General features: G+C 71.9%; 56 protein-coding genes and 1 tRNA gene (2 of these 57 cut by a window edge). 28 read left to right on the forward strand and 29 right to left on the reverse strand.

The window, feature by feature from the left end:
- The 5 genes from ACIRVK_RS10950 to ACIRVK_RS10970 form a co-directional block, all read left to right on the forward strand.
- On the forward strand, positions 1 to 474 hold the 3' portion of the coding sequence (locus ACIRVK_RS10950; RefSeq protein ID WP_404245399.1) for a PIG-L deacetylase family protein. The gene continues 330 nt to the left of window position 1, outside the view; 474 of the gene's 804 nt are visible here — the last part of the coding sequence; its start codon lies off the left edge, out of view; the stop codon is at positions 472 to 474.
- Positions 471 to 2,081, forward strand: coding sequence for an ArnT family glycosyltransferase (locus ACIRVK_RS10955; protein ID WP_404245401.1), 1,611 nt, complete (start codon positions 471 to 473; stop codon positions 2,079 to 2,081). The genes ACIRVK_RS10950 and ACIRVK_RS10955 overlap by 4 nt, the downstream gene beginning before the upstream one ends.
- A 73-nt stretch (positions 2,082 to 2,154) precedes the next feature.
- Positions 2,155 to 3,168: a glycosyltransferase gene (locus ACIRVK_RS10960; protein ID WP_404245403.1), complete on the forward strand. Its 1,014-nt coding sequence runs from the start codon at positions 2,155 to 2,157 to the stop codon at positions 3,166 to 3,168.
- On the forward strand, positions 3,165 to 4,514 hold the full coding sequence (locus tag ACIRVK_RS10965; protein WP_404245405.1) for a beta-galactosidase: 1,350 nt from the start codon (positions 3,165 to 3,167) through the stop codon (positions 4,512 to 4,514). Before ACIRVK_RS10960 ends, ACIRVK_RS10965 begins: the two co-directional genes overlap by 4 nt.
- Positions 4,511 to 5,590 carry a GNAT family N-acetyltransferase gene (locus tag ACIRVK_RS10970; protein ID WP_404245407.1) on the forward strand — a complete coding sequence of 360 codons (1,080 nt, stop codon included), beginning with the start codon at positions 4,511 to 4,513 and terminating at the stop codon, positions 5,588 to 5,590. Before ACIRVK_RS10965 ends, ACIRVK_RS10970 begins: the two co-directional genes overlap by 4 nt.
- Positions 5,591 to 5,617: 27 nt before the next feature.
- Here ACIRVK_RS10970 and ACIRVK_RS10975 read toward each other — a convergent pair whose 3' ends face one another.
- Entirely contained in the window at positions 5,618 to 6,703 is a 1,086-nt protein-coding gene (locus ACIRVK_RS10975) for a GNAT family N-acetyltransferase (RefSeq protein WP_404245409.1), read from the reverse strand.
- A gap of 197 nt (positions 6,704 to 6,900) precedes the next feature.
- Here ACIRVK_RS10975 and ACIRVK_RS10980 point away from each other — a divergent pair, with 197 nt between their 5' ends.
- A complete protein-coding gene (locus tag ACIRVK_RS10980) occupies positions 6,901 to 7,620 on the forward strand; it encodes a TetR/AcrR family transcriptional regulator (protein WP_404245411.1) in 720 nt (239 codons plus the stop codon).
- A 45-nt stretch (positions 7,621 to 7,665) separates the two neighbouring features.
- Here ACIRVK_RS10980 and ACIRVK_RS10985 read toward each other — a convergent pair whose 3' ends face one another.
- From ACIRVK_RS10985 to ACIRVK_RS10995, 3 genes are all read right to left on the reverse strand, one after another.
- A complete protein-coding gene (locus tag ACIRVK_RS10985) occupies positions 7,666 to 8,271 on the reverse strand; it encodes a class E sortase (protein WP_404245413.1) in 606 nt (201 codons plus the stop codon).
- A gap of 68 nt (positions 8,272 to 8,339) precedes the next feature.
- Positions 8,340 to 8,516, reverse strand: a complete 177-nt coding sequence (locus ACIRVK_RS10990; RefSeq protein WP_404245414.1) for a hypothetical protein — start codon at positions 8,514 to 8,516, stop codon at positions 8,340 to 8,342.
- A 233-nt stretch (positions 8,517 to 8,749) separates the two neighbouring features.
- Positions 8,750 to 9,445, reverse strand: a complete 696-nt coding sequence (locus ACIRVK_RS10995; protein WP_404245416.1) for a TetR/AcrR family transcriptional regulator — start codon at positions 9,443 to 9,445, stop codon at positions 8,750 to 8,752.
- A gap of 142 nt (positions 9,446 to 9,587) precedes the next feature.
- Here ACIRVK_RS10995 and ACIRVK_RS11000 point away from each other — a divergent pair, with 142 nt between their 5' ends.
- The 3 genes from ACIRVK_RS11000 to ACIRVK_RS11010 all read left to right on the forward strand — a co-directional run bounded on the left by ACIRVK_RS11000 (position 9,588) and on the right by ACIRVK_RS11010 (position 13,737).
- Positions 9,588 to 10,685 carry a glycosyltransferase gene (locus ACIRVK_RS11000; protein ID WP_404245418.1) on the forward strand — a complete coding sequence of 366 codons (1,098 nt, stop codon included), beginning with the start codon at positions 9,588 to 9,590 and terminating at the stop codon, positions 10,683 to 10,685.
- Between the two features lie 125 nt (positions 10,686 to 10,810).
- Positions 10,811 to 12,799, forward strand: coding sequence for an ArnT family glycosyltransferase (locus ACIRVK_RS11005; protein ID WP_404245420.1), 1,989 nt, complete (start codon positions 10,811 to 10,813; stop codon positions 12,797 to 12,799).
- A 68-nt stretch (positions 12,800 to 12,867) separates the two neighbouring features.
- On the forward strand, positions 12,868 to 13,737 hold the full coding sequence (locus ACIRVK_RS11010; RefSeq protein WP_404245422.1) for a trypsin-like serine peptidase: 870 nt from the start codon (positions 12,868 to 12,870) through the stop codon (positions 13,735 to 13,737).
- 91 nt (positions 13,738 to 13,828) lie between these two features.
- Here the strand turns inward: ACIRVK_RS11010 and ACIRVK_RS11015 are convergent.
- A tRNA-Pro gene (locus ACIRVK_RS11015) sits at positions 13,829 to 13,905 on the reverse strand.
- Positions 13,906 to 14,004: 99 nt separating this feature from the next.
- Here ACIRVK_RS11015 and ACIRVK_RS11020 point away from each other — a divergent pair.
- Both ACIRVK_RS11020 and cobF read left to right on the forward strand, forming a co-directional pair.
- Entirely contained in the window at positions 14,005 to 14,520 is a 516-nt protein-coding gene (locus tag ACIRVK_RS11020; protein WP_404245424.1) for a DUF309 domain-containing protein, read from the forward strand.
- Between the two features lie 80 nt (positions 14,521 to 14,600).
- A complete protein-coding gene (gene cobF, locus ACIRVK_RS11025) occupies positions 14,601 to 15,377 on the forward strand; it encodes a precorrin-6A synthase (deacetylating) (protein ID WP_404245426.1) in 777 nt (258 codons plus the stop codon).
- 12 nt (positions 15,378 to 15,389) lie between these two features.
- On the opposite strand, the gene ACIRVK_RS11030 is transcribed toward cobF, so the two are convergent.
- The 5 genes from ACIRVK_RS11030 to ACIRVK_RS11050 all read right to left on the reverse strand — a co-directional run bounded on the left by ACIRVK_RS11030 (position 15,390) and on the right by ACIRVK_RS11050 (position 17,715).
- Positions 15,390 to 16,136, reverse strand: coding sequence for a cobalt-precorrin-6A reductase (locus ACIRVK_RS11030; protein ID WP_404245428.1), 747 nt, complete (start codon positions 16,134 to 16,136; stop codon positions 15,390 to 15,392).
- A 76-nt stretch (positions 16,137 to 16,212) separates the two neighbouring features.
- A complete protein-coding gene (ykgO, locus tag ACIRVK_RS11035; RefSeq protein WP_404245430.1) occupies positions 16,213 to 16,335 on the reverse strand; it encodes a type B 50S ribosomal protein L36 in 123 nt (40 codons plus the stop codon).
- 34 nt (positions 16,336 to 16,369) lie between these two features.
- Positions 16,370 to 16,627: a type B 50S ribosomal protein L31 gene (locus ACIRVK_RS11040; protein WP_404245432.1), complete on the reverse strand. Its 258-nt coding sequence runs from the start codon at positions 16,625 to 16,627 to the stop codon at positions 16,370 to 16,372.
- A 56-nt stretch (positions 16,628 to 16,683) separates the two neighbouring features.
- Positions 16,684 to 16,848 (reverse strand): 50S ribosomal protein L33, encoded by a 165-nt coding sequence (rpmG, locus tag ACIRVK_RS11045; RefSeq protein WP_404245434.1) that lies wholly within the window; start codon positions 16,846 to 16,848, stop codon positions 16,684 to 16,686.
- A 93-nt stretch (positions 16,849 to 16,941) separates the two neighbouring features.
- Entirely contained in the window at positions 16,942 to 17,715 is a 774-nt protein-coding gene (locus ACIRVK_RS11050) for a sulfite exporter TauE/SafE family protein (RefSeq protein ID WP_404245436.1), read from the reverse strand.
- Between the two features lie 90 nt (positions 17,716 to 17,805).
- Between ACIRVK_RS11050 and ACIRVK_RS11055 the strand changes: the two genes are divergently transcribed.
- The 5 genes from ACIRVK_RS11055 (at position 17,806) to ACIRVK_RS11075 (ending at position 20,685) form a co-directional block, all read left to right on the forward strand.
- Entirely contained in the window at positions 17,806 to 18,615 is an 810-nt protein-coding gene (locus tag ACIRVK_RS11055; protein WP_404245438.1) for a lysophospholipase, read from the forward strand.
- Between the two features lie 50 nt (positions 18,616 to 18,665).
- The gene (locus ACIRVK_RS11060; protein WP_404245568.1) at positions 18,666 to 18,923 is read left to right on the forward strand and encodes a WhiB family transcriptional regulator; all 258 of its coding nucleotides are present in this window, start codon (positions 18,666 to 18,668) and stop codon (positions 18,921 to 18,923) included.
- Complete coding sequence (locus tag ACIRVK_RS11065; protein WP_404245440.1) at positions 18,920 to 19,402, forward strand: Dps family protein; 483 nt, start codon at positions 18,920 to 18,922, stop codon at positions 19,400 to 19,402. The genes ACIRVK_RS11060 and ACIRVK_RS11065 overlap by 4 nt, the downstream gene beginning before the upstream one ends.
- Positions 19,403 to 19,443: 41 nt before the next feature.
- Entirely contained in the window at positions 19,444 to 19,779 is a 336-nt protein-coding gene (locus tag ACIRVK_RS11070; protein ID WP_404245441.1) for a DUF3140 domain-containing protein, read from the forward strand.
- A gap of 93 nt (positions 19,780 to 19,872) precedes the next feature.
- Positions 19,873 to 20,685 (forward strand): SAM-dependent methyltransferase, encoded by an 813-nt coding sequence (locus tag ACIRVK_RS11075; RefSeq protein ID WP_404245443.1) that lies wholly within the window; start codon positions 19,873 to 19,875, stop codon positions 20,683 to 20,685.
- Between the two features lie 30 nt (positions 20,686 to 20,715).
- On the opposite strand, the gene ACIRVK_RS11080 is transcribed toward ACIRVK_RS11075, so the two are convergent.
- The 8 genes from ACIRVK_RS11080 to ACIRVK_RS11115 form a co-directional block, all read right to left on the reverse strand.
- Positions 20,716 to 21,405 carry an SDR family NAD(P)-dependent oxidoreductase gene (locus ACIRVK_RS11080; RefSeq protein ID WP_404245445.1) on the reverse strand — a complete coding sequence of 230 codons (690 nt, stop codon included), beginning with the start codon at positions 21,403 to 21,405 and terminating at the stop codon, positions 20,716 to 20,718.
- A complete protein-coding gene (locus ACIRVK_RS11085; RefSeq protein WP_404245447.1) occupies positions 21,402 to 22,277 on the reverse strand; it encodes a cupin domain-containing protein in 876 nt (291 codons plus the stop codon). Before ACIRVK_RS11085 ends, ACIRVK_RS11080 begins: the two co-directional genes overlap by 4 nt.
- A complete protein-coding gene (locus ACIRVK_RS11090; RefSeq protein ID WP_404245449.1) occupies positions 22,274 to 23,626 on the reverse strand; it encodes an amidohydrolase family protein in 1,353 nt (450 codons plus the stop codon). Before ACIRVK_RS11090 ends, ACIRVK_RS11085 begins: the two co-directional genes overlap by 4 nt.
- A 22-nt stretch (positions 23,627 to 23,648) precedes the next feature.
- Positions 23,649 to 24,647: an alpha-ketoacid dehydrogenase subunit beta gene (locus ACIRVK_RS11095; protein WP_404245451.1), complete on the reverse strand. Its 999-nt coding sequence runs from the start codon at positions 24,645 to 24,647 to the stop codon at positions 23,649 to 23,651.
- Positions 24,635 to 25,612 (reverse strand): thiamine pyrophosphate-dependent dehydrogenase E1 component subunit alpha, encoded by a 978-nt coding sequence (locus ACIRVK_RS11100; RefSeq protein ID WP_404245453.1) that lies wholly within the window; start codon positions 25,610 to 25,612, stop codon positions 24,635 to 24,637. Before ACIRVK_RS11100 ends, ACIRVK_RS11095 begins: the two co-directional genes overlap by 13 nt.
- Positions 25,612 to 26,937, reverse strand: a complete 1,326-nt coding sequence (locus ACIRVK_RS11105; protein WP_404245455.1) for a M24 family metallopeptidase — start codon at positions 26,935 to 26,937, stop codon at positions 25,612 to 25,614. Before ACIRVK_RS11105 ends, ACIRVK_RS11100 begins: the two co-directional genes overlap by 1 nt.
- A 52-nt stretch (positions 26,938 to 26,989) precedes the next feature.
- Positions 26,990 to 27,655: a helix-turn-helix domain-containing protein gene (locus ACIRVK_RS11110; RefSeq protein ID WP_404245457.1), complete on the reverse strand. Its 666-nt coding sequence runs from the start codon at positions 27,653 to 27,655 to the stop codon at positions 26,990 to 26,992.
- A gap of 121 nt (positions 27,656 to 27,776) precedes the next feature.
- Positions 27,777 to 29,189: a cytochrome P450 gene (locus ACIRVK_RS11115; RefSeq protein ID WP_404245459.1), complete on the reverse strand. Its 1,413-nt coding sequence runs from the start codon at positions 29,187 to 29,189 to the stop codon at positions 27,777 to 27,779.
- 205 nt (positions 29,190 to 29,394) lie between these two features.
- On the opposite strand from ACIRVK_RS11115, the gene ACIRVK_RS11120 reads away from it, so the two are divergent.
- From ACIRVK_RS11120 to ACIRVK_RS11135, 4 genes are read left to right on the forward strand one after another with little or no spacing between them, the layout of a single operon-like run.
- Positions 29,395 to 30,207 (forward strand): SAM-dependent methyltransferase, encoded by an 813-nt coding sequence (locus ACIRVK_RS11120; protein WP_404245461.1) that lies wholly within the window; start codon positions 29,395 to 29,397, stop codon positions 30,205 to 30,207.
- Between the two features lie 25 nt (positions 30,208 to 30,232).
- Positions 30,233 to 31,636 (forward strand): glutamine synthetase family protein, encoded by a 1,404-nt coding sequence (locus ACIRVK_RS11125; RefSeq protein WP_404245464.1) that lies wholly within the window; start codon positions 30,233 to 30,235, stop codon positions 31,634 to 31,636.
- Between the two features lies 1 nt (position 31,637).
- Positions 31,638 to 32,780, forward strand: a complete 1,143-nt coding sequence (locus ACIRVK_RS11130; protein WP_404245466.1) for an amidohydrolase family protein — start codon at positions 31,638 to 31,640, stop codon at positions 32,778 to 32,780.
- Positions 32,781 to 32,787: 7 nt separating this feature from the next.
- Positions 32,788 to 33,324 (forward strand): NUDIX hydrolase family protein, encoded by a 537-nt coding sequence (locus ACIRVK_RS11135; RefSeq protein WP_404245468.1) that lies wholly within the window; start codon positions 32,788 to 32,790, stop codon positions 33,322 to 33,324.
- Here ACIRVK_RS11135 and ACIRVK_RS11140 read toward each other — a convergent pair.
- The 7 genes from ACIRVK_RS11140 to ACIRVK_RS11170 form a co-directional block, all read right to left on the reverse strand.
- Positions 33,221 to 34,018 carry a hypothetical protein gene (locus ACIRVK_RS11140; protein ID WP_404245570.1) on the reverse strand — a complete coding sequence of 266 codons (798 nt, stop codon included), beginning with the start codon at positions 34,016 to 34,018 and terminating at the stop codon, positions 33,221 to 33,223. The two genes, ACIRVK_RS11135 and ACIRVK_RS11140, sit on opposite strands and share 104 nt — an antisense overlap.
- 228 nt (positions 34,019 to 34,246) lie before the next feature.
- Positions 34,247 to 35,230: an aldo/keto reductase gene (locus tag ACIRVK_RS11145; RefSeq protein ID WP_404245470.1), complete on the reverse strand. Its 984-nt coding sequence runs from the start codon at positions 35,228 to 35,230 to the stop codon at positions 34,247 to 34,249.
- 71 nt (positions 35,231 to 35,301) lie between these two features.
- Positions 35,302 to 35,967, reverse strand: a complete 666-nt coding sequence (locus ACIRVK_RS11150) for an NUDIX domain-containing protein (RefSeq protein ID WP_404245572.1) — start codon at positions 35,965 to 35,967, stop codon at positions 35,302 to 35,304.
- 55 nt (positions 35,968 to 36,022) lie between these two features.
- Positions 36,023 to 37,471, reverse strand: coding sequence for an alpha-amylase (locus ACIRVK_RS11155; protein ID WP_404245472.1), 1,449 nt, complete (start codon positions 37,469 to 37,471; stop codon positions 36,023 to 36,025).
- Positions 37,468 to 40,224 (reverse strand): MGH1-like glycoside hydrolase domain-containing protein, encoded by a 2,757-nt coding sequence (locus tag ACIRVK_RS11160; RefSeq protein ID WP_404245574.1) that lies wholly within the window; start codon positions 40,222 to 40,224, stop codon positions 37,468 to 37,470. Before ACIRVK_RS11160 ends, ACIRVK_RS11155 begins: the two co-directional genes overlap by 4 nt.
- 273 nt (positions 40,225 to 40,497) lie before the next feature.
- Positions 40,498 to 41,613: an FAD-dependent oxidoreductase gene (locus ACIRVK_RS11165; RefSeq protein ID WP_404245474.1), complete on the reverse strand. Its 1,116-nt coding sequence runs from the start codon at positions 41,611 to 41,613 to the stop codon at positions 40,498 to 40,500.
- 177 nt (positions 41,614 to 41,790) lie between these two features.
- A complete protein-coding gene (locus tag ACIRVK_RS11170) occupies positions 41,791 to 42,285 on the reverse strand; it encodes a PaaI family thioesterase (protein ID WP_404245476.1) in 495 nt (164 codons plus the stop codon).
- A 90-nt stretch (positions 42,286 to 42,375) separates the two neighbouring features.
- On the opposite strand from ACIRVK_RS11170, the gene ACIRVK_RS11175 reads away from it, so the two are divergent.
- Positions 42,376 to 42,849, forward strand: a complete 474-nt coding sequence (locus ACIRVK_RS11175; protein ID WP_404245478.1) for a winged helix-turn-helix transcriptional regulator — start codon at positions 42,376 to 42,378, stop codon at positions 42,847 to 42,849.
- A 12-nt stretch (positions 42,850 to 42,861) separates the two neighbouring features.
- Here the strand turns inward: ACIRVK_RS11175 and ACIRVK_RS11180 are convergent, their stop codons facing one another.
- Both ACIRVK_RS11180 and ACIRVK_RS11185 read right to left on the reverse strand, forming a co-directional pair.
- Complete coding sequence (locus ACIRVK_RS11180) at positions 42,862 to 44,850, reverse strand: heavy metal translocating P-type ATPase (RefSeq protein WP_404245480.1); 1,989 nt, start codon at positions 44,848 to 44,850, stop codon at positions 42,862 to 42,864.
- 57 nt (positions 44,851 to 44,907) lie between these two features.
- Complete coding sequence (locus ACIRVK_RS11185) at positions 44,908 to 46,038, reverse strand: acyltransferase family protein (protein ID WP_404245482.1); 1,131 nt, start codon at positions 46,036 to 46,038, stop codon at positions 44,908 to 44,910.
- Positions 46,039 to 46,230: 192 nt separating this feature from the next.
- Between ACIRVK_RS11185 and ACIRVK_RS11190 the strand changes: the two genes are divergently transcribed.
- From ACIRVK_RS11190 to ACIRVK_RS11205, 4 genes are all read left to right on the forward strand, one after another.
- Complete coding sequence (locus ACIRVK_RS11190; RefSeq protein ID WP_404245576.1) at positions 46,231 to 46,479, forward strand: hypothetical protein; 249 nt, start codon at positions 46,231 to 46,233, stop codon at positions 46,477 to 46,479.
- An 11-nt stretch (positions 46,480 to 46,490) separates the two neighbouring features.
- A complete protein-coding gene (locus tag ACIRVK_RS11195; RefSeq protein ID WP_404245483.1) occupies positions 46,491 to 47,669 on the forward strand; it encodes an SPFH domain-containing protein in 1,179 nt (392 codons plus the stop codon).
- 104 nt (positions 47,670 to 47,773) lie between these two features.
- On the forward strand, positions 47,774 to 48,082 hold the full coding sequence (locus ACIRVK_RS11200) for a DUF1905 domain-containing protein (protein WP_404245485.1): 309 nt from the start codon (positions 47,774 to 47,776) through the stop codon (positions 48,080 to 48,082).
- Positions 48,083 to 48,145: 63 nt separating this feature from the next.
- Entirely contained in the window at positions 48,146 to 49,147 is a 1,002-nt protein-coding gene (locus ACIRVK_RS11205) for a glycoside hydrolase family 43 protein (protein ID WP_404245578.1), read from the forward strand.
- Between the two features lie 19 nt (positions 49,148 to 49,166).
- Here the strand turns inward: ACIRVK_RS11205 and ACIRVK_RS11210 are convergent, their stop codons facing one another.
- Both ACIRVK_RS11210 and ACIRVK_RS11215 read right to left on the reverse strand, forming a co-directional pair.
- A complete protein-coding gene (locus ACIRVK_RS11210; protein ID WP_404245487.1) occupies positions 49,167 to 50,030 on the reverse strand; it encodes a 3-hydroxybutyryl-CoA dehydrogenase in 864 nt (287 codons plus the stop codon).
- A 56-nt stretch (positions 50,031 to 50,086) separates the two neighbouring features.
- Positions 50,087 to 51,319, reverse strand: a complete 1,233-nt coding sequence (locus ACIRVK_RS11215; protein WP_404245489.1) for an acyl-CoA dehydrogenase family protein — start codon at positions 51,317 to 51,319, stop codon at positions 50,087 to 50,089.
- Positions 51,320 to 51,436: 117 nt separating this feature from the next.
- Here ACIRVK_RS11215 and ACIRVK_RS11220 point away from each other — a divergent pair, with 117 nt between their 5' ends.
- The 3 genes from ACIRVK_RS11220 to ACIRVK_RS11230 form a co-directional block, all read left to right on the forward strand.
- Positions 51,437 to 52,261, forward strand: coding sequence for an enoyl-CoA hydratase/isomerase family protein (locus ACIRVK_RS11220; protein ID WP_404245491.1), 825 nt, complete (start codon positions 51,437 to 51,439; stop codon positions 52,259 to 52,261).
- A 71-nt stretch (positions 52,262 to 52,332) separates the two neighbouring features.
- Positions 52,333 to 52,965 carry a hypothetical protein gene (locus ACIRVK_RS11225; protein WP_404245493.1) on the forward strand — a complete coding sequence of 211 codons (633 nt, stop codon included), beginning with the start codon at positions 52,333 to 52,335 and terminating at the stop codon, positions 52,963 to 52,965.
- A protein-coding gene (locus ACIRVK_RS11230; RefSeq protein ID WP_404245495.1) for a putative PEP-binding protein crosses the window boundary here: on the forward strand, positions 52,962 to 54,886 show its 5' portion. 649 nt of this gene lie beyond the right edge of the window; only the first 1,925 of its 2,574 coding nucleotides appear in the window; the start codon lies at positions 52,962 to 52,964; the stop codon falls past the right edge of the window. Before ACIRVK_RS11225 ends, ACIRVK_RS11230 begins: the two co-directional genes overlap by 4 nt.

Here is a 54,886-nt window from a genome sequence, read left to right on the forward strand (position 1 = left end):
GCCGGCCACCGTACGAGCCGCCTGCTGCCCGAACGGCAGCACGTCTATCCCACATACCGCAGGCATCTCGCCGCCGGACGCGTCTCCCCCCACGACATCGATGTGCTGCGGGCGATCACCCGCGCCCTGCGGGCGCTCGATGTCCCGGTCGCGTCGGACGGGACCGGGCCGCTGATGCTGGCGCCGCTCGCCGTCGGCGGGCATGCCGACCACCTGCTGGTCAGGACGGCGGCCGAAGTGAGCCGCCGGCCCCGCGTCGTGTACTACAGCGACTTCCCCTACGATCAGAGGGAGGCCGTCGACAGCGATTTCGCACGGCGCCACAACCTCCGCGGAGAGGTCACCTGGACCCAGGGCCTGGATGCCAAGACCGATTCGGTCCTCGGCTACCGCACGCAGGCCCGAGCCATGTTTCCCGGCGGCCACGTGCCGCTCACCCCTGAGTTCTACCTCTTCTCCGAGGACTCCTCATGACCACCGTCGAAGCACGACGCGTGCGGACGACGCCGCGGCAGGCGCGCCGTACGGTGCCGACGACTGTCCTGGCGGCGGGCATCTTCCTGCTGACCGCGGCCCTGCGGCTGGTGAACGTGGGCCGTTCCGCGGACCTCTTCATCGACGAGCTGATCTACCGGCAACTCGGCGTCAGTGCCGCGCAGGGTGGTTTCCCCAGCACCTCCGAAGGCCTGTTCTTCCTTCACCCCCCTGGCTACTTCTACGTGGAGGCGGGCTGGGAAAAGCTCATCGGCATCAGCCCCGACGTCGTCACAGGCGTGTACCAGGCCCGGTTGGTGAACGTCTTCCTCGGGGCCGTGACGGCGGTCCTCGTGCTGCTGCTGGTCAGCAGGGCCGGTTCCCGCACCGCCGGTGTCGTGGCCGCCCTGCTGTTCGCCCTGGACCCGTACATCATCCGGCAGAACGACCGGGTGATGCTGGACACCCAGACCGTGATGTTCGTACTGGCCGGATACCTGGTGCTGCTGCTCCTGGCCCGCGAGCCGCTGCCAGGCAGAAAGCATCTCACGGCCGCGGCGGCCGGTCTTCTCTTCGGGCTGGCACTGCTGACGAAGGACCACTCGGCGCTCATCACCGTGCTGCCGCTGCTCCTCGCGCTGATCCTCGGCTGGGGACCTCCACGACGGCTGCTGCTCACCACGCTGGGGACCGCCGTCGCGCCGTACGGACTGTATGTGGGCCTCGTCTGCCTTTACGGCCACGTGACCCCGTTCTGGTACGACAAGAGCCACGGTGCCGCCCGCCTGATCGGGATCGTCCAGGAATCCGGGTTCCACGCCGCCGGAACTCCGTCACTGACCAGCCGGCTCGTCGACCAGGTGACGACGTTCGCCTCCACCTACGCGCTCCTGCTGCTCGGCCCGGTCGCTCTGGTGATCCTGCTGCGCCGCAAGGACCCCGTGCTCAGGATGCTGGCTCTGTTCCACCTGTGCGCCGGACTCACCCTGGCCTTCGCGCTCGCCCACGGGACGCTGGAGGAGCAGGCGCTCTATCTGCTCATCGTGCCCACCGTGGTGGTGCTGGGCGCCGCACTCGGCGTGGGGATCGAGCACTTCCGGCAGCGCGACGGCCGCCGACTGCCGCGCCGCGTCCTGGTCGTGGCCCTCGCCGGCTTCCTCGCCGCCACCGTCGCCTTCTCGGGAATGTCCTACGCCAAGGTGCACACCGGACGCGACGACGGGTACGCCCGCTTGCGCGACTACATGGACAAGCACGTTCCCGTGGGCAGCGCGGTCATCGCGGCCGACGGCGGAGCCAGCGGCGGTATCTCGTCCTGGGCACTACGGGACAGGTACGTCATGGGCGACTGGGTCACGCCGGAGGCCAGGACCCGGGCGTACGCCCGTTATCTGGTCGTCCCCTGGAAGGTGATCGATCAGGGCTACGGCACGATGGACGCCCGCACGGCCCGGCGCCTCGCGGCCGAGGGCCACCTGGTGTTCGCCTTCCACGGACGCTCCTACGGGACGCTCGCGCTGTACAAGCTGCCGCTGCCCGACAAGAACTACCTCAGGTTCCGCGATGCGGCCCATGGTCTGCGGACAGGGGCCGACCATGGTCCGTGACCGCCGTCCTCGTGTTCTGCTCCTCACCAGCGGCCCGGTCGACGGAGGAAAAGGAGGGGACACCGATCTCGCGATGGCACTCGTCCAGGGCATTCCAGAGGTGCGCTATCTCTGGTTCCGGAGGTGGCCCGGGCTCGACGAGAGGGTGCGGGACCTGCCGGGGCGGCCCGTTCCCCTCCTGTCCCGCGACGGTGTCCCCCGTCTGCCGGTGCGGGTGCAGGCGGCGGTCGCCGGGTGCGCACTCACCCGGCGGTGCGACCTCGTGCACGCCGTCATGACCATCGGGAGCAGCTTTCCCCCCTTCTCCCGCCTCTGGCCGAGGCTTGTCGGCGACACACCGGTCCTGCACACCGTTCCCGGCGTGATGAACCCCACGTTTCTGTCGCGGTCGCGCCCGCTGGGGCCCACTGTGGCGCTGTCGGAGGCCACCGCGGCGCAGATGCGCACCGCGGGCTTCGGGGAGGTCCGGGTCATCCGGCCCGTCGTCCGGCTGACCGAGTGGCCCCTACGGCCTCGGCCGCTCTCCGACCGGCCGACCGTGCTGGTCACCGGTCATCACGACCGAGGGGGCGGCGCCGAGGAGGCGATCGCCTCGGCCGCGGTCGCCGCTCGTGCCGGAGCCCGATTCCGACTGGTCCTCGCGCTGCGCGACCGGCCGGGACAAGACACCCGCGCACTGGAGGAGAACCTGCGCGCCCAGGCCGCCCGCCAGGGCCTGCCGGAAACCCAAGTGCTCGGAAACGGCTCGGACATGCACGGCCTCCTGGCATCCGCCGACGTGCTCCTCTACGTGCCCCGGGCACTCGGCGGCAAGGCGGACGTTCCGCTCACCGTGCTCCAGGCGCTCGCCACGGGGCGGCCCGTCGTGCTGAGCGAACTGCCGCAGTTCGAGTCCCTGCGGGGCACCGTGCTGCAGGCCGCCCCGGGCGACTGTGAGCGGACCGGTCATCTGCTGTGGCAGCTGCTGGACCGGCCCCGGTGGTGGCAGAACCTGGCGCGGCGGGGCCGCGTGACGGTGGAGGAGCGTTTCGGTGTGCCGCAGTTCGCGGCGCAGTACTCGCGACTGTACGAGGAGTTGCTGCCATGACGGACCACAGCCGGTCAGGCGGCGCGCTCAGGCGCTCGCACGTGCGCCGGTGGGTCGCGTACGCCGTGGTCGCCGCCGTCGTGGCCGCAGTGGTCTCCTTCATCCGTCTCGGCTCCCCCGGCGATCACCACGAGCGGTACTTCTTCGGCACCCTGCAGACGAGCCCGCGCACCGCCCGGGCCGACAAGGCACACGGCATGCGAATGGCCCATATGACGGTGTCCTGGGAGCGGTTCGAACCGGCCCCCGGGCAGGTGGACCAGCACTACGTCGCCATGCTCGAGCGGAAGCTGCGGATGCTCCGGGACGCGGGCCTGCATGTGGAGGTGGGCGTGGGCCTGAACACCCCGCCGTCCTGGCTGAGCAGCAGGTATCCTGAGGACGCCTTCACCGACCAGGGCGGCGCCCGCTTCACCTCCAGCCCGAACCTGGTGTTCAGCCAGGAGATCCGCAACGAGGTGGAAGGCTATCTGCGGCGGCTGGACCAGGAGATCGGTCTGGCGAAGTTCTGGGCGATACGCATCGGCGTGAACAGCTCCGGGGAGTTCACCTATCCGCCACCGGCCGCGAGCGCCCGGGGCGCGATGTCGTACTGGGCCTTCGACCGGCATGCGCAGGCGAGCGGGGCGGATCCGGGCCGGCCCGCGACCGTGCCGCCGAACCCTTATCCGGGCTGGCGACCGGGGCAACTCACCTATCAGGGGGCCCCCTTCACCACGAGCCAGGTGTCCCGGTGGTACGACTGGTATCTCGCCGCGCTCGCCGACGCGGTGAACTGGCAGACCAGGCTGTACGAGACCCTGGGCTACCACGGACTCATGCTGGTGCTGATCCCCGGGGGCGGGTTCTTCCCGAGCGACCTCTCCGCGGCCGTCCAAGGCCACCTCGGCCAGACTGCCAACGGTGGGCTCATCAGCCGAGGCGCCGGTTTCTTCCGCACCATCGGGCTGGTCCAGCACCGGCCCACCGTGCAACTGGTCTCCACCGCGCTGGTGGACGGTTCGGGCACGCCGAGGAACAACGGCTGCCAACCCTCGGACGGCACCGTCGTCCCGGACGCCCTCGCCCCGGGCGCCGAGGCGCGCGTGCGTGCGTGGTCGTCGGTGCGGTGGATCTCCCGGATCGCCGCGCGCGAGGGCTTCCCCATCAGCGGGGAGAGCGCGGGACCTCATGTGGCCCCCTACTACCCGGGCGTCATGAGCGAGGCCGGCCGCCAACTGAGGTCCTGCGGACTCACGGGACTGATGTGGGCCTTCGACAGCAACCTGTACGACGGCACTCCCGGGTCCTCACTCGGGGACTATGCCTCGGTGATCGCCACGTTGCAGAGAGGAGCGGCACCATGACGGTGACCGTGCTCACTCCGGACCGCCTCTCCACGGCGGACATCGCCGCGTGGCAGGCTCTGCAGCGAGCCACTCCGGACCTGGCCAGCCCCTTCCTGTCTCCGGAGTTCACCCGGGCTGTCGGCCGGCACAGGCCCACGGCGCGCGTCGCAGTGCTCGAGGCGGGGGACGCGCCGGTGGGCTATTTCCCCTACGAGCACCACCGGCTGGGACTCGGGCTGCCCATCGGCAGCGGCCTGTGCGACGTGCAGGGGCTGGTACACGCGCCGGGGCTGGACTGGGACGTGCGGGCGCTGCTGCGCGCCTGTGGGCTGTGCCTTTGGCGGTACGACCATCTCACCACGAGCCAGCGGCCCTTCGACAGCGGCGTCGTGCGCCGCTCCAGGTCACCGGTCATCGACCTGACGTCCGGCTACGAGGTCTATGCCGCGGCTCTGCGCAACGGGTCGTCGGCCCGGGCGAGGCAGCTCGACGCCAAGGAGCGCCGGCTGACGCGCGCTCTGGGAGAGCCGCGGCTGGTCTTCGAAGAGACGGCGCCCGAACGCCTCGAGACACTCATGCGCTGGAAGTCGGCGCAGTACCGGGCGAAGGGGCAGGTGGACCTGTTCGCGAAGCCCCCGGTCGTGGCGCTGCTGCAGGCGCTCATGCGCACCCGGTCGGCCACCTGCACCGGCACGCTGTCCACGCTGTACGCGGGCGACCGGCCCGTCGCCATGCACTTCGGCCTGCGCTCCGCGCGAGTGCTTCAGTACTGGTTCCCCGCCTACGACCCCGAGGCGGCACGCTTCTCACCGGGCATCCTTCTCCTGCTGCGCATGGCACAGGCCGCGGCGGCGCTGGGCATCGAGCGCCTCGACCTCGGGAAGGGGGACGAGCGCTACAAACAGGAGATGAAGACCGGCGACCTGCCTCTGGGCGAAGGGTGCGTGAGCCTGGGCACCCTGCCGGCCGCGCTCCGGCGCGCCCAGATGGCGTCGGGGCAGAAGGTACGGGCCATGGTGGCGGGGAACCCCAGACTGCGAGGGATCGCGCTGAGGGCCGTCAACACCCGTCAGCCAGTGGGCCGGTGGACGTGACGACGGGACGCTGACGCGGCGCCGCAGTCACCCCTCCTGGAAGCCGATCACGCGCTTGGCGGCGGTCCGCAGTCCGCGGTCGACCGCGGAGACAGGAAGCCGCTCACGGTAGTATCGGGGAGAGGCGAAGAGGTCCGCACCAAGGCTCTCCTTGAACTCGGCGAGCGACGCCCCCTGACGGGATCCGCCCATGTCGTAGCGCAGACAGCCGGCGGCACACGCGTCGTCGATCGCCAGCCGGTGCAGCAGGTGATTGGCCCGGACCGGATGGGCCAGATCCCGGTTCATGGCCGCGTGCCACAACTTGGCCTGGTAACCGTGGCGCAGGACGACGATCCCCGCGGCGGGCTCCCCGGCGCGGCGAGCCATCCAGATCGTGCACGACGCTCCGAGCCGGTCGGCGACCGTCTCCAGCCGTTCCCTCGGAAACGCGTGCTTCCTGCGCCACCGGGCGAGCGCCAGCGGTTCGTGCTGCCGCGCGGCCCACCGCACGATCGACTGCTCGAACAACTGGTAGAACTCCGGAATCAGCCTGCCCGTACGGTCCACCTCCACGTCGACGTCCGATCGTTCGGCGCGGCGGACGCCGCGCCGAAATCTGTGATGGAAACGTCGTTCCCAGATCGTGCCGAACCCGCCCTCAAGGTCGAGCACATGAACCGTGTGGAGGTCCTCCTTGAAGCCCGCGGGTACCGCGCGCTTCCACACCTCCGAGTCCTCGGGACGCAGTCGCATCCCGACGCGCAGGGCCGGAATCAGCGCCAGGTCATCGAAGACGGCCCGGGCTTCCCGCGGACCGACTCTGCCCGAGGAAAGCGGCCCACCGATGCCCCACTCGCCCGGCCAGGACTCCTGCGCCGTCAGCGACCGCGGCCGCCGACGCCTGGTGACCAGGGGAAGCACGAGCCGGCTGCCGCTCGAGAACTCGTACAACCGGCTGGCGTCCTGGAACGTCCCCGTCGCGCACACACAGTCGAGCCAGGCCGGCGTCTGGGTCACGTTGGCGGCCGCATCCGAGTGGGCGAGCGTCCACCAGGTTTCCCGTGGCACCGGGGTTGTCACGTGCACGGGCCCGGCGGAGGTGTTGATCAGCAGTACAGCGGGTGCGTTCACGGCCTTTCCTGCCTGCCTGGCGGTGAGGACCGCAAAGTCCGGTCACGGATCGGGAGCAACCTGCCTGGGCCATTTGATCCTAGTCCGTACGGACAAGAGAGGCATTTCAGTCAATCGCGCCGCGTCGATGTACCGTGCGTACATTTACGTCGTACACTTTCGCCAGGTGTCCGCCGTGCCGTGAGGAGACAACGAAGATGGCCAAACCCGCCGGGTCCGATCCTGCCCGCCGCGCCAGCGACCGGGGCCGCTACGGACGGCTGAGCCGGGAGCGCGTGCTGGCCAGCGCCCTGGAACTGGTGGACCGGGAAGGCCTGTCGGCGCTGAGCATGCGGCGGCTGGGCGCCGAACTCGGCGTGGAGGCGATGGCGCTCTACCGGTACGCGGAGGGCAAGGACGGCCTGCTGGACGGTCTGGTGGAGGCCCTGTACCTCGAGCTGGAGGCACGGCTGACCGCCGCCTTCGATGACGGAGCCGAGGAGTCCGACTGGCGCAAGGAGCTCCACCGCATCGCGCGGGCGACGTACGACGTCTGCCTCGCCCACCCGCAGGCGGTCCCCCTGCTGACCACGCGCATGCTGGCGGTCCCACTCGCCCAACGCCCCCTCGCCGTCCTGAAGGATCACGAGAAGGTCCTCGTCCTGCTCTACGAAGCCGGGCTGGACGAAGCCCGCGCCGCCGCCGTCTTCCGCGCGTACACCGCGTGGCTCCTCGGCTATGTGTCCGCGGAGCTGCGGCTCATGGTGGACAACCCCGAGGAGCCGGATCCCGCTTTCCGTCTGGGACTGCACCGCATGCCGCCCCAGGAGCTTCCCAGGCTTCGGCAGACCGCCCTCGCCCTCGCCGGACAGGGCGGCCCGGAGGGCCTGGCGAGCGGACTGGACGCGCTGCTCGACCGCTTCGCCGAGGCGGGGTGAAGCCGGTTCCCGGGCGGTCCACGCGGAGGGGACCTGCACGCGATGTCACCGCTTGCTCAGTTCGCCCCGGACGACGAGGACACGGGTGTACCTGCGGCTGACGGGGTCACGGTCCGTGCAGGTGGTGAGTGTGATGAGCGCCTTGTCCGGCTTCGCCCCGGGGCTGTCGGGCACGGGCAGGACGACGCCGACCTGCGTCGGCTTCACCGTCTGCGTCTCCGTGACCCGGTAGGTGAGGTCTCGTCCCCGCCACTCGGCGACGATCGAGTCCCCCACTTCGAGCTCACCCAGCCGGTTGAAGGGCTGCCCCCAGCCCGTTCTGTGGCCGGCGACCGCGAAATTGCCGATCTGACCAGGCATGGCACTCCCGCTGTAGTGCCCGGGTCCTTTTGCGAGATCTGCCTGCGACACGCCCTCGACGACGACCGGACGGTATCGGTCCCCGAATTTCGGAATCCTGAGCACCGCGACAGGCTCCCCTTCACGAGGACGGGGCTCTTTTCGCACCGCCCGTGAGAGCTGGCGATTCATTTCCTCCTGCGCCTGGCTGTACTCGTGCATCTGCCGCTGATCTTGGGAAATCCTGAATCCTCCCAGAAGCACAGCGGAGAGGATCAGCGCAATCCCAACGAAGCGGGTGAATATCCGCATGAAAGACGCCTCACGGTTTCCCGGGATCACCGAAACCGGCGATCCGCCCGGGCGCGGTGCACCCTCGGTCAGGCATCGTCGTCGTGCCTCTTTCGCGGAACCAGCCTCAGCGCGGCGAAGCCTGCCGAGACGAGCACGAACATCACCACCCAGAACCATATGCTGTCCACACCGCCGGTAACGGGCAGAACTCCCGCACCCACTCCGGCAGATGCTGCGGTTCCGGCGCCTGCGTAGTCCGCCATGGGTTTCTCCTTCCGAAATCGATGCGGCCGATCCCGGGTGACAAACAGGATCAGGACCGCAGTGGGCTGAAGCCAGGCAACAAGGCGCCCATACAGCCCCCGACCGGAGGTGGCGGCGGCAAGCGGTGCCCGACAGGCCCACCAGAGAGGTTCAGCCGCCCCGCGCCTTGTTTACGGCGTATACGTACAGCTTCACCCAAAGGGCGCATTCCGTCAAGCGAGGAGCGCGACGATCATTCCGGCTCTTGCACGACAGGCCGGCCCAGGTGATCGAGCAGCGCGTCCAGCCCTGCCGTCAGCCCCTCCGGGCCGTCCCGCCCGGCGAGCACGAGGGCCACCCGCAGCCCTGGCACCTCGTCCGGCGGCACGTGCCGCAAGCCGAGCCAGACCGCCGGATCCGGACCGTCGGGACCCTCCGACGCAGGACACAGCTCCACCGCCACATAGCCGAGAAGCCATCCCGTGAAGGCGCGGAAGGCCACCGCCGCCCGGGCATCGTCGAGTCCGCCCTCGGCCAGCAGGGCGAGCACCCTCTCATGACCTTTGACGACGACGAGCGGCCGACGGGTCCGAGGAGCCGTCAGCATCCGCTCGGAGAACAGCGGCACCGCCCGGGGATGCGCCAGGCAGACGTCGTATGTCGCCCGTCCGATCCGATGGAGCTCCGAGCGCCACCTCGGCACCCCAGCCACGTGGCCGGTCTCCTCATCGAGGGCCAGACGCTGCTCCAGTTCGAGGTAGAGCACTTCCACCAGGTCGTCCAGGAGGGCGTCCTTGCTCCCCGCATGCCGGTAGAGCGCCATCGCCTCCACGCCGAGTTCGGCACCGAGGCGGCGCATGCTCAAGGCCGCCAGCCCCTCACGGTCCACCAGCGCCAAAGCCGCCGCGCGCACCCGCTCACGGCTCAGCCGACGCTCCCTGCTGGCCATGCCGTGCCTCCCGTGACTCGCCCCTGAGCTCCGCTCGTGTTGACACCCCGCCCCTGCGATCCGAAGATGTATGTATACGCCGTAAATATACAACTTTCGCCGGCATGGAGCCATAGCACAACGGCTGGAAAGGGCAGGCACGATGAACCGGAGCGAGGATCGCGAACTGTCGGGAGTGAGGCCGCCGATGGTGGTGGTGCTCGTCCCCGCCTATCGGGAGGTGGACTCTCTCGGCCATGTCCTCGAGGCGCTGAGGAGCCAGACGCGGCCTCCGGACCGCATCGTCGTGACCCTTGATCCGCACCGGGACGAGGAACGGACCGACACCCTGGAACGGATGGGCCGTGAAGCCGGGGCCGAGGTCTGGCATTCCGTCGGCAACAAGCACAAGAAGGCCGGCAACCTCAACGGAGCGCTGGCGAGGCTGCTGCCCACTCTCTCGGATGAGGACGCGGTGCTCGTTCAGGACGCCGACACCTATCTCGATCCCCACTTCATCGAAGTGACCCACAGGAAGCTGCTGCAGGGGTACGGAGCCGTGGGCGGAAACTTCCGCGGACGCGCGGGCGGCGGACTGTGCGGCGTTTTCCAGCGCAACGAGTACGCCCGATACGCTCGTGACACGAAACGCAAGCACGGCAAGGTGCTGTGCCTGACGGGCACGGCCTGCCTGTTCAAGGTGGAAGCCCTGCGGGACGTCCTGGACGCTCGCGGCAACGGACGACTGCCGGCGGCGGACGGCGTGTACGACACCAAAGTACTGACCGAGGACAACGAGCTCACGCTCGCGCTGAAGCACCGGGGATGGCGCATCGTCGCCCCTTCCCGGGCCACCATGACCACCGAGGTCATGGTGACATGGAGGGATCTCGGCAAGCAGCGGCTCCGGTGGAAGCGCGGAGCACTCGAGAACCTCTTCGACTACGGTCTTACGCGCCACACCTTCGAAGGCTGGGTCAGACAGCTGATCGCGTTTCTCGGCGCGACGGTTTCGGCGCTCTACGTCGGGTCGGTGCTCTGGTTCGCCGCGACGGGTGCCGGCGTCAGGATCGCCCCGTTCTGGCTGGCCTTCACGGGGTTCTACGCCGTGGAGCGTGCGATCACCGTGAAAGCGCGGGGGTGGCGCACGGCGATGTTCTCCATGCTGGTCGTACCCGAGTGGTTCTACGACCTCTTCCTCCAGGGCGTACACATCCGCGCACTGACGGATGCGGCCCTCCACAGGGAGCGCACCTGGTAGGTCTTCGGTTTCCTCTGCGGTACACCTGATCGCCCCTGAGTGTTCACCGAGCCCAGGGCATCCCGAGCAGCGTCCTCGCCCTCTTGCACGTCGTACGACTGACGCACGTTCGGGAAGGTTCGTCCATGGGGGCCAGCACCTCGGAACTCATCAGGCCGGTCCGGCGCACGGATGGCCCACCCCCTGCGGGCACCAAGGAGATCAACGCCAGACTGGCCTGGTGGGCGATCATGGTGGCTGCGACGGTGCTGTTCACCTGGGACATCCAGCACAGCGGCTACCACTCGTTCTACTCCGAGACCGCGCGCAGCATGACGGAGAGCTGGAAGGGCTTCCTCTTCGGCTCGTTCGACCCGGGCGACACGGTCACCATCGACAAGCTCCCGGGGTTCCTGTGGCCGCAGGCCCTGTCCGCGCGGATCTTCGGTTTCCATCCGTGGGCACTGACCCTGCCGCAGGTCGTCGAGGGCGTCCTCGGCGTCGCCGTGCTGCACCGCGCCGTGCGGCGGTGGGCCGGGGAGAGCGCGGCACTCCTCGCCGCCGGCGCCTTCACCCTGACTCCCGTGGTCGCGGGGATGTTCCGTACGGAGGTCGAGGACCCGGCGTTCACCCTCTGCGTCCTGCTGGCCGCGAACGCCACGCTGCGCGCCGCCCGCGAGGCCCGGCCGCGTTCGCTGCTCGTGGCCGGGCTGTGGGTGGGCCTCGGCTTCCAGGCCAAGATGCTGGAGGCCTGGGCGGTGCTTCCCGCGCTCGGCCTGCTCTACCTGGTGTCGGCCCCGGCGCCGCTGCGCCGCCGGCTGACCCACCTGGCGACGGCCGCAGCGGTGTGCGTCGCGACGTCGGCGTCCTGGATGGTCCTGGTGGCCCTGACCCCGGCCCAGGACCGTCCGTTCATCGACGGCACGACCGACAACTCGGCGTTCAGCCAGGTCGTCGGCTACAACTTCCTCAACCGTTTCGCCAGCCTCGGCATCAGCGCCGAGTCCACCGGCAGCGTCGCCGCCACGACCATGGCCGGCACCGAACCGGCACACTCCGGCGCCCAGTCCGCCGGCCAGTGGGCCAAGATGTTCGCCCCGTCGCTCGCCTCCCAGGTCGGCTGGCTCTACCCGGTGGCCGCGCTCTCCGTGGTGTGTGGCCTGGTCTGGCTGCGCGGCAGGCCCCGTACGGATCCGCTGCGGGCGGGCTTCCTGCTGTGGGGCGTGTGGCTGGCCACGTACTTCCTGGTCTTCAGCGCCGGCGCGGTCGGCGGCCACACGTACTACATGGGAGTGGTGGCGGTCCCGCTCGCCGCGCTGTTCGGCGGCGGCGTCGTGCAGTTCTGGCGGGCCTGGCGGCGCGGCGACCGGACCCGCTCGTGGGCACTTCCGACGGCGGTGGTCAGCACCGTGGCATGGTCGGCGTTCATCGCGACGCGGTACTCGTTCCTGCCCTGGCTGGCACCCGCCGCGATCGTCGCGGGGACCGCAGGCCTGGTGCTGCTCGCCCTGTCGCGCACCGCCGGCCGCCGGGCGCCCTCCCGGATCGCGGTGCTGGGCGTGGGGGCGGTGATCGTGGGCATGCTGCTGCCGTCCGCCGCCTGGGCGTCAACGGTCCTGAACCCGAAGTACGCCCACTCGGGCATGGGCACCGCGGGACCGGCCTCCACCTGGCACCACCACCGGCACGACCGGGCGACGTCCCTCGCCGCGACACGCGATCCAGCCCCGGCCGACAGCTCTCCCCCCGCGACGAAGCCGCACAGGACCACGGTCAGGTACACCCCCCGGCCGGGCCTCACCCACGAACAGCAGCGCTTCCTTGCCACCATGAAGGCCCACCAGGGCCGTGCCACCTTCGTCTTCGCCACGACCAGCTGGCGCTCGGCCTCCCCCTACATCCTCTACGCGGGCGCCAAGGTGCTCCCCATGGGAGGCTTCACCGGCGCCGCGCCCACGCCCACCGTGACCGCGTTCCGCACGCTGATCGCCACCGGCCGGTTGCGCTACGTCGTCCTCGGCGGCCCACCGACCACCCCCGGCCGCGCCGCCGCGCACTGGGTACGCGCTCACTGCACACGCGTGTCCCACGAGGCCTTCCGTGTCTACGACTGCGTGTCGGCATCCGCCATGTAAGGGTTTCACAGGAAAATCTCAGCTAATTTGAGCGCTTGCCTCACCTTCGTGAGACAGGATGATCATTGATGGAGCGCAACTCACGCACCTTTGCCACCTCGCGTCCCGCGTTGCTCGGCGTCGCGGTGGTGTTCACCCTGGCCACGTCCGTGGCGGCAGCGGAGGTAGGGCACGGGCCTTCGAGGCCCGCGTCGGAAGTACCGTCGTACGCCCCGTCGTACGCCCCGTCGTCCGCCGCGAACGTGGGTCGTGCGGGGCGGGGCCGAACCAGAACACAGCCGCTGGGGACCACCGCCGACGTCGTCGCCGATGGTCGGTCGGCGCGGATCGGCGCACTGTTCACCGCGGACCGGGCCGACGACCTGGCCGGCGGACACTCCTGCACGGCCTCGGTCGTGCACAGTCCCCAGCGCGACCTCGTGGTCACCGCCGCGCACTGTGTGAGCGACACCAGTACCGACCTGGTGTTCGTGCCCGGCTATCGGGACGGACACGCTCCTTACGGGGTGTGGAAGCTGGACCACCGCTATCTGCCCGACGGGTGGACCAAGGACCAGGACCAGGACAGCGACCTGGCCTTCGCCACCGTCGACGAGACGGACGGCAAGGCGATCGAGGACGTCGTCGGGGCCAACCTGTTCACGCCCGGCACGGCCACCGGCGCCACCGCCGTGACCGTCGTCGGCTATCCCAACTCCCGCGAGACGCCCATCACCTGCACCAACAAGCCGACCTCGTACAGCAGCACCCAGCAGCGCATCGAATGCCCCGCCTTCTCCCAAGGCACCAGCGGCAGCCCCTGGATCAACGACGCCGGCCAGGTCGTCGGCGTCCTCGGCGGCTACGACCAGGGCGGCGACACCGACGACGTGTCCTACAGCGTGACCCTGGGCAGCGAGGCGGCGGACCTGTACAAGTCCGCCATCAGCGATCAGTGATCCGCGCGAGGCACGGCGAGACCCGCTCACCCAGAACGCTCTGAGGCCGCCCTCCCCTCAGTGGGAGAACGGCCTCCGACCTGCATCAAGCTGGTCGGGACGACAGGATTTGAACCTGCGACCCCTTGACCCCCAGTCAAGTGCGCTACCAAGCTGCGCCACGTCCCGGTGCCTCTCGCGCGGTGGACCGCGCGATCACGCGAACAGCACTTTACCGTACGCCGGGGGCCGCTCCGAAGCGGGCAGCGGGCGCGGGACAATCGGCCCATGGGCAGCACATCCTCAGGGCGTCCGACGGCGGCGCGGGACCGGGACAGCGAGGGGCGGGCGCGCAACGCCCGTCCGCGGGACGGGCTCGGGCGGCCCCTGCCGTACGGCGCCGACGGAGTGGCGCGGCAGCCGGAAGGGGTCGTACGGACCCCGGACCGGACCGTCGCCGAGGCGCAGGAGCTGCTGGACGCGGGGCGGCCCTTCCATGCGCACGAGGTGTTCGAGGACGCCTGGAAGTCGGGGCCCAAGGAGGAACGGGAGCTGTGGCGCGGGCTCGCCCAGCTCGCCGTGGGGCTCACCCACTCCGCCCGGGGCAATGTCACGGGCGGTGCGCGGCTGCTGCGGCGCGGGGCGGGGGCCGTGGAGGCGTGGGCGGCCGAGTCGGGGCGGCCGGGGCCGTACGGGATGGATCTGGCGGGGCTGATCGGCTGGGCGCGGGAGCTGGCGGGGGTCGTGGAGCGGGACGAGAGGACGGTCGACGCGGCCGAGCGGGCGCCTCGGCTGCGGGGATAGCGGGGGGCCGGGAAGGTGCCGTACCCGCTGCGTGCGGACGCGGTGTACGGACTGTCAGTGGCGTGGGGCAGACTCGGGGCGTGCGAAAGATTCAGGTCATCGGTATCGGCGCGGGCGACCCCGACCAGCTCACCCTGCAGGCCGTGCGGGCGCTGCGGGGCACGGACGTGTTCTTCGTCCTGGACAAGGGCGAGGTGAAGAGCGACCTCACACGGCTTCGCCGGGACATGCTCGACACGCACATACCGGCGGGGTCGTCGTACCGGGTGGTCGAGGCGCGTGATCCGGAGCGGGACCGGACGGCGGGCGGCGCGGCCTACTCCCCCGCCGTCGGGGACTGGCGCAGTGCCCGGGCCGAGATCTACGAGCGGCTGATCGCCGAGGAGCTGGGCGAGGAGGAGTGCGGGGCGTTCCTGGTGTGGGGTGACCCCGCGCTGTACGACAGCACGATCGCGATCCTCGAGGAGGTGCTGGAGCGGGGCACGGTGGACTTCGCGTTCGACGTCGTGCCCGGTATCAGCAGTGTCTCGGCGCTCGTCGCCCGGCACCGGACGGGCCTGAACCGGGTGGGACGGCCGGTTCAGATCACCACCGGGCGGCGGCTCGCCGAGGGGTTCCCGGAAGGGGTGGACGACGTGGTGGTGATGCTGGACGCCCACCAGACGTTCCGGCAGTACGCCGACCAGGACATCGACATCTACTGGGGCGCCTACATCGGAACCCCGGACGAGATCCTCGCCGCGGGGCCGATCGCCGAGGCCGCACCGCGGATCGAGCGGCTGCGGGCCGAGGCCCGCGAGCGCAAGGGCTGGATCATGGACACGTATCTGCTGCGCAGGCGTCCCAAGGACCGCTAGAGGAGTTCCCCGTCACCTCAGGGCGAGGTCCAGGCGGTCGAGGGCCGCGGGTACGTCGGGTACGGCGATCACGCCTGGCGGCAGCGGTGGGCGGCGTACGACGACGACCGGCAGGGCGAGTTCGCGGGCGGCTGTCAGCTTGGCGGCCGTCGCCGCTCCCCCGCTGTCCTTGGTGACCAGGACGTCGATCAGGTACTCGCGCAGCAGTGTGGTCTCGTCGGCCACGGTGAAGGGCCCCCGCCCCAGCAGCACTTCGGTGTGCGGCGGCATGGGCGGCTGCGGCGGCTCCACCGACCGTACGACGAAGTGCAGTTCGCCGAGGTGGGCGAAGGCGGCGAGGCCCAGGCGTCCGGTGGTCAGCAGCACCCGTCGGCCGAGGCCGGGCAGCAGCTCCGCGGCAGCGATCAGGGACGGGACCGGGTGCCAGCGGTCCCCGGGGCCGGGCCGCCAGCCGGGGCGGCGCAGGACGACCGCGGGGACGCCGGTCGAGGCCGCGGCCCGCGAGGCGTTTGCGGTGATCGCCTCGGCGAACGGGTGGGTGGCGTCGACCAGGGCGTCCACCCGCTGTTCGCGCAGCCACTCGGCCAGCCCCTCCGCCCCGCCGAAGCCGCCGATCCGGACCTCGCCCGTCAGCGCGCCCGGCCGGCTCACCCTCCCGGCGAGCGAGGTGGTGACGCGTACGCCGGGTCGTGCCGCGAGAACGGCGGCCAGTTCACGGGCCTCGGTGGTGCCGCCGAGGATGAGGACGTGCGGGGGCATGGGGGGAGCGTACGAGATGGGGGCGCGGGAGAGAGGGGCCGCCCGGCTGGGGGATGCCGGGCGGCCCCTGTCCGCGTCAGCCCTGGCGGGCCTTGAAGCGCGGCTCCCTCTTGTTGATCACGTAGACCACGCCGCGTCGGCGCACCACCTGCGCGCCGGGCCGGGCCTTCAGGAAACGCAGGGACTTGCGCACCTTCATGGGCTGTCCTCCTCGGGTCGTTCGTCGGACGCGGTCAGGCGCGGGCGGCGGTGCGGCCGTAGCGGCGCTCGAAGCGTTCGACTCGGCCGGCGCTGTCCAGGACTCGCGCCTTACCGGTGTAGAAGGGGTGGGACGCCGACGAGATCTCGACGTCGACCAGGGGGTAGGTGTTGCCGTCCTCCCACTCGATCGTCCGGGACGAGTCGGTGGTGGAGCGGGTGAGGAACGCGGTGTCCGCGGCGCGGTCGCGGAAGACCACGAGCCGGGACTCGGGATGGATGCGGGGCTTCACGGGGTTTACCTCCTCGGGGACCGCGGGCCCGACGGTGCGGGCCCGCTCCGGCTGGTTCAGCGCTCCTCGCGGAACTCGACGTGCGCTCCGGCCACCGGGTCGTACTTGCGCAGGACGAGCCGGTCGGGGTCGTTGCTGCGGTTCTTGCGGGTCACGTAGGTGACGCCGGTTCCGGCCGTCGACTTCAGCTTGACGACGGGGCGCGCGGTGCTGCGTGCCATGAGGTCCTCCCTTCGCCCACGCTCCGGATCGTTGATCCGAGCATGTCAATCACATGCGGTGTAACAGCACCGGCCTCCGCCGCATTCCCGGGTTCAGCGCAGGAGTAGCTGGATGCCGCCGATAACCGTCGCAGCGATCACGAGTTGTTCGAAGAGACGCTGGTTGATTCGGTTCACAGCCCATTTGCCGATGAACGCACCGGGTACGACGAACACGGCGAGCGCGGCGTCGAGAAGGAGCGAGCGGCCGTCGATGAGGCCGAGGCCGGCGCTGAAAGGCACCTTGGAGACGTTGACGATCAGGAAGAAAAACGCCGAGGTGCCGAGGAAGCCGAGCTTGCGGAAGCCCGCGGAGAGCAGGTACATCGACATCACCGGGCCGCCCGCGTTGGCGACCATCGTGGTGAAGCCGCCCAGGACACCGTAGGAGCGGGCCTTGAGACGGCCGGTCCTGGTGGTCACCGAGTCCGGTTCCTCCTCTGACTGAGCCGTGCGCCGCCGCCACACCGTCACCGCGGCCATCAGCAGCAGGATCGCGCCGATCGACGTCCGTACGACCCCGTCGCCCGCCCGGATCAGGAACAGCGTGCCGACCACCACGCCCGCCGCGACCGCCGGGAACAGGCGCCACAGGGTGGGCCAGTGGGCGTGCCGGCGGTAGGTGAGGACGGCCAGGACGTCGCCGACGATCAGGATGGGCAAGAGGACGCCGGTGGAGGCCCGAGCGGGCAGGACCGCGGCGAAGATCGCGAGGCTCACCGTGTTGGCGCCGCTCACGGCGGTCTTGGAGAAGCCGACCAGGAGGGCGGCGGAGGCGAGGGCGGCGAACTCCCAGCCTGTTATGTGCCAGAGCGTCATCGTGTTCATGCGGAAACCGATGCTATGTGCAGACAACCGGCGCGGTAAGTACCGTCTCGCTGGGTGGCACCCGGCGTTCACCCGACCCGTGGAGGAGACATGACCGAAGCCCGCGAGCACGTCCTGACCGGGACCCGGGCCAGGATCGTCGCCCGTGAGTGGCCCCATGAGCGGCCGCGGTACCTCGCCCTGCTCGTGCACGGGTACGGCGAGCACGTCGGACGGTACGAGGAGGTGGCCGGGGTGCTCGTGCGGCACGGGGCCGCCGTCTTCGGGCCCGATCATCTCGGGCACGGCAGGTCGGACGGTGAGCGGGTGCTGATCGAGGACTTCGAGGACGTCGTCAGCGACGTGCACACCGTGGTCGATCTGGCGCGCACCACGTATCAGGCGCTGCCGGTCGTGGTCGTCGGGCATTCCATGGGCGGGCTGGTCTCCGCCCGGTACGCCCAGCGGTACGGCGACGAGCTCGCCGCGCTGGTGCTGTCCGGGCCCGTGATCGGGGCGTGGGAGCTGCCGCGACGGCTGCTCGGGCTGGACGAGATCCCGGACACGCCCGTCAGCCCGGCCGCGTTGTCCCGGGACCCGGCGGTCGGGGCGGCGTACGCGGCGGACCCGCTGGTGTGGCACGGGCCGATGAAGCGGCCGACGCTGGAGGCGTTCGCGCGGACGCTGGAGCGCGTGGCGCGGGGCGGGGACGTCGGCCGGCTGCCGCTGCTGTGGCTGCACGGCGAGGACGACCGGCTCGTGCCGGTCACCGGGAGCCGTCCGGGGGTCGAGCGGTTGAGCGGCGGCCTCCTCACCGAACGCGTCTTCCCGGGTGCCCGGCACGAGGTGTTCCACGAGACCGACAAGGAGGAGGCCTTCGCGGAGCTCGTCCGCTTCCTGGACGGTGTGCTCGCTCGCTGAGACGGTGGGCGCGGCGTTTGCGCCCGTATGCCCTGGGCACCCGCGCCCGCATGGAGTGGTTGAGCAGTGCGGCCTGCGTGGGTGAGGATCCCGAACTGTTCTTCCCCGTCGGTACCGAGGGACCGGCACTGCGGGACATCGCCGCCGCCAAACGCGTGTGCGCCCGCTGCCCGGTCGTCGTCGAGTGCCTCGACTTCGCGCTCGACAGCGGCCAGAACGCGGGGGTGTGGGGCGGGACCCACGAGGACGAACGCATCGCGCTGCTCCGTACCGGCCCGCACGACGTCAGAAGGAGAAGCACCGTATGACCGTGGTGAAGAGCACGCTTCCCGAGCCGGCCCGGAAGGTCGCCGGCGAGGCACTGCAGAGCACGCTCGTGGATCTGCTCGGGCTCTCGCTGATCGGGAAGCAGGCGCACTGGAACATCGTGGGCCCGCGCTTCCGTTCGATCCATCCGCAGCTCGACGAGGTCGTGGACACGGCACGCACGTACGCCGACACGGTGGCGGAGCGTTCCGCCGCGCTCGGCCTGCCGCCGGACGGCCGGCCTGAGACGATCGCGGCGGCCTACACCCTGCCGGGCTCCAAGGAGGGCTGGCAGCGGGACACGGATGTCGTCCAACTCCTGATGGACTCGCTGGAGGCGGCCATCGGGCGGCTGCGCGAGCGCATCTCCGCGACCGAGGAGGCCGATCCGGTCACCCAGGACCTGCTGATCTCGCTCACCGCCGAGCTGGAGAAGCAGCGGTGGATGTTCGACGCCGAGAACTTCCCCTGGGACAACTGACCGCCGCACGGCCCGAGCACGTACGCAGAAAGGGGGACGCGATGACCGACGCCCTCGAACTCGACGCGCTGTGGGAGGACTTCCACCGCGTGGTGAACATGACCTCGCAGGAACTCGCCGCCTGGCTCCGGGTCAGCGACGCCGACGAGACCACCGAGGCGCTGCCCGAGCACGCGGGCTCGCCGACCGGCCGGCATGTCCTGGCGATCCTGCAGAAGCGGCGCACCGACCTCACCGAGGAGGACATCGAGGTGATGTACGAGGTGGTGGACACGGTGACGGAGCAGACGGACGAGGACGGAGGCGTGCCTCAGGCGCAGGACGAGGAGACACGGCACCGCCTGATGACGCTCGGCCACGACCCGCTCAGGCCCTGATGCGAGGTGGCCGAAGACAGTCTCCGTCGCGTCGCATGATCGTGCCAGACTGCTCGAACATCCTGTCGTAGGCGGCGAGCAGAGGAGCACCACGTGACGGGGACCGAGCCGGCCGCCCAGCGCATCGACACCACCCGGCCGCACCCGGCCCGCGTCTACGACTGGTTCCTCGGCGGCAAGGACAACTATCCCGTCGACGAGGAACTCGGCCGGCAGATCATGTCGATCGAGACCGGCGCGCCGAGGGCCGCGCGCGCCAACCGCCGGTTCATGCGCCGGGCCACGCGGCTGCTCGCCGGGGAGTCGGGAATCCGCCAGTTCCTCGACATCGGCACGGGCATCCCCACCGAGCCCAATCTGCACCAGATCGCCCAGGGTGTCGCGCCGGACGCGCGGGTCGTCTACGTCGACAACGACCCGATCGTCCTCGCCCACGCGAGCGCGCTGCTGCACGGCACCCCGGAGGGTGTCACGGAGTACCTCCAGGCCGACGCCCGCGAGCCGGGTGCGATCATCGAACAGGCGGGCCTCGTCCTCGACTTCGACCGGCCGGTCGCCCTGTCGCTGATCGCCCTGATGCACTTCGTCGCGGACGAGGACGGCGCCCACGACCTGGTCCGCACCCTGGTCGACGCGCTCGCGCCCGGCAGCTTCCTGGTCCTGTCCGCGCTGACCGCCGACTTCGAGCCGGAGCAGGTGCGGCGGGGCGTCGAGGCGTACGCGGCGGGCGGGGTCACCCTGGTGGCGCGTTCGCAGGCGGAGACGAGCCTGTTCTTCAAGGGACTTGAGGTCATCGACCCGGGAATCGTGTCCGTGGTGGACTGGCGCCCCGAACTGGCGGTGGACGGGACACCGGACGGCGAGGGGCCGGTCTCCTTGTACGGGGGCGTCGGCCTCAAGCGCTGACGCCGACGCACGGGATCCGGCCCCGTGCCGTCAGCCGAGCAGCCAGCCGCCGTCCACGCTCAACTCCACCGCGTTGACGGACGCGTTGCGCAGCAGGAAGTCCACCGCGTCCACCACGTCCGCCATGGTGGCGAGCCGTCCGGTCGGGGTCCTGGCGCGCAGTGCGGCCAGGACCGCCTCCGGCTTGGCCTGCCAGTACGGGCTGTCGCCGACCACGCCGGGGTGGACCGCGTTGACGCGGACCGGCGCCAGCTCGACGGCGAGGGTGTTCACCAGTCCCCGTACGCCCGCGTTGACCGTGGCCACCGTCGTCGCGCCCGGGTAGGGGCGCTCCTTGGCCTGGCCGCCGAAGACCACGATGGCGCCGGCGTCGGTCATACGGGGCCGCAGCACGTGCACGACCTCGGTGTAGCCGACGAGTTTGAGGGTGACGAGGCGCAGGGCCGCGGTGATGTCGTAGTCGGTGGCCCGGTTCTCGTCGCGGGAGACGCCCGCGAGGACGAGGTGGTCGACGCGCTCCACGTCAGCGAGCGCCGCGGCGATCTCCCGCGGCCGGGACAGGTCGAGGGCGAGACCGCGGGCGCCGACCTCCTTCGCGACCGCGGCCGCGCGCCCGGCGTCCCGGCCGGTGAGGACGACCTCGTCGCCCCGCTCCGCGCGCAACCGTGCGAACTCCCGGCCGATGCCCGACGTACCGCCCACGACGAGGACACTGCTCATGGCTGCAGGGCCTCCCTCAGGTACTCCCAGTCCCGGGTGAACCGGTACGAGTGGCGGGGCGGCGGCTGCGGCGCCTGCGTCTCCAGCCACCGCAGGGGCCCCTGACCGGCGTTGGAGAAGCCGTGCACACAACCGGCGCCCGCCCAGGCGCAGTCGCCGACGCCGAGCCGGTGGGGCTCGCCGTCGAACACCGCCTCGGCCTCCCCCTCCAGGAAGAGGTACGTCTCCTCGAAGGGGTGGTCGTGCGAGCCGGCGACGCCTTCCGGGGCGTACTGGACCATGAACATCGTCGAGGCGACCGCGCCGAGGTCGCTGTCGACCATCATCTTCACGGTGATCCCGCTGTAGACGAGCAGCGCGGTCCGCATGCTCGCCGAGACGGCGAGGAGGTCCTGGGACTGCTTGCCGGGGTCCATCCGGTCGGGCTCGAAGTGGCCGAAGGAGCGGGTGCGCGGGTCGCGGACGTCGATGCGGACGGGGTCGCGCGCGGGCAGTTCGGGCACGGTCTGGGTGTCGTACCCGTAGCGGGCCCTGGGGACCGGCGCCAGCATGTCCGCCCAGCGGGCAACGGTGTCGCCGGCGCCCCGCCAGGCGTGCGGGACGCCGGTCGGGAGGAGACCGTAGTCGCCCTCCTCGAGGAGGTACGAGCCGTCCGGCACATCGAGGATCGCGGTCCCGTGGAGGACGTGGAAGCTTTCCTCGTACGAGTGCACGTGCGCGGGCACCCGGCCCTCGGGCCGCAGCTCGCACAGCCCGAAGCCGGTGTGCACACTGCCGTGCTGCTCGCCGACCAACTCCGTCCGCCGGAAGCCGAGTGGGCCGAACGGCGGCGTGGGCAGGTCGGCGGCCCGGCGCACCAGGTGCCGTGTCATGCCGTCTTCTTCGCCTCCTTCGCGGCCAGCAGCCGGTCACGGGACTCCTCGACCAGGCGCCGGGCCCGCGCCACGTCGGCCGTGAGCTTCCCGTCGCGCTTGCGGATCACGCCGTCGACGATGACGAGGTCGACGTTGGAGACGTCGGCCGACAGCGTCACCGCGGCGGCCGGATCGTGCACCGGCGCCATGTTCAGCGCGGTGGCGTCGAGGGCGACGACGTCGGCGCGCTTGCCCGGGGTCAGGGAACCGGTGCGGTGCTCGAGGCCCGCGACGTGCGCGCCGTTGCTCGTTGCGATCTCCAGCATCTGACGTGCCGTCAACATGGAGCTGGGAACCGGCATGTTGGCCTGCCAGCAGTCCGCGTTGACCCGGGCGCGCTCGGCGCCGAAGGCGGCGCGGATCTGGGTGAACATGTCGCCGGGGACGGTGGTGACGACGTCGATGCTCAGGGAGGGGCGCAGGCCGTACTCGATCGCCTTCATCACGGGCGGCCAGCCGTGCCCCATCTGTGTCTCCACCTGCGGTGCGATCGACACCGTGCCGCCGCTGTCGGCGACCATCCGCCACTCGTCCTCGTGGAGGTAGCAGCAGTGGACGTAGGTGGTGTCGGGGCCGAGCAGGCCCAGGCCGTGGAGCTGCCTCACCATGCCGAAGCGGCCGGCCTGGCGGCCCATCGCCACGTGGACGGTGATCGGGAGGTCCAGTTCGCGGGCGAGGGCCCATTCGGAGGTGACGACGTCGTTCTGGCAGAAGCCGGGGCCACGGGTGGCCAGGGCCATGGTGAGCAGGCCGTCGCCGGAGGCGAAGTACTTCGCGCGGATGCGGCGCACGTCGTCGCCCGGGATCGCGATCTTGCTCTCGAACCAGTAGTCGGTGAGGGAGGTGTTGGCGCTGCCGTAGGCGTACTGGGCGCGGATGCCGGTCTCGGTGAGCGCCTGGATCGCCGCGTCCGGGTGCTCGGGGGTGTTGTTGATGTGGGACCAGTCGACGAGGGTGGTGATACCGGCGTCGAGGCATTCGAGGGCGCCGGCGAGGTTGCCCGCGTAGACGTCCTCGGGGGTGTAGAGCGGAGCGAAGGTGTCGAGGATGTCGACGAAGTAGTCGTCCAGGGTGGCGTCGGGGGCGACGCCCCGGATGGGCGCCTCCCAGGTGTGGCGGTGGGTGTCGACGAAGCCGGGGATCACGATCCGGCCGGTCATGTCGAGCACTTCGGCGTCGGCGCTGATCTCCGGCCGCACCGCCGCGATCCTGCCGTCCTCGATGAGGACGTCACCCCGCGGCAGGTCCCCGACGTCGGGGTCCATCGAGAGGACGTGCCCGGCGCGAAGGAGTGTCCGATCGGTCATCTCGCTTCCTCCTCAGGGGTGTTCAGTACGCGGCGAGACTCCGGACGGCCGCCACGACCTTGTCCGCGGTGGGGATGACCCGCTCCTCCAGCGCGTCGGCGAAGGGCAGCGGGACGCACTCCCCCGCGATCCGCCGCACCGGCGCGTCCAGCAGGCCGAACCCCTCGTCGGCGACGACCGCCACGAGCGTGGCGCCCCAGCCGCCCTGGTACGGGTTCTCCTCGACGGTCACCAGCCGTGAGGTCTTCGCGAGGGAGGCGAGGACGGTGGCCATGTCGAGGGGGACCAGACAGCGCAGGTCGACGACCTCGACGTCGATGCCCTCCTGGGCCAGCCGCGAGGCGGCGGTCAGCGCCAGCGGCACCATGGCGGCCAGGGCGACCAGCGTCACGTCGGCGCCCTCACGCACGACGGCCGCCCGGCCCAGCTCCACCACGTGGTCCGGCGGCGCGGGCGCTCCCCTGCTCGCCAGCAGCCCCTTGTGCTCGAAGAACACGACCGGGTCGTCGCTGCGGACGGCGGCCGCCATCATGCCGATCACGTCGGACGGGGTGGCGGGCGCCGCGATCTTCAGGCCGGGGACGGTCAGCGCCCAGTTCTCGGTGGCCTGGGAGTGCTGGGCGCCGAAGCCGAGGCCGCCGCCGTTGGCGGTGCGCACGACGAGCGGGACGGTGACCTGCCCGCCCGTCATGTACCGCACCTTCGGTATCTCGTTGGCGAGGTAGTCCCAGCAGCAGGCGAGGAAGTCGGAGAACATGATCTCGGCTACCGGCCGCAGGCCCGTCATCGCGGCGCCCATCGCCGCGCCCACGATGGCCTGTTCGGAGATCGGCGTGTCCCACACCCGCTCCGGCCCGAACTCCTTCAGCAGCCCGGCGGTCGTCTTGAACACCCCGCCCGCCGCGCCGATGTCCTCCCCCAGGCAGACGACGTCCGGGTCGCGGCGCATCTCCCGGGCGATGCCCTCGGCGACCGCCTCCCGGTAGGTGAGGAGGTCACGGTCCGTGCTCACGTCCGCCATGCCGCACCCCCGTCCGCCCACACGTCGGTCAGCGCCTCCCGCGGATCGGGCGGCGGCGCGTTCCTGGCCGCGTCGACGGCCCGCTGTACGAGGTCACGGGCGCGCTCGTCGGTGGCGGTGAGCGTCTCCGCGTCGACGCCCAGCTCCACGAGCCGCCCGCGGGCCAGGTCCAACGGGTCGTGCTTGAGCCAGCGTTCGACCTCCTCGGCCGGGCGGTAGGCCGCGGGGTCGGCGCGGCTGTGCCCGAAGTGCCGGTAGGTCTCGGCCTCGACGATGGCGGGCCCGTCTCCCGCACGGGCCCGCTCGGCGAGGGCCGCGACCGCCTCGTGGACGGCGACGACGTCGTTGCCGTCGACGACCTCGCCGGGGACGCCGTAGGCGGGCGCCCGGTCGGCGGCCGGCCGGGCCACGGCCGTGACGTCGGCGATCGGCGTGTACTCCATGTACAGGTTGTTCTCGCAGACGAACAGCACCGGCAGCTTCCACACGGCGGCCAGGTTGAGCGCCTCGTGGAAGGCGCCGATGTTGGTGGCGCCGTCGCCGAAGAAGGCGACCGCGAGCTGTCCGGTGCCCCGCAGCCGGGCCGACCAGGCGGCGCCGACCGCCATCGGGAGGTGGGCGCCGACGATGGCGTAGGACCCGAGCATGTGGGTGGAGGCCTTGGTGAGGTGCATCGAGCCGCCCTTGGCCCCGCACAACCCCGTCGCCCGGCTCATGAGTTCGGCGAGGCACTCCTGCGGTGTGGCGCCCCGGGCCATGGCGTGGTGGTGTCCCCGGTAGGTGGCGAAGACGTAGTCGTCGGGGCGCAGGGCGGCGCTCGCGCCGACGGCGATCGCCTCCTGTCCGGCGGCGAGGTGGGTGGTGCCCTTGACCAGGCCCTGCAGGAACAGGTCGTGGGCGGCCCGTTCCGTGCGGCGGATGACGGCCATCCGCTCGTACAGGGTGAGGAGTTCGGTCGCTTCCATCAGCGGTCCCCGGTGTTCAGATGGGACTGGGACTCGCGGCGGGTGTTCAGCTCGCCGCCGACCGTCCAGTACTTGCGGCCCGCCACCAGCAGTTCCTCGGCCGGGAACCTGGTGATGACCTCGCACCCGTCGGCGGTGACGACCAGTTCCTCCTCGATGCGGGCCGCCGACCAGCCGTCGGCGGCCGGCCAGTACGTCTCCAGGGCGAACACCATGCCCTCTTCGAGTACTTCGGGGTGGTCGAGGGAGACCAGCCGGCTGAAGATCGGCTTCTCCCAGATGGACAGCCCGACGCCGTGGCCGTACTGCAGGGCGAAGGCGGCGGTCTCGTCGGGGAAGCCGAACTCCTCGGCGCGCGGCCACACCTGGACGATGTCGGCGGTGGTGGCGCCGGGCCGGACCAGGGCGATGGCCTCGTCCATGTAGGCGCGGCAGCGGACGTAGGCGTCGCGTTGGGCGCGGGAGGCGCTGCCGACGGCGAAGGTGCGGTAGTAGCAGGTGCGGTAGCCGAGATGGCTGTGCAGGATGTCGAAGAAGGCGGGGTCGCCGGGGCGGATCAGACGGTCGCTGTAGACGTGCGGGTGGGGTGAACAGCGTTCGCCGGAGATGGCGTTGACGCCTTCGACGTACTCGCTGCCGAGGTCGTGGAGGACCTTGCTGACCAGGCCGACGCACTCGTTCTCCCGGACGCCCGGGCGCAGGTACCCGTACAGCTCCTCGTAGGCCGCGTCGACCATCGCGCAGGCCTGGGTGAGCAGGGCGATCTCGTCGCCGGTCTTGGTGCGGCGGGCCTCGAGGAAGACCTGCTGGCCGTCCACGACGTCGATGCCCTCGGCGCGCAGGGCGGCGAGGACCGGCAGCTCGGCGACGTCGATGCCGAGCGGCTCGTTCGCGAGGCCGTGTTCGCGCAGCTCGGTGGCTATCTTGCGGGCCACGTCCTCGGCGATCCCGGCGTCCGGGGGAAAGGCGCCGCGCAGAGTGGAGATCCCGGCGCGGGCGCCGGTGGGCGGGCCGCCCTTGCCGTCGCTGTAGTCCAGCCACGGGTTGTGGAGCTGGTGGTGGCGGGCGGCGGAGCCGAAGTCCCAGACGACCGGTTCGGCGCCGCGTGCCAGCAGCGCGAAGCGGATCAGCTTGTCCATCGCCCAGGTGCCGATGTGCGTGGCCGTCATGTAGCGGATGTTGGCGAAGTCGAAGCTGAGCACGGCGCCCAGCGAGGAGCGGTTCAGGCTGTCGTTCAGCCGGGCCAGACGCTGCCTGCGCAGCCGGTCCAGGTCGATGCGCTCTTCCCAGTCGACGGCGTTGGGGCCGTATGTGCGGATCGCCATGGCGACCACCCCCACTTCGGAGTGAACGTCCGTCCCGTGCAGGTGTCAAGTGCTACTGAACGCCCTGACTGGACACGAACCAGACGCCCACGGCCGGCTCGGCTCCGTCGTTGCGGTAGCGGTGCGGGGTCGTCGACTCGAAGCAGACGGCGTCGCCGGGACGCAGGACGTGCTCGTCGAAACCGAGGGTGAGGACGAGTTCGCCGGCGGTGAGGTAGCCGTACTCGGTGCCGGCGTGCCGCATCAGGCCGCCCGAACTGGAGGAGGAGCCGCCGGGCCGGTAGGTCACGAGCAGGAAGTCGACGTCGGTGCCGGGGACGTGGCCGAGGCGCTCCCACACGACGCCCGAGTCCAGCTCCAGTGCCTCCCGCCCCCCGGCCGCGACCAGCGGTCCGATACGGCGGCCGGGGTCGGCGGCGAAGGCGGCGAGGGCGTGCAGGACGGTGGCGGGGGCGCCGGACGCGGTGGCGGCCGGTGCGAGGGCGTCCTGGGCGCCCTCGTCCTCGTACGCGTCGAAGAGCGCCTCCACGGAGATCGACAGTGCGGTCGTGATGGCGTACAGCGTGCTCACGGACGGCTGGCTCTTGCCCGTCTCTATCTGGGAGACCAGGCTGGCGGAGACACCGATCTCCCGCGCGAGGGCCCGCAGGCTGACGCCCCGGGCGAGGCGGGCCTGCCGGATGCGCGCCCCGACGGGCGGCACGGCGGCGGGGGGCACGGCGGCTCCTCTCACGGCGACCGGGTGTGCAGCACCATTGAACAGCCCGGGCGGGACACGGCACCAGAGGCGTCCGTTGGCCGGCCGCCACACGCGGTTCTGCGCGGACAGGTCCGGCGGTTCAGCCGTTCGACCGGATCAGTCCGGCCAGGTACCGCCACAGCGAGGACCGCCGCCCGGCCGTCCGGTCCGGCGTCTGCGGGGTGCCGGGAGCTTCCTGCGGTACGTCCGTCACGGGCGCCCGCTCCGGGACCGGTCCGGCGAGTTCGTACCGTACCGGCAGGGAGCGCAGGCCGCGCATGAACGGCGAGGAGCGCCACGGGAGCTGGTCGACCGGGAGGGCGAGTTCCAGGTGGTCGAAGCGTTCGAAGACGCGGCGCACCGCGGCCATGGCGATGGTGGAGGCCAGCTCTCGGGCGGGGCACTGGCGGCTGCCCGCGCCCCAGGACAGGTGGGCGCGGCTGCTGATGCTGGAGCCCGGGGTCATCTGCCCGGCGAAGAGCGGGTCGGCGTGCGCGGCGGCGGAGGAGACCCAGACGGGATCGCCGGCCCGGATGGTGTAGTCGCCGAGCCGGGTGTCCTCGGCGGCGAACCGCGGCACGAAGTTGACCAGCGGCGGCTTGCGCATCACCACCCGGTTCATGGTCTCCCGGACCATCCCGGCGGACAGCGCGGTGCGCACGCCGCCGTCGGCCTCGCCGGAGATCACCTCGACGACGGTGTTGGAGATGAGGATGCCGACGTGATCGGAGGTCATGCCCAGCAGCATGAACAGTTCCCGGGCCAGCGCGTCCACCGTGAGGTCCGGGTGGGCGGCGACCAGGAGGGAGGGGAAGTCGTCGCCCGGCTTCTCGATCTTGGCGGCGGCGAGTTCGGTGAGCGTCACCAGCAGACGTTCCAGGGCGGGTTCGGCGTCCGGGCCGGCGTCGAGGACCCGCCACATGTCCATCAGGGCGTCGTCGCCCTGGGAGCCGGGAAAGCCGAGCAGGTGGCTCGCCGCCATCAGCGGCAGCGGGCGGGAGAACTGCGCCGAGAGGTCGGCGTGGCCGGTGCCGCCGCCCTGCGCGAGGAGGCTGATCAGCTCGTCCGCACAGCCGGTCACGGCGCCGCGCAGCCGCCTCGCCTGCGGTTGGCGCGGATCCTGGAAGGGGCGCAGCGCGCCGTCCCAGGCCGAGCGGAGGGTGCGGTAGGCGGGGCCGCCCTGGATGAGTACGTGGTTGACCTCCAGGGAGGGGCCGAGCGGCCAGTCGGCGGGCACCCGGCCCTCCGAGCGGGCCCGCCAGTTCTCCAGCCCCTTGGGCCAGGCGGCGTCGTCCTGGAGCACCGCGAGCGACTCGCGGTAGCCGAGCACCAGCCAGGCGGGCACGCCCAGCAGGTCGACCGGCGCGACCGGCCCGTGCCGCTCGCGCAGCCGCTCGTAGACGAGGGCGGGCCGTGTCTCGTAGTCCCGGGTCAGCAGGGGCTCGGGGGCCAGATCCTCCAGGCGTGCCTCGCTCGACGCGGCACCGCCCCTGTCGACCAGGTGGGATTCCATGGCTCCGTGACCCCCTTCGACTCCGCCCGCGAACCGCAGGGACCTTACCTCACGTGTCCCGTCCGTCACGGAACGGGGGTACTTGCCGGTAACAAGACGGTCACGAACCCCGCGCGGCTGATCGGTCGATTCCGGGGACAGTGGTGATCATCGGGCGGCACAATGGTCGCTGACGGCCGCCGGCGGTGCGAGGAGGAGCTGAGTCGTGAGTGAGAACCACACCCCTTCGAGCGGGTCGGCCAGACTGGACACGAGCGTGGCGCACAACGCGCGGGTGTGGAACTACTGGATCGGCGGCAAGGACAACTACGAGGTCGACCAGCAGGTCGGCGAGCACGTCGCCGGGATGTTCCCGATCATCCGGGAGATCGCCCGCGCGGACCGCTGGTTCCTGGGCCGGGCGGTGCGGTTCCTCGCCGGGGAGCGCGGGGTGCGGCAGTTCCTGGACATCGGCACGGGCCTGCCGACGGCGGACAACACCCACCAGATCGCCCAGCGCATCGCGCCGGACGCGCGGATCGTGTACGTCGACAACGACCCGATCGTCCTCGCCCACGCCCGCACCCTGCTGACCGGCACCCACGAGGGCGTCACCGACTACATCGACGCCGACGTCCACGACCCGGCCGCCATCCTCGAACGGGCCGCCGCCACCCTGGACTTCACCCGGCCGGTCGCCGTGATGATGCTGGGCATCCTCAACTTCGTGCTGGACACCGAGCAGGCGCGCCGGACGGTACGGCAGGTGATGGCGGCCCTGCCCGCCGGCAGCCACCTGGCCCTCACCCACCCGACCTACGACGAGGACCTCGGCGGCGCGGGCCAGATCCCGGCCATGAAGTTCTGGAACGAGAACGCCACCCCGCCGATCACCCCCCGCAGCGGCGCCGACATCGCCGCCTTCTTCGACGGGCTCGACCTGCTGGAACCCGGCCTGGTGTCGTGCTCCCGGTGGCGGCCCGAGGCCGGCTCCCCCGCTGTGGTGCCGCAGTACGGCGCGGTGGCCGTGAAATCCTGACGGACGTGCCGACCGTGGAGGACGTATGACCACCCTCGCCGATCCCGTCCCCGGCGGGCGCCCCGGTGACGTCGACCGGGCCACCGCCCTCGCGGGTGAACTGTCCGGACAGGGCGTGCACGGTGTCGTCCTGTCCTATGTCGACACCGCGGGCATCGGCCGGGTGAAGACGATCCCGACGGCGAAGCTGGCCGCCGCCGCGGCCTGGGGCGTCGGCATGTCACCGGTGTTCGACACCTTCCTGGCGAACGACTCCATCGTCACCACCGACGTCCTCGGCTCGCCCGACGGCGATCTGCGTCTCTACCCGGACCTCGACCACCTCGTCGTCCTGGCCGGGCAGCCCGGCTGGGCCTGGGCGCCGGTCGACCGGATCACGCAGGAGGGCGAGCCGCATCCCGGGTGCGGCCGTACGGTGCTGCGCCGGATCGTCGTGGAGGCCGCGAAACGGCACGGCCTCACCTTCCGGGCCGGCATCGAGGTCGAGTGGGCGGTCGGGCAAGGGCCGGTGGCCGCCGGGGAGTTCGTGCCCGCGCTGCACGGCCCGGCCTACGGCGCCACCCGGCAGGTCGAGTTGAGCGACTACACCGCCGATCTGCTGGCCGCCTTCGCGGCGCAGGGCGTGGACGTCGAGCAGCTCCATCCCGAGTACGCGGCCGGGCAGTTCGAGGTCTCGGTGGGGGCCCTCGACCCGGTGGCGGCGGCCGACCGCAGCGTCCTGGTGCGCCAGACGATCCGGGCCGTCGCCCGGCGGCACGGGCTGGTCGTGTCGTTCGCGCCCGCCGTGTTCGCGCAGGGCGTGGGCAACGGCGGTCACCTCCACCTCTCCGCCTGGCGCGACGGCCGCAACCTGCACTCCGGCGGCACGGGCCGCCACGGCATGACCGCCGAGGCCGAGTCCTTCGTGGCCGGCGTCCTCGCCCACCTCCCCGCGCTCACCGCCGTCACGGCGCCGAGCCCCGCCAGCTACCTCCGTCTCAAACCCTCCCAGTGGGCCGGGGTGTTCACCGCCTGGGGCCACGAGACGCGCGAGGCGGCCGTACGGATCGTCACCGGCACGGCGGGCCTGCGCGAACAGGCCGCCAACCTGGAGGTCAAGCCGGTCGACCTGGCCGCCAACCCCTACCTCGCCCTGACCTGTGTCATCGCGGCGGGCCTCGACGGACTGACCTCGTCGGCGCCGCTGGCCGAGGAGATCACCGGCGATCCGGCCCGCCTGAGCGAGAGGGAGGCCGCGGCCCGGGACGTCCGGCGGCTGCCGACCTCCCTCACCGAGGCCGTCGAGGAGTTCCGCGCGGACGAACGGCTGCGGTCGGCGCTCGGGTCCGTCCTCGCCGACGCCGTGATCGCCGTACGGCAGGGCGAGATCGCCGCGGTCGGGGGGTACGACGACGAGCGGGTGGCGGCCGCCTACCGCTGGACGTACTGACATGCCCTCGGGCCCCGTCCGGGAAGCGCTCGACGCGCTGGCGCTGGTCGACCACCACTGCCACGGCGTGGTCACCGGCGACCTGGACCGGCAGGCCTTCGAGGCGCTGCTCACCGAGGGTGGGGTCTGGCCCGGGATCTCCACCTTCGACAGCCCGGTGGGCGTCGCCGTGCGCCGCCACTGCGCTCCCCTGCTGGACCTCCCCCGCCATGCGCCGGCCGACGCGTACCTCGCCCGACGCGCCCAACTGGGCGCCCGTGAGGTGCACCGCCGCTTCCTCGCCGCCGCGGGCGTGGAGGTGTTCTGCGTGGACACCGGCCTCGCCCCGGACCGCCTCACCACGCCCGCCGAACTGGCCGCGATCGCCGGCGGGACGGCGTACGAGGTCGTGCGCCTCGAGCGGGTCGCGGAGCAGGTGGCGGCGGGCGTCGAGGCGGGCGAGTACGCGGACGGATTCCGGGTGGCCGCGCTGGAGGCCGTACGGCGGCCGGGCGTGGTCGGCGTGAAGTCCGTGGCCGCCTACCGCACCGGCTTCGACCTGGACCCGGCCCGCCCCTCGGACGCGGAGGTCACCGAGGCGGCCCGGCGCTGGCTCGCGGACGGCGGAACCCGGCTGGCGGACCCGGTGCTCGTAAGGCATCTGCTGTGGACCGCCGTCGACCTGGGCCTGCCGCTCCAGCTGCACGTCGGTCTCGGCGACCGCGACATCCGGCTGCACCGCTCGGACCCCGCCCTCCTCACCGACTGGCTGCACCTGACCGCCGGCACGATCCCGGTGCTGCTGCTGCACTGCTGGCCGTACCAGCGTCAGGCGGCCTATCTGGCCGCGGTCTTCGAGCACGTGTACCTGGACGTCGGCCTCGCCCTGCACCACGTGGGCCCGGCGCGGGCACGGGCCGTGCTGGAGGAAGCCCTCGAGATCACGCCTTTCCGCAAGCTGCTGTACAGCTCCGACGCCTATGGTGTGGCCGAGTTCCACTGTCTGGGCGCGCTGTCCTTCCGCGTGGCGCTGGCCGGTCTGCTGCAGGACCGGGTGGACGCCGACGAACTGGGCCTGTCCGACGCCCTGCGCCTCGTGGAGTGGGCGGGAGCACACAACGCACGCCGGGTCTACCATCTGCCCGGCGCCTCTTTGAAAGTATGATCAAGCAATGTCTGACATGACCGAAACCACGCCCGGCTGGCTCTCCCCCGACGAGCTGGAGATGGCGCGTGCCAGTATGCCGATCCTGTACGTCGAGGCCGTGCCCGTGCGCGTCGACGACAGCGGCGAAGTCACCAGCGTCGGCCTGCTGCTGCGGATCGGGCCGGACGGGACGGTCAGCCGGACCCTGGTCTCCGGCCGGGTACTGCACCACGAGCGCGTCCGGGACGCCCTGCTGCGCCATCTGGAGAAGGACCTCGGCCCGGTGGCGCTGCCCCGGATCCCGGCCTCGCTGCAGCCGTTCACCGTCGCCGAGTACTTCCCGACCCAGGGCATCACGCCGTACCACGACCCGCGCCAGCACGCGGTGTCGCTGGCCTACGTGGTCCCGGTGACGGGCGACTGCCGGCCCCGGCAGGACGCCCTGGACCTGGTGTGGTTCAGCCCGCAGGAGGCAGTGTCGGAGGCGGTGCAGAGCGAGATGCCGGGCGGGCACGGTGTGCTGCTCCGGCAGGCTCTGGCCCACGTGGGCTGCTCGGTCTGAGCACCACGGAACGGGAGGCCGGCACCGAGGACGGCCGGCCGCCGCGACGTCTTCGGGACCGCTCGTGGAACAGGGCCAGGACGATGGCCGCGGCGACGGCGATGAGGTGTTCGCGGCCTGCCAGGTTGGGGATGGCGATCGACTCCCAGACCATGGAGCCGCCGGTCATCGTGAAGACGATCGGGGCGCGCCGGACGACCGAGATGTAGGTGAACAGGCCCACGACGGCGGCGGACGGACCGGTGTCGAGCACCTTCCCGACCTCGGGCGGGAGCCCGATGCCGTGCCAGCCGGGTCCGATCGCGATCATCACCCGTACCATGAGGGTGCCGGCGAGCGTGGTGACGTAGGAGATCAGCAGGGTCCTGGCCCGGCCGAGCGCGAGTTCGGCCAGGGCGAAGGCGAGGAAGAGCTGGGTGATGCCCGCCCACACCGGCAGGTCGAGGGCGGGCACGTACAGCGACACCGGCGTACGCAACAACGCCAGCCACAGCGGCAGGTCGGCGTAGACGCCGCCGAGCAGCCGGACCGCCGTCGCCCCGGTCGGGCGCTGGGCGACAGCGTGGAAGAAGATGACACCGAACGCGGCGAGGAAGGCGAGCGACAGGGCGGGCAGGCCCCGGCGTCTGAGCTGTCTCAGCGGGTCGACGATGATGCCGTACCACTCGCCGCGCAGCGTGCGCCCCAGGAACAGCAGAGTGCGCCACCACAGTGCTGTCTGCGGCTGTCCGCCACGTCGTTCGACCAGGTCCGTCCCCCTGATGAGCAAGATTCCCCCGTCTCTCGTGTACGGCCCCCCACCGTAAGGACCGGAAATCCACGCCGGGCGTTCATATAACGCAGCAAAAGCTTCAGCGAATTTCGCGCGGATGTCACGAGTACTACCGTTCGCGTCCTGATCCGGTGCCCGCCGGTGGGGTGATCAGGCCACCGCGTCCAGCCGTTCGCGCTGGTCCTCGGTCAGTTCCAGGTCGACGGCGGACAGGTTCTCCTCCAGCTGGGCGAGGGAGGAGGCCCCGGCCAGCGGGACGATCGGTACGTCGGCCCCGAGCTGCCAGGCCAGGACGACCTGGTTGACGCTCGCCCCGGTCTCGGCCGCCACCTCGCGCAGGGCCGCGAGCCGGGGCGGGGTGCCGGGGTGGTCGTACTCGCGCGGCAACCGCTCGGGGCGGACGTAGGCGCCCTTCAGCAGCGGCGAGTAGGCGACCAGGGTGAGGCCGGGTTCGGCCCGCAGGTAACCGAGCGTCTCGGGAGACACGGCGCCGAGGCTGCCGTCGGGGAAGAGGTCGCTGGGCACGTCGGTGCGCGGACGCAGATAGCTGGACTCGTACTGGAGCACCTCGTACCCGGGCAGTCCGGCCGCGGCGGCGATCGCCCGGGCCCGTTCCACCCGCCACACGGCCTGGTTGCTCACGCCGAGCAGGCCCACCGTGCCCTCGGCGACGAGTTCGGCGAAGCCCTCGACGGTCTCCCGCTGGGGCACGGTGGGGTCGTCGATGTGCGCGTACAGCAGGTCCAGCTTCTCGACGCCGAGACGGTCGCGGCTGCGTTCGGCGGACTCGCGGATGACCTTCGCGGACAGGCCCTCCGGGTTGTCGACGTAGCTGGTGCCGGGGGCGAGGGGGCGCGCGCCGAGCTTGGTGGCGATGACGATCTCGTCGCCGATGCCGCGGCTGCGCCGCCACCGGCCGAGCAGTTCCTCGCTCTGGCCGCCCTGGCCGCCGTCCTCCCAGAAGGCGTAGTTGTCGGAGGTGTCGATGAAGGTGCCGCCCGCCTCGACATACCGGTCGAGCAGGGCGTACGACGTCTTCTCGTCGGTGCGGGAGCCGAACAGCATGGCGCCGAGGGCGAGCACGCTGACCTCACGGCGGTGCGCCGGGTCGGTTCCGATGGTGCGGTACTTCATGGGTGTCCCTCCCGTTCGCGCCCGGTTGTCCGGGCACGAACGGGAGTCTTCCCCTTGGAGCGCGCTCGAGGTCAAGCCTTCGCGAAGGGGCCTTCGAGAGCCGCCCACTGCAGCAGCATGATGGTCTTGGCGTCGTTGATCTCGCCGGTGCGGATCATCTCCAGGGCGCGGCGGAAGGGCAGTTCGACGATCTCGATGTCCTCGCCCTCCTCGTCGAGACCGCCGCCCTCGTGGGTGTGGGTGGAGGGACCGTAGGCGGCGGCGAAGAAGCTGACGCGTTCGGTGACGGAGCCCGGGCTCATGTAGACGTCGAAGACGTGCCGGACCTCGCCGATGGTGTGTCCGGTCTCCTCCACGACCTCGCGGCGTGCGGTGAGTTCCGGATGCTCGTCCTCGTCGTCGAGCAGGCCGCCCGGCGTCTCGATGAGCATGCCGTCGGGGTGGCCGTTGACGTAGACGGGGAAGCGGAACTGCCGGGTGAGCAGGACGGTTTCCCGCTCGGTGTCGTACAGGAGCATGGTGGCGCCGTTGCCGCGGTCGTGCGTCTCGCGCTGCTGGCTGCTCCAGGTGCCGTCGGCGTGCTGGAAGTCGAAGGTGGTGGCGCGCTCGACGTACCAGTGACTGGAGAGCAGCTTCACCTCGCGCACCTTCACGCGGGGGTTGCCGGTCAGGTCCAGGCCGGTCCGGTCAAGGCCGGTGCGGCCGCGGCGGTCCGGGGTGTCGATGCCGGCGGTCATCGTGCGCCGCCGGTCGTGCGGTGGAAGGTCATGGTCGCTGTCTACCACGGCTCCCTCAGGTGAGGGCGAGGACGTGGGAGTGCCAGGCGGGCAGGTCGACGAAGAGCCCCGGGGAGAGCAGCGCGTCGCCGTCGCGGTCGAACGTCTGGTGCGTGAGCAGGTCGGTGAGTCGGCGGGGGGAGCCGGCCAGGTCGGGCCAGGGCAGCGGGACCTGCCCCTGGGCCGGGGCGGCGGAGTAGTTGACGACGACGAGATGGCGGGTGCCGGGGCCGGTCCAGGTCCAGGCGAGCAGGCCGTGGTGGGTGTCGTTGTCGGGCCAGCCGGTGATGGGGAGCAGGCGCCACTCGCCGTCCCGCACGGCGGCGGCCGCCGGGAGCAACTGAGCGTAGAAAGCGCGTAGTTGTTCGTCGACCGGCTCCGGTGGGCGCCGGGCGAGGAAGACGGGTGGGCGGACCGTGCGGCCCTCGAACTGGCCCTCGTGCCAGAGCGTGGCGCCGGGCAGGGTGGCGACGGCGACGGCGGCCGCGCGTTCCCGGTCGCCGGGGAGGGTGGCGGCCGCCCGGGGTTCGTCGTGGTTCTCCAGGAAGCGGACCAGGCCGCGCTGGTATGCGAGGTCGCCCTGGAGGTGGGCGCGGGTCGCGTCGGCGTCCTCGTGCAGGAGGCGGTCGTAGAGGCGTTTGTCGTAGCAGTGGTCGAAGCCCTGCTGCTGGAGGGCCCATTCCAGGTCCCAGTAGGCCTCCGCGACGAACAACAGGTCCGGGTGGCGGGCGCGGACGCGGGGGATCACGTACGGCCAGAAGTCCTCGGCGGGCGGCGGGCCGGCCCGCTCGCCCCAGGTCTTGGCGAAGACGTCGTTCATCAGCAGCATCGCCATGTCGCAGCGCACGCCGTCGGCCTGGTCGCCGATGGAGACCAGGGTGTCCACGGCCGCCGCGCGCAGGTCGTCACCGAAGGCGTCGAGTTGGACGACGTCCGGCCAGGGCGCGAAGTAGGGGTCGCGACCGCGGGCGTAGACCTGTCCCGCGGCCTCGATGAACGCCTCGGGCGATCGGTCCAGGTCGTCCCGGGTGCCGCGGATCAGCCGGTCGGGGTGGTCGGTGAGCCAGGGGTGGTCGGGCGCGACGTGGTTGGGGACGTGGTCGAGGATCAGCCGCAGGCCGCGCGCGGCGAGTTGGGCGCGGGCCTCGGCGAGGCCGTCCGGTCCGCCGAGGGAGGCGTCGGCCACGTAGTCGCGTACGCAGTACGGCGATCCGGCGATGTCCGCCTCGGTGAGGTCCGGCAGCGCCTGCCGGAAGGAGGCGAGCAGCAAGTCGTCGCGCAGCGCGATCGCGAGGCCGGCCGGGCTGCGCTCCCAGACGCCCATCAGCCAGACCGTGTCGAGGCCGGGCCGGGCGACCTCGTCCCAGGCCTCGCCCGGTACGTCGCCCAGGGTGACGCGGCGGCCGTACCGGGTGCTCAGCTCGCCCAGCCAGACGAGGGTGTTGATCTCGTAGATCGCCGTCATGCGAAGGGTTCCTCCTCGTCGACCGTGAAGTGCCTGTCGGGCGTTGCCCGTTCGTCGGTCGCGGGCCGCAGGGCGTCGCGGCCGCCGCGGTGCCAGTCGTCGGCGCTGATCGTGTGGAACACGGTCGCGGTGGCCGCGACCAGGCCGGTCCAGCCGGTCTGGTGGGAGGCGCCGAGGCCCGCGCCGTTGTCGCCGTGGAAGTACTCGTAGAAGAGGATCAGGTCCTTCCAGTGCGGGTCCTTGGCGAACTTGGGCTGGGTGCCGTGCACGGGCCGGTGGCCGTCCTCGCCGCGCAGGAAGGTGGCGGTGAGGCGGTCGGAGATCTCCCGGGCGACCTCGTAGAGGTCCAGTCGCCGCCCGGAGCCGGTGGGGCACTCCACGGTGAAGTCCGGACCGTGGTAGGCGTGCAGGTTCAGCAGGGCCCGGATCAGCAGGAGGTTCATGGGGAACCACACCGGGCCGCGCCAGTTGGAGTTGCCGCCGAACATGCCGGAGTCGGACTCGGCGGGCAGATAGCCGACGCCGTAGGTCTCGCCGTGCACGTCGAAGGTGTACGGGTGGGCCGCGTGGTAACGGGAGAGGGAGCGGATGCCGTGCGGGCCGAGGAACTCCTCCTCGTCGAGCATGCGGGCCAGGATGCGGCGCAGCCGGTCCTCGCCGAACAGGGCGAAGAGGTAGCGGCCGTCGGCGTTGGCCCCGGCGTGCACGTTCTGGTCGACGAACGCCTCCACGGCCGGGTGCCGCTGGATGAACTCCTGGGCGCCCTGGACGAGTTCCGGGAAGGTGCGGTGGGCCCGGCCGCCGATCACGCTGGTCGCCGCCAGCGGGATCAGACCGACCAGTGAGCGCACCTTCATGGGCTGCGCGGTGCCGTCGGGCAGCCGTAGCACGTCGTAGAAGAAGCCGTCCTCCTCGTCCCACAGGCTGGCGTTGTCCTTGCCCATGCGGTTCATGGCGACGGCGATCCACGCGAAGTGCTCGAACAGCATCTGCGCCTGTTCGACGTAGACCGGGTTGTCGACGGCGAGTTCGATGGCGATCTCCAGGAGGTTCTGGCAGTACAGCGCCATCCAGGCGGTGCCGTCGGCCTGGTCGATGTGGCCGCCGGTGGGCAGCGGGGCGCTGCGGTCGAAGACGCCGATGTTGTCGAGGCCGAGGAAGCCGCCCTGGAAGACGTTGTTGCCGTCGACGTCCTTGCGGTTGAGCCACCAGGTGAAGTTCTTCATCAGCTTCTGGTAGGCGTTCTCCAGGAAGGCGCGGTCCCCGTTCCCGGTGCGGTGCTTCTCCAGCTCGTAGACGAAGAGGGTCGCCCAGGCGTGCACGGGCGGGTTGACGTCGCCGAAGTTCCATTCGTACGCCGGGATCTGGCCGTTGGGGTGCAGGTAGAGGCGGCGCAGCAGCAGCTCCAGCTGGGACTTGGCGAAGCCGATGTCGACCATGGCCAGGGCGATGGTGTGGAAGGCGAGGTCCCAGGCCGCGAACCAGGGGTACTCCCAGGTGTCCGGCATCGACATGACCGCGTCGTTGACCATGTGGTACCAGGCGCTGTTGCGGAGGCGGGGGTCGGCGGCGAGCGGGTCGACGCCGTGCTCGGCGAGCCAGCGCTCGACGTCGAGGTAGTAGTACTGCTTGCTCCACAGCATCCCGGCGAGCGCCTGCCGCACGACGCGCTGCTCGTCCTCGCCCATGCCGTCGGGGAGGGCGCTCGCGTAGAAGGCGTCTGCCTCGGTTCGCCGGGCATCCATCGTCGGGCCGAACCCACCCCACGGGTCGGCGAGTTCGCTGTCGACCAGCCGCAGCCTGACGGTGGCGCTCTCGCCGGCGGGGATGGTCAGGACGGTGTGCAGGGCGGCCTTGGTGCCGGTCTGCGCCGGGTTGACGGCGGCGCTCTCGCCGTGGACGACACAGCGGTCGATGCCGTCCTTGACGTACGGGGTGGTGTTCGGGCTGCCGAAGACGCGCTCGTTGTTCGTCTCGTTCTCGGTGAACAGGGCGGTGGCCTCGGTGTCGCAGTAGAGCCGCCGCGGGCCGAGTTCCTCGTGGTCGGCGGCGATGACGGCGTCCGGGGTCTTCGTGAGGCTCGGTACGGCGGTGCCGCCCGCCCAGGACCAGGTGTGCCGGAACCAGAGGGTCGGCAGCAGGTGGAGGGTCGCCGGATCCGGCCCGCGGTTGCACGCGGTGATCTCGATCAGCAGGTCCTCGGGGCCGGCCTTCGCGTACTCGACGAAGACGTCGAAGTAGCGGTCCTCGTCGAAGACGCCGGTGTCGAGCAGCTCGTACTCGAGGTCGTGGCGGGTGCGGGCCCGGTTGGTGTCGACGAGGTCGGCGTAGGGGAACTCACCCTGCGGGTACTTGTAGAGGTACTTCATGTACGAGTGGGTGGGCGTGGAGTCGAGGTGGAAGTAGTACTCCTTGACGTCCTCGCCGTGATTGCCCTCCTGGTTGGTCAGGCCGAACATCCGCTCCTTGAGGATCGGGTCGCGGCCGTTCCACAGGGCGAGCGCGAAGCAGAGCCGCTGCTTGTCGTCGCTGATCCCGGCGATGCCGTCCTCGCCCCACCGGTAGGCGCGGGAGCGGGCCTGGTCGTGGGTGAAGTACGACCAGGCGTCGCCGCCGGCGCTGTAGTCCTCCCGTACGGTCCCCCACTGGCGCTCGCTGAGGTAGGGGCCCCAGCGGCGCCAGTCCGCCCGGCCCGCGTCGGCCTCCGCGAGCCGCTGCCGTTCGGCGCCCGTCGCACCGCTGTCCGCCGTCATGGCCGCCTCCTCGTCGCCGGGCATCGCTCCCAGACTCGGGGGTCGCGGGCGGCCCCGCAATGGCTGGGCGGCGCCGGGCATCGCCGGGGCGCGGGAGTAGCCGGACCTGCCGTGGCCGTGGACCATGACGCCCTCCAGCATGTACAGGATCCCGGTGCCGGCGTGCTGGAACAGCGGGAAGACCTCGCTGGACTCGGTCAGCGTGACCAGCAGGCCGCGGAACAGGGCGGTGGGCGTTCTCCATCTTCGGCAGTATGGCCTTGGAGGCCGTCGTCACTCGGTGTGCTGCTCGGTCACCGGCGCATCCTGTGCCGGGCGGCCCAGGCGGAAGCGGGGGTGGGCGTCGGCCCGGCCGGTGGCGAGGTCGGCGGCGAGCGCCCCGATGAGCGGGGTGAACTTGGCGCCGTGGCCGGAGCACGGGGAGACGACGACGAACGGGCCGTGGCGGTCGAGGACGAAGTCCTCGTCGGGCGTGGTCGTGTAGAGGCAGGTCGCCTCCCCGACGGGGTCGGGTTCCAGACCCGGCAGCCGGTCGCGCACGAAGCCGCTCACCCGGGCCCGCGACGACGGGTCGGCGAGGCCGCTGCGGGTGCGGGCGGTCGTGGGGGTGCCCCGGTCGTGCTCGGCGACCTTCACCGCGGGGAGCGGGCCGCCATCGTTGCCCGACGGGAGGCCGTAGAGGTGCAGCTCGCCGTCCCAGATCAGGGTCGGCCACTGCGCGGACGGATCACGCTGCCGGTAGTGGAAGACCTGCTGCTGTGTCACCCGCAACGGCGGCAGCGGCAGGGGCAGTTCGAGCTCCGGGAGCCACGCCCCGGCCGCGATCACCACCGTGTCGGCGACCAGCTCCCGTCCGTCGTCGGTGCGCAGCAGCACCTTGCCCGGCGCCTCGAGGCCGGTGACACGGACGCCGGTCCACACGTCGGCCCCGAGTTCCACGGCCCGGCGCGCACAGGCCGCCACCGTCCGGTCGGCGTCGACGACACCCGCGTCCGGGTGGTACAGCGCCTGCTGGTCGAAGCGGATGTACGGCCAGCGCTCGGCGGCGGCCCCGGCGTCCAGCAGTTCGTGCGGCACGCCGGCCGCGGCGAGGAGTCCCGCCGGCGCGGCCGGGTCGCGCCCCTCGCCGAAGTCGAGGCCGCCGGTCGTGCGCAGCAGGGGGGTCGAGGTGTCGTCCTCCAACTCGCGCCACAGGTCGTGCGCCCGTCCGGTCAGGCCGACGTAGAAGGGGTCGGCGTAGGCCCGCCGGAAGATGCGGGAGCTGCCGTGCGAACTGCCGTGCCGGTGCCCGATGTCGTACGCCTCGATCAGGGTGACCGGGTGGCCCTGCCGGGCGAGTTGCCAGGCGGTGGCCGCGCCCATCAGTCCGGCGCCGACGACGGCGATCACAGTTCCTCCCCCGGGATCCAGTTCGCGCCCGCGAGCGGGACGCGGGCCACGGCGGCTGGCTCGATGGTATGCGCGACGAGGTCCTCGGGTTCGAGGTGCGGGAGGTGGGCCTTGCCGCGGGCCCGGGCGAGGGTCTGGGCCCCATGGTCACCACCCGAGCGGGGCTGACCGCAGGTCTCAGGCGCCGGGCACGGGGAACAGCATGCAACTGCTGGTGGCGTGAGCGAGGAGTCGGTCGGCCGGGTCGAGCAGCCTGGCCTCGGCGAGCGCGGTGCGGCGGCCGCCGTTCAGGACGGCTCCCACGGCGCGGATCTTGCCCGTGTCCGCCGTGATCGGGCGCAGGAACTTCACCGTGAGGTCGAGCGAGGTGTAGCCCATGCCCCGGGGCAGGGTGGACTGCACGGCGCAGCCGGCCGCCGAGTCGAGCATCGTGGCGTAGACACCGCCGTGGACGCTGCCGATGGGGTTGTAGTGCTCCTCGCCGGGCTCCAGGGAGAACACCACGTGCCCGTGGTCCACCTCTTCCACGGTCATGCCCAGGGTGGCCGCGATCGGCGCGGCGGGGAGGCGGCCGGCGAGGAGTTCCCGCAGGAAATCCAGCCCGGACCCCTGACCGACGGCGGCCGCCGAGATCGCGGGATCCTCCCAGTCGTACGTACGAGAACGTTCCATGCGCGTGCACACTCCCTGGCTCTTTTCCTCGAAGCTAGCCGCGGGCCGAGCTGGCTGTCAATGACAGAGCCAGGCCCTACCATGGGCCTCATGAAGTGGCTGGAGATGAGCACCGAGAACTGCACTGTCCAGCGCACTCTCGACCTGATCGGCGAGAAGTGGACGCTGCTGATCCTGCGCGACGCCTTCAACGGGGTCCGCCGCTTCGACGATCTGCGCCGCCATGTCGGCCTCTCGGACGCGGTCCTGTCCGACCGGCTGCGCAAGCTGGTCACGGCGGGGATCCTCACCACCGTGCCCTACCGGGAGCGCGGCAGCCGCACCCGGCACGAGTACCGGCTCACGCCCAAGGGCCGCGACCTGTGGCCGATCCTCGTGGCGCTGCGGCAGTGGGGCGAGACGTACGTCGCCGACCCGGAGGGTCCCGTGATCGAGGTCCGGCACCGCGACTGCGGCGCCCCGGTGCGGGTCGTGGTGGAGTGCCCCGACGAGCACACCGCCCTCTCCCCCAGGGAGGTCACCGTCCTCGCGGGGCCCGCCGCCCGACCGGTGGCGCGGCGGTAGGTCCCCAGGCCCTCAACCGGTCCGGTCGCCGGCCCCGAACGGGTACGACAGCAGCCGCAGGCCGTTCAGGCCCACCAGGACGGTCGAGCCCTCGTGGCCGGCGACGCCGAGGGGCAGGGGCAGCGTCCCCGCGAGGTCCCAGGCGACGAGGCCGGCGATGAACGCCCCGGCGATCACGAGGTTCTGCACGACCAGGCGCCGGGCCCGGCGGGAGAGGCCGATCACGGCGGGGACCGTGGCGAGTTCGTCGCGGACGATCACCGCGTCGGCGGTCTCCAGCGCCAGGTCCGAACCGGCGCGGCCCATGGCGACACCGGCGTGGGCGGCGGCCAGGGCCGGGGCGTCGTTGACCCCGTCCCCGACGACCATCACCCGGCGGCCCGCGCGCTCGGCCTCCCGCACCGCTTCCACCTTGTGCTGCGGCAGCAGTCCGGCGTGGACGTCCTCGATGCCGACCTCGGCGGCCAGGCGCGCGGCGGCACGCGGGTTGTCCCCGGTCAGGAGCATCGGCGCGGTACCGGTGAGCCGGGTGAGGGCGGCGACGGTGGCGGCGGCGTCCGGGCGCAGCCGGTCGGCGAGGCCCAGCACTCCGACGGGGACCTCGTCGGCCTGTACCAGGACGGCGGTTCGGCCGGACTCCTCCAGTCCGGCGACGAGGGCCGCCGCTCGCTCGGCCGTTTCATCATCGGCGCCATCGGCGCCGTCGAGCAGGCGGGCCGGGGTGCCGACCGCGACACGGCGGCCCTCGACGGTCGCCGTCACGCCCACCCCGGGCGTGGAGGCGAAGTCCTCGGCGACCGGCAGCGTCACCCCCCGCTCGCGCGCCTCCCGCACGACCGCCCGCGCCAGCGGATGCTCGCTGGGGTGCTCGGCCGCCGCCGCGAGCGCCGTCAACTCCCGCTCGCCGAGGCCCGATCCGGGCAGCGGCCGGACGTCGGTCAGCCGCGGCACGCCCTCGGTCAGCGTGCCCGTCTTGTCCAGCGCCACGGCGTCGACCTGGCCGAGCCGCTCCATCACCACCGCCGACTTCACCAGCACGCCGTGCCGTCCGGCGTTGGCGATGGCCGACAGCAGGGGCGGCATGGTCGCGAGCACCACCGCGCACGGCGATGCCACGATCATGAAGGTCATGGCCCGCAGCAGCGCCCGGGTCAGTTCCTCGCCGAGCGCCAGCGGCACCAGGAAGACCGCGAGCGTCGCCGCGACCATCCCGAGCGAGTAGCGCTGTTCGACCTTCTCGATGAACAGCTGGGTGGGCGCCTTGGTCTCGGACGCCTCCTCGACCATGCGGACGATCCGGGCGATCACCGAGTCGGAGGCGTCCCGTTCGACCCGGACGCGCAGGGCGCCCGTGCCGTTGACGGTGCCCGCGTACACCTCGTCGCCGGGCTCCTTGGCGACGGGCAGCGGCTCGCCGGTGATGGTCGCCTGGTCGACCTCGCTCGCCCCGTCCAGCACCCGCCCGTCGGCACCGACGCGCTCGCCCGGCCGCACCAGGATCGTGTCGCCGACCGCCAACTCCTCGATCGGCACGGCCCGTTCCGTGCCGTCCGGGGCGAGGCGGCTCGCGGTGGCCGGGGCCAGGTCGAGCAGACCGCGCACCGAGTCGGCGGTCCGGGCCGTGGCCAGCGCCTCCAGGGCGCCCGAGGTGGCGAAGATGACGATGAGCAGGGCGCCGTCCATGACCTGCCCGATCGCGGCGGCGCCCAGGGCGGCGACGACCATCAGCAGATCGACGTCGAGGGTCCGCCCGGCCAGCGCCTTCAGCCCCTCCCAGCCCGGCTCCCACCCGCCGGCGACATAGGCCAGCGCGTACAACGCCCCCCAGCTCCAGGCGGGTTGCGCGGTCAGCTGCAGGGGCAGCGCGAGCAGGAAGCAGGCGGTGGCCGCGGCGGCCCAGCGCACCTCGGGCAGGGCGAGGAACCGGGTGCGGCGGCCGGTGTCTCCCGCGTCGCGTTCAGAGCCGAGACCGGTCCGGGACGGGATGAGGGTGGAGGTCACCCGCCCACCATACAGGAACACATGAAGAGTCATTCATCTCTTCATGGGAGGCTGCTCCTACGCGAGGCGGCGGGACCGTCTCCGCAGGAGCAGGCGCCGCGCCGGGACCTCGACCGCCTCGTACAGCACCCAGGCGAGCCCCAGGGCAACCGCGAACGCGACGGCGGTCACGGCCAGGGCCGCCAGGACCCCGAAGCGCGGCGAGGTGCCGAGCAGACTGGTGGCCGCCCGCAGCACCAGCAGGTGGATCATGTAGAACGCGAAGGACAGCTCCCCCAGCCGCACCAGCCGCCGGCGCCGCCACAGCGAGGGCAGGCCGTGCAGGTCCGCGACCGCCGCCGCCGCGATGAGCAGGGCGAAGCCGATGACGGTGCAGGTCGTGGCCGGGTAGCCGGGGGTGACCTGCGGGACGAGGAAGTACCCGACGACCGCCAGGGCGAGGGAGGCCTCCAGGCCCGGTCCGCGCCACCGGTCGAGCAGCACCAGCCGCGCCACGGCGGCGCCGAGCACGAACTCGGGCAGGCGCGCGGCGGGGAAGGAGTACAGCGGCTGGTCCACCCAGGAGTGCGCGTCCGCCCAGGCCAGCACGAACACCGCGAAGAGCGAGAGGCCGGCCAGCGCGGTCGCCCCACGGGCGCCGAGCCGGCGCAGCAGGAGGGCCAGCAGGGGGAAGGTGCCGTAGAAGAACGCCTCGCAGGCCAGCGACCAGCTGACCGGGTCGAGCGTCTGCCACCAGGGACGCCACCAGGAGTGCACCAGCAGGACGTTCGCGACGCCCTGGCTCAGGGTAGGTACCGGTTGGCGGGCCAGCGTCCAGGCCATGAGGAGCGCGACGGCGGCGGTGACGAGGTGGACCGGCAGGATGCGCGCGATGCGGCGTCTGAAGAACCCGAGGGCACGGTCCCCGGGCCGCGCGGACCACATCAGCACGAAGCCGGACAGCACGAAGAAGAACGACACTCCGGTGGCGCCGGCGCCGAACCCCCAGGTCATGATCTCCTGGCCTCTCCCACCGAAGTAGTGGAAGTTGTGCACGTGCAGTCCGAAGACCAGCAGCGCGGCCATCCAGCGCAGTCCGGTGAGGGACGGCAGCGTCGGCGCCGCGGCGGGGCGGGGCAGCCGGGGAGGCGACGGGCTGGTGGTCGTGGTGGCGGTCGGCGTGCCGGACGCCGTGGTCGCCGTCGTCATCAGGTTGCCCTCCCGGGGATGTGCGTACGAGGCATGAAAGGGAGCGTTGCCGGTTCGGCGTCTTCCAATCGGTCCCGTAGGTAACGTCACACCGATGGCGGCGGTTACTTGGTTCGCCCCAGGTGTTAGGCACCGGTTACCGGTGGGTCTATCGTCGGAATCGTGGGCCAGAGCATGGGAGGTCGGCCGGTGATGCCGCAGGACGAGGCCGTGATCGGCTGCATCGGTAAGGTGATCATAGGCACCCGCGGCACGGCCGGCCCCGGCGAGGTCCTGGTACCGGTCCGGGGCGGTTCGGAGACCTTCATAGCCTGGTCCGACGATCCCCTGCCGACGGGGGCGACGGTGCTCGTGGTCGAGTCACGTGGGTGTCGTGAGGTCGGCGTCATGGAGTGGAGGGATCCACTCGCAGCGTTCGGCGACCGTGCCGACGCGGACTGAGGAGTAGCAGAATGTTCGGTTACCGCGTTCCCGCTCCCGATGAGGCAATGCTGATCTCGGGTGGCAGGCGGGGACTGGGGGGCGCGCCGTTCCGGGTGGTGACGGGGCACGGCAAGTTCGTGCTGCCGTTCTTCCGAAAGACCCGTTTCCTCACGCTGGCGATGTGCGAGTCCGAGGTCACGGAGACCTGTGTGACCCGGCAGGGCATCGCGTTGAACGTACGCGCCGTCATCGCGTTCAAGGTCGGCAACGACACCGAGAGCATCATCAACGCCGGCCAGCGTTTCCTCTCGGACCAGGACCAGATGTCGGTGCTGACGGGCCGGATCTTCGCCGGCCACCTGCGGGCCATCATCGGCTCGATGACGGTCGAGGAGATCGTCACCGAGCGGCAGAAGCTCGCCGCCGAGGTGCTGGACACGTCGAAGACGGAGATGGCGAAGATCGGCCTGATCGTGGACTCGCTGCAGATCCAGTCGATCGACGACGGGGACGCCGGCTACATCGACGCGATGTCCGCGCCGCACCGGGCGGCCATCCAGCGGCAGGCCCAGATCGCCCAGGCCCAGGCCACCCAGACCGCAGCCGAGGCACAGCAGGAGGCGGCCCGCAAGCAGGCCGAGTACGCCCGGCAGACCGCGGTCGTCAAGGCCGAGTACTCGGCCGAGGTGGACCGCGCCCAGGCCCAGGCCGCGCAGGCCGGTCCGCTGGCGCAGGCCCACGCCCAGCAGGAGGTGCTGGCGGCGCAGACCGAACTCGCCCAGCGGCAGGCGCAGTTGCGCCAGCAGCAGCTGGTGGCGGAGATCGTGAAGCCGGCCGAGGCGGAGGCCGAGCGGATCAGGCTGCTCGCCCAGGCGGACGCGCAGCGGATGAAGATCCAGGCCGAGGCCGCCGCCTCCTACGACCGGGTGGCGCTCGACCGCATGCTGATCGACCAGCTCCCGCAGATCGTGAAGGAGGCCGCGGGCGGTCTCGCCGGCGCCAACGTCAACGTCCTCAACGGCGCCGACGGGCTCGGCGAGATCGCCGCCGGCCTGGTCTCGCAGGGCCTGACGATCCTCGACTCCGTGCGGCAGAACCTCAACGGCCAGGAGGGCGAGGGCCGTTCGTCCGGCAACAACAACGGTGTGCTGGAGCTGCGCGGGAACAACGGCCGGAAGGCCGACGACGGTCCGGTGGACGTCGACTGACCACGGATCGCCGGGAGTTCGGGTGCGGGCCCACGTGATCACGTGGGCCCGCACCCGTATGCTGACCGCGACCTGACCATGTTCCGCGAACGGGGGCCGCTGCCATGGAACTCGCCTTCACCGGCCGGGTGATCGAGTGGCGCGGGCCCGCTCCGTACTACTTCGTGCCCGTGCCGGAGCAGGAGGCCGCCGACATCCGCGAGGTGGCCGCGATGGCGTCGTACGGCTGGGGCGTGATCCCGGTCCAGGCCCACATCGGCGAGACCGCGTTCGCCACCTCCCTGTTCCCCAGGGACGGCGGCTATCTGCTGCCGCTGAAGGCGGCGGTGCGACGGCCGCGGGGCCTCGAGGTCGGCGATGACGTGGCGGTGCGGATGAGCGTGCGCCTCCAGGGTCTTCCCGGCGGCTCCTGAACACCCCCCGCGGGGGCGGTGATCGCGGGCGCGTAGGGTGCGGGCGTGACCGGCAACGACCTGATGCGGCTTCCCGGGATGCCGCTGCACGACCCGTTCGTCGTCGCGGACGAGGAGACGCGCGCCTATCACCTCTACACGTCCAACGACCCGTCGGTGTCGGGCGTCGACGGCGCCGGGACGATGGTCTACCGCAGCCGTGACCTGCGTGAGTGGACACGCCCTGTCGTGGTCTTCCTGGCCGGCGCGCAGCGCGGCATCTGGGCGAGCGACGGCTGCTGGGCGCCCGAGGTGCACGCATGGGGCGGCAGGTACTACCTGTTCACCACCCTGCACAACGAGGACAGGCCGCTGCCGGTGCCGCCGCCCAACCGGTGGGGCACGCCCTTCCAGCTCCCCAACCACATGCGCGGCACGGTCACCGCGGTCTCCGACTCCCTGCTGGGCCCCTTCACCGTCGTCGACCCGGACCGCCCCACCCCGCCGGAGCATCTGATGACCCTCGACGGCACGCTGCACGTCGACGCGTCCGGACAGCCCTGGATGGTGTACGCGCACGAGTGGCTGCAGACCGTCGACGGCACCATGGAGGCGATCCGGCTGGCCCCGGACCTGACCCGGACGGTCGGGGACCCGGTGTTCCTGTTCAAGGGCTCGGACGCCTCCTGGCTCGGCGAGCAGATCCCCGCGGGCGTCCCGGCCCAGCTCCCGCCCTACATCACCGACGGCCCCCAGCTGCACCGCACGCCCGACGGCTCGCTGCTCATGCTGTGGTCGACGTACGAGAAGGACACCATCGGCCCGGACGGCAACGTCACCGGCGGCTACGTACAGACGTACGCCGTCTCCCGGTCCGGTGCGATCACCGGACCCTGGGAACAGCGGCGGCCGCTGGTGCGGGACGACAGCGGGCACGGCATGCTGTTTTGCACCTTCGACGGCCGCCTGATGATGATCCTGCACCGCCCGTTCGAGAACGCCCGCGGCAAGCTGTACGAGATGGAGCTGGACGGGGACGCGTTGCGGGTGCTGCGGCAGCGCACGGACCTCGACGGCGGCGGATGACCCGCCGGGTGGGGCGACCTCAGGCGGTGTAGTCGTAGAACCCCTGGCCGGTCTTGCGGCCGAGGCGGCCCGCGGCGACCATGCGGCGCAGCAGGGCGGGCGGGGCGTAGAGGGGCTCCTTGTACTCCTCGTACATCGACTCCGCGACGGCCTGCGCCGTGTCGAGCCCGATGAGGTCGAGCAGGCGCAGCGGGCCCATGGGGTGCGCACAGCCCAGTTCCATGCCGCGGTCGATGTCCTCGGCGCGGGCCGACCCGGAGTCGACCATGCGCACCGCGGACAGCAGGAACGGCACCAGGAGCGCGTTGACCACGAACCCCGAGCGGTCGCTCGCCTGAACGATCTCCTTCCCCAGGTGCTCGGACACGAAGGCACGGGTCCGCAGCACCGTGTCGGGGCTGGTGGTGAGGGCGGGGATGACCTCGACCAGGGCCTGCACCGGCACGGGGTTGAAGAAGTGCAGGCCGATGACCTGGGCGGGCCGCTGCGTGCTGACGGCGAGGTCGATCACGGGGAGGGACGAGGTGTTGGTCGCGAGAACGGCCTCGGGATCGGTGACGACGCGGTCGAGAGCGGCGAAGACACCGGTCTTGACCTCACGGTTCTCGGCGACGGCCTCGATGACGAACTGGCGGTCCGCCATGCCGTCGAGATCGTCGGTGTAGGCGAGGCGGGCGACGGCGGCGTCCCGGGCCGCTTCGGTGATCTTGCCGCGGCGTACCCCGCGGTCCAGGGAGGCTTCGACGCGTCGTCGGCCGGACCGGACGGCTTCCGGTGAGCCCTCGGCGACCAGGACGTCGAGGCCACCGAGGGCGGCGACCTCGGCGATGCCGGAGCCCATGAGGCCGCAACCGACGACACCGAGACGGGAGATGGTCTGCATGGGTGGGTCCTTGGGGTCGGCTTGAGGTGGACTGTCGGGTGAGCGAAGGGCTCTCGTCATGAGCCGGCGGAGTCCGGGCCGGCGGAGTCCGGGCCGGGCTGCCGGTACGGCTTCAGGGCGCGGCGGGCGATGGCGAACCGGTGGGTCTCCGAGGGGCCGTCGTAGATGCGGAAGGGCCGCACGTCCCTAAAGAGCCGGGCCAGCGGCGCGTCCGCGGCCGAGATGCCGAGCGCTCCGCAGATCTGCACCGCGCGGTCGACCACCCGGTTCACCGCCTCCGCGACGAAGGTCTTCGACACCGAGGTGAGCTGGGAGGCGGCCGGGGAGCCGGTGTCCAACTCCCAGGCGGTGCGCAGGATGAGGGCGCGGCTCGCCTCGATGTCGATCTCGGAGTCGGCCAGCATCTGCTGCACCATGCCGAGGTCGCCGAGCACCGAGCCGAACGCCGTGCGGCTGCCCGCTCGTTCGAGGGCGACGTCCTGGGCGCGGCGGGCGGCCCCCAGCCAGCGCATGCAGTGCGTCATCCGGGCGGGACCGAGCCGCACCTGGGCGCCTGCGAAGCCCTGGTCCACCGCGCCGAGCACCTGCTCGTCCCCCACCACGCACCCCTCGAAGACGATCTCGCAGTGTCCACCGAAGAACCCCTCGTCGAGGGTCTCGATGCTGCGGACGACGCGCATCCCGGGCGTGCCGGCGTCGACCAGGAACATCGTCGCGCCGCCCGGATCGCCGGGGCTGCCGGAGGTGCGGGCCATGACGATGGTGAAGCCCGCTCCGAGCGCCCCCGTGATGAACCACTTGCGCCCGTCGATGCGCCAGCCGCCGGGCACGCGGGTCGCCGTGGTGTGCAGGGAGCGCGGGTCGGCGCCCGCGCCCGGCGCCGGTTCGGTCATCGCGAAGCAGGACCGGTGCTCACCGGCGGCGAGCGGACGCAGATAGCGCTCCTTCTGCTCCTCGGTGGCCACCTTCTCCAGCAGGTGCATGTTTCCCTCGTCCGGCGCCGCGCAGTTCAGTGCGAGAGGGCCGAGGAGCGAGTACCCGGCGGCTTCGAACACCGCGGCCTGTCCGCGCAGGTCGAGTCCGTGGCCGCCCCACCGTGCGGGCACGTGCGGCGCGAAGACCCCGCTTTCGCGGGCGGCCTTCTGCAGGGACTCGCGCAGGGACTCGGGGGCGTCGTGCACGGACCCGCCGCACTCGCGCTCGGCCGGGACCACCACCTCGCGCACGAACTCGGCGGTGGTCTCGGCGAGTCGGGAGACGAGGGGGTCGACATCGAACTGGACAGGCACGGTTCCTCCCGCCGACGGGCGTGGGCACCGGTGCCCGACGCGACCTAGAAACTGTACAACGTCTCCAGTATCTTGCCGTGTGACCCGAGCGACACCGCGACGATGGGAGCGACCACCATGAGCACTGAGCCGGTCCGGGTGGTCCACCACCCGGACGGAGTCGTGGAGTTGAGGCTGGACGATCCGGAGCGCGGCAACGCCCTGGACTTGCGGACCGCCGAGGCGTTGCGGGACCGGACGGCCGAGGTGGCCGCCGACCCGGGCGGCGCGGTACTGGTCCGCTCGTCGGGCGGCGCCTTCTGCGTGGGCGGCGACCTGCGCGCCTTCGCCGGTCGCGGCCCGGAGACCGGCGCCTATGTGCACGCCGTGGCGAGCGCGGCGCACGCGGCGGTGGCGACCCTCTACGAGCTGCAAGTGCCGGTCGTGACGGCCGTGCGCGGCGCGGCCGCAGGCGGTGGGATCGGGCTCGCCCTCACCGGTGACCTGCTCCTGGCCGCCCGGTCGGCCCGCTTCCGGCTGGCGTACACCGCGATCGGACTCACCCCGGACTGCGGGGCGTCGTGGCTGCTTCCACGGCTGGCGGGCCCCCGCTCGGCGGCGGACCTGATCCTGACCAACCGCGTCCTGACCGGCGCCGACGCCGAACGGTACGGCCTGGCCACCCGGGTCGTGGACGACGAAGAGCTGGACACGGAGGCGCACCGCACGGCCGCTGAGCTGGCGGCCGGAGCGGGCGACGCGCTGCGTGCCGCGAAGGCCCTGTTGCGCGGTGACGGCGCAGGTGACCTGCGCCGTCACCTGGACCGGGAGGCGCGGCTGATCGCCGAGCTGGCGGACGGGCGGGAGGCGCAGGACCGTATGGCGTCGTTCCTGGCCGCCCGGGCGGGCGCGGGAGGCAGGTCCGAGCGGACCGCGCCGCGCGAACCGGAAAGTGTTTCTTGATAACCCCTTCACTAAGGGCACCACCGGAGCGTAACCTCCGGGCAACACGGAACCGACGAAAAGGTGTGGCGATGCGATCTGCTGCCGTGGCCGGGACGGACGGTCTCGACGAGACCCTCACCGACGCCGTTGTCGACCTCGTTCTGCGGGGCATGTGGCGCGGCAGGCCCGAGTCCGAGTACCGCCCGCTGGCGGACGCCGGGCTGGCCATGGTGAAGGGGCCGATGGTCCTGCCGACCGAGAGCGCCAAGGCCGTCGCGGCGCGGACGCTGCGCGTGCCCGCCGGGTCCGAGCAGGAGCAGGGGATCACGGCCGCCTACCGGGCCTTCCTCCCCGTCAACCGCCGGATCCGCGAGGTGTGCACGGCGTGGCAGTGCCGTCCCGACGGCAGTGTCAACGACCACACCGACAGCGTGTACGACGCCGAGGTGCGCGAGGCGCTGGAGGACGTGCACGAGGCCATCCAGCCGGTGCTGCGCCGACTGGAGCGCGTGGTCGCGGGCAGCGGCCGGTACCTCACCGCTCTGGAGGACGCCCTCGACCGCTTCGACGACGGCGCGACGCAGTGGCTCGCCTCGCCGCTGTGCGACTCGTACCACACGGTGTGGATGCGCCTGCACCAGGAGCTGCTGCTGGTCCTCGGCATCAGCCGGGCCGAGGACGAGGCGCTGGAGGAGGAGCTGGTCGCGGGGGGCCGCGGGTGAGCGTCACCGACCGCCCGGCCGGGCCCCTCACCGACGTGCACGTCCCCGGCCACAGCCTGGTGCCGTACGGTCAGGGGCACAGCCGCGGCCTGGGCGCCGACGCCCTCGGCACGCACGGCACCGCCATGGACCGCCTGGTGGCGCTGGGGCTCCCGGTGGTGCCGGGCCTGACGGTGCCGGCCGCGTCGGCCGCGTCGCTGGGCGAGCCGGACACCGCCCGCGCCGCCGTGGAACTCGTCGAGCAGCTGTCCGGACGGCGGATCGGCGACCGGGGCAGACCGCTGCTGCTGCGTGTGTCGGCGAGCGCGTCCGCCGAGGTCGCCGGGCTGCCCCCGGATCTGGCCGCGATCGGCCTCGCTCCGCCCTGCGCCGACGAGCTGAGCGCCGTCATCGGCCGCGAGGAGGTGCTGTACGAGGTCTGGGCGGCCACCCTCCGCATGATCGCCGAGTACGCCCTCGACGTGCCCGGACCGGACCTCGACGACGCGCTCCTCGACGCCACCGGTCCGAAGGCCCGCGTCGAGGCGTTGCTGACGGCCGTCGCCCGGCACACGGGACGGCCCTACCCGGACGACCCGGCCGAGCAACTCGCCCTGGCCGCCCGCGCGATGCTGGCCCGCTGGGCCTCGCCCCGCGCCAGACGATCCCGCAAGTCCCAGCACCTGCCCGCGGACCTGCCCGTCGCGCTGCACGTGCAGGCGCTGCGCATCGGGCCGTGGGACCGCTCCGGTTACGGCACCGCAGAGAGCCGGGACGCGGACAGCGGCCGCTTCTCCCCCCAGGGCTCCTTCTTCCGCGGCGTGCGCCGCAGCGCACCTCCGCCACACCCGGGCGAACCGCTGGAGAAGCTCGACCAGGCGGCGACCCTGCTGGAGCACTCGCTGCTCACGCTCGAACGGCATCTGCACGCCCCCGTCCGCGTCGACTTCGAACTGCGCGACGGCGAGATCGCGCTGCTGGCCGCCTCGGCGCTGAGCCGCCCCCCGCTGCGCGCCTCGGTATGCCTCGCCGCCGACCTGGCCGCCGAGGGCGCCCTGGGCCGCGCGGAGGCCGTACGCCGGGTCACCCCCGCCCAGGTGCAGGAACTCCTGCACCCCCAGCTGAGGTTGACGGGCGCGGACGAGCTCCTCGTCCGCGGTCTGCCCGCCTCCCCCGGAGCCGCGTCCGGCCCCGTCGCCCTGTCCAGCGAGCGCGCCCTCGAACTGGCCGCGGCCGGCACCCCCGCCGTGCTGGTCGCCCATGAGACCACTCCGGCCGACGTGCCCGGCATGCTGGCCGCCGCCGCGGTCCTCACCGGCAGCGGCGGCATCGCCTCGCACGCCGCCGTGGTGGCGCGCGGCGCCGGCACTCCGGCGGTGTGCGGCGCGGACGGCCTGCGCGTGGACCCGGCCGCCGGCACCGCACGGATCGGGAGCCGGGTGCTGCGCGAGGGCGACCCCGTGTCGCTCGACGGCCGCACCGGCGCCGTCTACGCGGGAACCCTCCCGGTCACCGTCGCCGGCCCGCCCCCGGAGCTGTCCACCCTCCTCGGTTGGGCGGACGGCGTACGGCGGCTGGGCGTCCGCGTCAACGCCGACACGGCTGCGGAGGTGAACACGGCCGTGGCCCTGGGCGCGGAGGGGGTCGGCCTGTGCCGTACCGAGCACCAGTTCCTCGGTGACCGGCTGCCGCTGATCCGGCGCGTGCTGCTCGCCGCCGACCCGGCCGCCCGGGACGAGGCGCTGCTCGCCCTGGAAGACGCCCAGCACGAGGACTTCCGGGCCCTGCTCGCCGCCGTCGGGAACCGACCGGTGACCGTACGGCTGCTGGACGCGCCGCTGCACGAGTTCCTGCCCGCGCCGGGCGAGGCCGGCGACCCGGACGCCGAACACCGGGCCGCCGCACTGCGGGAGGCCAACCCCATGCTCGGGCTCCGTGGCGT

It is taken from the genome of Streptomyces sp. NPDC101152, assembly GCF_044768275.1.
Taxonomy (GTDB): Bacteria; Actinomycetota; Actinomycetes; order Streptomycetales; family Streptomycetaceae; genus Streptomyces.

Coding starts and splice junctions, on each gene's coding strand:
- ACIRVK_RS10955 (WP_404245401.1), top strand. CDS start 471: ATGACCACCGTCGAAGCACGACGCGTGCGGACGACGCCGCGGCAGGCG.
- ACIRVK_RS10960 (WP_404245403.1), top strand. CDS start 2,155: ATGGCACTCGTCCAGGGCATTCCAGAGGTGCGCTATCTCTGGTTCCGG.
- ACIRVK_RS10965 (WP_404245405.1), top strand. CDS start 3,165: ATGACGGACCACAGCCGGTCAGGCGGCGCGCTCAGGCGCTCGCACGTG.
- ACIRVK_RS10970 (WP_404245407.1), top strand. CDS start 4,511: ATGACGGTGACCGTGCTCACTCCGGACCGCCTCTCCACGGCGGACATC.
- ACIRVK_RS10980 (WP_404245411.1), top strand. CDS start 6,901: ATGGCCAAACCCGCCGGGTCCGATCCTGCCCGCCGCGCCAGCGACCGG.
- ACIRVK_RS10985 (WP_404245413.1), bottom strand. CDS start 8,271: ATGCGGATATTCACCCGCTTCGTTGGGATTGCGCTGATCCTCTCCGCT.
- ACIRVK_RS10990 (WP_404245414.1), bottom strand. CDS start 8,516: ATGGCGGACTACGCAGGCGCCGGAACCGCAGCATCTGCCGGAGTGGGT.
- ACIRVK_RS10995 (WP_404245416.1), bottom strand. CDS start 9,445: ATGGCCAGCAGGGAGCGTCGGCTGAGCCGTGAGCGGGTGCGCGCGGCG.
- ACIRVK_RS11000 (WP_404245418.1), top strand. CDS start 9,588: ATGAACCGGAGCGAGGATCGCGAACTGTCGGGAGTGAGGCCGCCGATG.
- ACIRVK_RS11005 (WP_404245420.1), top strand. CDS start 10,811: ATGGGGGCCAGCACCTCGGAACTCATCAGGCCGGTCCGGCGCACGGAT.
- ACIRVK_RS11010 (WP_404245422.1), top strand. CDS start 12,868: ATGGAGCGCAACTCACGCACCTTTGCCACCTCGCGTCCCGCGTTGCTC.
- ACIRVK_RS11020 (WP_404245424.1), top strand. CDS start 14,005: ATGGGCAGCACATCCTCAGGGCGTCCGACGGCGGCGCGGGACCGGGAC.
- ACIRVK_RS11030 (WP_404245428.1), bottom strand. CDS start 16,136: ATGCCCCCGCACGTCCTCATCCTCGGCGGCACCACCGAGGCCCGTGAA.
- ykgO (WP_404245430.1), bottom strand. CDS start 16,335: ATGAAGGTGCGCAAGTCCCTGCGTTTCCTGAAGGCCCGGCCCGGCGCG.
- rpmG (WP_404245434.1), bottom strand. CDS start 16,848: ATGGCACGCAGCACCGCGCGCCCCGTCGTCAAGCTGAAGTCGACGGCC.
- ACIRVK_RS11050 (WP_404245436.1), bottom strand. CDS start 17,715: ATGAACACGATGACGCTCTGGCACATAACAGGCTGGGAGTTCGCCGCC.
- ACIRVK_RS11055 (WP_404245438.1), top strand. CDS start 17,806: ATGACCGAAGCCCGCGAGCACGTCCTGACCGGGACCCGGGCCAGGATC.
- ACIRVK_RS11060 (WP_404245568.1), top strand. CDS start 18,666: ATGGAGTGGTTGAGCAGTGCGGCCTGCGTGGGTGAGGATCCCGAACTG.
- ACIRVK_RS11065 (WP_404245440.1), top strand. CDS start 18,920: ATGACCGTGGTGAAGAGCACGCTTCCCGAGCCGGCCCGGAAGGTCGCC.
- ACIRVK_RS11070 (WP_404245441.1), top strand. CDS start 19,444: ATGACCGACGCCCTCGAACTCGACGCGCTGTGGGAGGACTTCCACCGC.
- ACIRVK_RS11080 (WP_404245445.1), bottom strand. CDS start 21,405: ATGAGCAGTGTCCTCGTCGTGGGCGGTACGTCGGGCATCGGCCGGGAG.
- ACIRVK_RS11085 (WP_404245447.1), bottom strand. CDS start 22,277: ATGACACGGCACCTGGTGCGCCGGGCCGCCGACCTGCCCACGCCGCCG.
- ACIRVK_RS11090 (WP_404245449.1), bottom strand. CDS start 23,626: ATGACCGATCGGACACTCCTTCGCGCCGGGCACGTCCTCTCGATGGAC.
- ACIRVK_RS11095 (WP_404245451.1), bottom strand. CDS start 24,647: ATGGCGGACGTGAGCACGGACCGTGACCTCCTCACCTACCGGGAGGCG.
- ACIRVK_RS11100 (WP_404245453.1), bottom strand. CDS start 25,612: ATGGAAGCGACCGAACTCCTCACCCTGTACGAGCGGATGGCCGTCATC.
- ACIRVK_RS11105 (WP_404245455.1), bottom strand. CDS start 26,937: ATGGCGATCCGCACATACGGCCCCAACGCCGTCGACTGGGAAGAGCGC.
- ACIRVK_RS11115 (WP_404245459.1), bottom strand. CDS start 29,189: ATGGAATCCCACCTGGTCGACAGGGGCGGTGCCGCGTCGAGCGAGGCA.
- ACIRVK_RS11125 (WP_404245464.1), top strand. CDS start 30,233: ATGACCACCCTCGCCGATCCCGTCCCCGGCGGGCGCCCCGGTGACGTC.
- ACIRVK_RS11130 (WP_404245466.1), top strand. CDS start 31,638: ATGCCCTCGGGCCCCGTCCGGGAAGCGCTCGACGCGCTGGCGCTGGTC.
- ACIRVK_RS11135 (WP_404245468.1), top strand. CDS start 32,788: ATGTCTGACATGACCGAAACCACGCCCGGCTGGCTCTCCCCCGACGAG.
- ACIRVK_RS11145 (WP_404245470.1), bottom strand. CDS start 35,230: ATGAAGTACCGCACCATCGGAACCGACCCGGCGCACCGCCGTGAGGTC.
- ACIRVK_RS11150 (WP_404245572.1), bottom strand. CDS start 35,967: ATGACCGCCGGCATCGACACCCCGGACCGCCGCGGCCGCACCGGCCTT.
- ACIRVK_RS11155 (WP_404245472.1), bottom strand. CDS start 37,471: ATGACGGCGATCTACGAGATCAACACCCTCGTCTGGCTGGGCGAGCTG.
- ACIRVK_RS11160 (WP_404245574.1), bottom strand. CDS start 40,224: ATGACGGCGGACAGCGGTGCGACGGGCGCCGAACGGCAGCGGCTCGCG.
- ACIRVK_RS11170 (WP_404245476.1), bottom strand. CDS start 42,285: ATGGAACGTTCTCGTACGTACGACTGGGAGGATCCCGCGATCTCGGCG.
- ACIRVK_RS11175 (WP_404245478.1), top strand. CDS start 42,376: ATGAAGTGGCTGGAGATGAGCACCGAGAACTGCACTGTCCAGCGCACT.
- ACIRVK_RS11185 (WP_404245482.1), bottom strand. CDS start 46,038: ATGACGACGGCGACCACGGCGTCCGGCACGCCGACCGCCACCACGACC.
- ACIRVK_RS11190 (WP_404245576.1), top strand. CDS start 46,231: ATGCCGCAGGACGAGGCCGTGATCGGCTGCATCGGTAAGGTGATCATA.
- ACIRVK_RS11195 (WP_404245483.1), top strand. CDS start 46,491: ATGTTCGGTTACCGCGTTCCCGCTCCCGATGAGGCAATGCTGATCTCG.
- ACIRVK_RS11200 (WP_404245485.1), top strand. CDS start 47,774: ATGGAACTCGCCTTCACCGGCCGGGTGATCGAGTGGCGCGGGCCCGCT.
- ACIRVK_RS11205 (WP_404245578.1), top strand. CDS start 48,146: ATGCGGCTTCCCGGGATGCCGCTGCACGACCCGTTCGTCGTCGCGGAC.
- ACIRVK_RS11210 (WP_404245487.1), bottom strand. CDS start 50,030: ATGCAGACCATCTCCCGTCTCGGTGTCGTCGGTTGCGGCCTCATGGGC.
- ACIRVK_RS11220 (WP_404245491.1), top strand. CDS start 51,437: ATGAGCACTGAGCCGGTCCGGGTGGTCCACCACCCGGACGGAGTCGTG.
- ACIRVK_RS11225 (WP_404245493.1), top strand. CDS start 52,333: ATGCGATCTGCTGCCGTGGCCGGGACGGACGGTCTCGACGAGACCCTC.